This window comes from Sulfitobacter sp. OXR-159 (assembly GCF_034377145.1).
Classification (GTDB): Bacteria; Pseudomonadota; Alphaproteobacteria; order Rhodobacterales; family Rhodobacteraceae; genus Sulfitobacter.
Genome location: NZ_CP139711.1, coordinates 56060 through 113730, shown reverse-complemented (window position 1 = coordinate 113730; position 57671 = coordinate 56060). Strand labels below are relative to the sequence as shown.

Genomic DNA, 57671 nt, shown 5'->3' with positions numbered 1-57671 from the left:
GGATCGAGGTCGCACTCGACCTGCCCTACGGCTACAGCCACGGCCTGCGGTCCCTGTCCGGCGATCCGGCACCGATGACGGATGACGAAGGCGCGGCCCATGCCAAGCTTCTCGCCGAGTACCGGGCGCTGGAAGAAGAATACGCAGGTCGGGATGATATCCCTGAAGAGATCGACGCGCGGCTTGGCGTGTTGGAAACGGAGATGGAAAAGATCGAGACCCGGCCGTTGATCTTCGACGCGGAGGAGATCGGGCGGGCAGGGGCGTTCGTCACGCTCGACCGCTACGGCGCTCTGGCAGTCTATCGCGGCTATGTGCGTCCACAGGATGAGCCCGTTGACGAGACCGCGGTCCAGGATGGTGCTGATCCTGCGCTGGCGGGGCAGGGGGCTGATCGTGATCTCACCGATGGCCATGGCAGTGCCGTTCATGGCGGAACCGTCATCACGTCGGGTGGCCAGCTGATCGGAGCAGACTTGCCGGAGGATGAGGACGACGGGGCATTGAAGCCACTGCCCGAGCGGTTGGTCATGGAGTTGACGGCCCACCGGACGCTGGCGCTGCGTGAAGCGATCGGGCGCTCGCCGGATGTCGCGCTGACGCTGCTGCTGCTGAAGCTGGTGACGGACACCTTCCGCACCTCCTCTGCTTCGGGCAGCTGTCTCGAGGCATCCGTGCGTCAGGTCTATATGTCGGCGCAGGCGCCCGATCTGAAGGACAGCGTGGTGGCAAAGCTGGTCGACGAGCGTCACGCGGAATGGGAAGCCGATCTGCCGCTTGGCGATGATGCAGCACTCTGGGACTATCTGACGGTCCTCGACCAGGGCAGTCGGCTGGCCTTGCTGGCGCATTGCCTCAGCTTCGGCGTCAATGCGCTGCATGAGAAGGTGAACCCATACGGGGCAGGCATCTCCGCAGGCGGACTGACCCGTCGTATGGCGCATGCCGATCTCGTGGCGCGCGCGACAGGTCTCGATATGGTGGAGGCGGGATGGGAGCCGACGGTGGACACCTATCTCAACCGCGTGCCCAAGGCCCGCATCCTCGAGGCCGTGCGCGAGGCGAAAGGGGAGGGGACTGCCCAACTCCTCGATCACCTGAAGAAAGGCGAGATGGCCAGTGAGGCCGAGCGCTTGCTGAAGGGCAGCGGCTGGTTGCCCGAGGTCCTGCGCCGGAACGATCTCGTGGCGCTGGACGGTGAGGGCCATGCCGAAGGGCAGGGGGCGGATGTCGATGCCGAAGTGGCCGACAGCGTCAGTGAGGCTGACCTTCCTGCATTCCTGACGGATGACCTGCCTGCTGAAGGCGCGTCGATGCTGGCCGCAGAGTAACGTGTTCCAGCAGGGGGGCGGGCATTCCGCCCCCAATCACCCTATAACATAACAATATCAATAAGATGAGTGCGATTACTCGCATTCGGAATGAGGAATCATGTCTGCAACAACCATCATCGACACAGCCCCCCTCGGGGCTCTCATTCGCTACACCGACGGCAGCCCCAAGCCACCGGCACGCTTCACCAAGAAGCTGGCGGCCTGGGAGCGTTCGAACGGTGTCGGCCGCCTTGTGAAAAAGGAACCACCCCGGCCTTACCCGACCTGGACAGCTCCCGCGTCGTTCACGCTGCATGAGGGCAACTTCTCCTCGGACGGGGTGATCCTCGTCACCATCATGCGTAGCCATTCTGCTGACAGCGCCCTCGTCTTCGAGGTGGCCGAAGAACCGAAGCCCGGGCAGGTGCGCGTGCTTCTCGACTTCGGCGGCAACACGGAGCTGCTGCATCTGGCGGAGTCCGTCACTGCGGCCGAGCTTTGGATCGCCAAGGAAGGATACCGCAACGCGCGGCTTGAAATCGTCGGCGATGAACAGGGCGAAAGGGCAGGGGGCGCGGACCTGGCCGCCTGAGCCCAACTGAAACCGAGGGGCCCGCCCAAGCGCGGGCCTCTCATCCATCACAACCTTGTCCTTTGAGTTCGCGGGGCGCCAAAGGAACCATCCCCAAGGAAGGACGTCTTCAACCAAGAGCCTGCCCGGGAGGACGGCGGCGTTCGAAGCATCGGCGGGACAACCGGCTCCTGACGTTGGGGCACCATTCCCCGCTCGCCACTCCCTTCCTTGCCCCGAATTCTGTCTTCGAGATCAACCCGCGAGGGGTCGGACTACGGGCAAGCCCGTGCCGCCGGGCGGATTCGGACGAGCCGAACGCACCCGGTGATGTCAGCCAGTCTTCGGGCCTGCGGAGTCCTGTCGCGCGGGGGATGGTCCCCCGCCTCCAAGACAGGAGCCAAACAGATGTCCCGCAAAGATGCACACGCCTTCGCAGCCTCCCTCGCCGCCACGCTCATGGTCTCGATCGTCGTCTTCCAGGCAGGGGATGGAACCTTCGGCGCCGTCCCCGCCGATGAAATCGACGGCGACGAGGTTCAGGTGATCGCTGAGGTCGATCCGTGGGCTTAGGCCCACGGTTACCCCGGCAGGCTCACGCGGAGGCGCAGAAGCGTCTTCTGCTGCGTCGTTGCGCTCTCGCACGGTGCCGGTGAAATATTCGGAACAGTGGACCGCCGATGGCGCAGCGCCAGATGGCCTGAAGCTGTAGAGGTGCCAGTTGCAACGCGACTGCCACAACGCCAAGAATATCGACATGTCCGGGCCGGACCGAACATTAATTCTATCTTTCGGTGCTGCATGCAGCGTTCGAAGCGGCCTTTGCAATGTCATATGCTTTGATAGTTGAATGACTTAGAATATTCGTAAGAGCTCTTTCCGCCAAAAAAATAAGTGGTTACGCTTCAACTATAAGGCGAAGTATGCAAGCCGATCGACGTACTGCCATCCGGCCAAGGAAAACAAAAAGTGAATCTAAAAGAACTAATTTCGGATGAGCGGACGTCGATTACGGGACAGGGAATCGATAACAGAGCCTATTCGCGGACCCTCCGGCACCTTCGAAGCTACAACTTCTGGGAGGGTGTCGACGATGCGCCACACCTCTGGGGGCACCAGCAAGCAGCTATCGCCACGGTCGTTGCCTATCTGCACGGGGACAAGCAGATACCGGAGCGGCCCGAGCACACAGAAGCTGCGCTCCTAAAGCTACCCACCGGCACAGGCAAGTCTGGCATCATTGCGATCCTTGCGCGGTGTCTGCCGGAGGTCCGCCGTGTTCTCGTATTGACGCCACGCACTGCGCTGACTGAGCAACTCCTGGCGGACATCCGTTACCGTTTCTGGTCTCACCTTGGGTATGAGGCAAACGGCTCGGCGCTCTTCACCGCGGAGGCCGACGTGTTCGGCACCACGCTTGACAACGTGTATGTCGAACAATTCTTGCCCAAGAATGTCGGCATGGTGGTGCAGCATCTGGGCGATCAGGCCACTGATCGCGCCATTCTCGTCGGCACGCATCAGGCGCTCGGCGACATCCGCAAGACGGCACAAGATCCTGATGATGGCGGTTCGGCAGTTGCAGCAGCTCTTTTAGCGCATATCCGGGACGAGTTTGATCTCGTGATCGTCGATGAAGGTCATTACGAGCCTGCTATCTCGTGGTCACGCGGCGTTCGAGAATTCAATCTGCCGACTCTTCTATTGAGCGCAACGCCTTACAGGAACGACTACAAGTCGTTTCGTGTGCGCGGACGTTATCTCTTCAACTTCCCTTACAGGCAGGCAGTTGACGGGCGTATTATCCGTCCCGCCGATATCATCGTGCCAGAAGGCGACGTCGGACCAGTTGTGCGGGAAGCTGCAATCCCACAGTTTGTCGGCATTCTGCAGAAGGAATTGCTCGAGCGCCTGCGGGAGGCCGAACGCTGGTTTTTGAACGGCGTAACGCCAAAAGTCATGGTGCGCGGTGATGACCTTGAGACCCTCACGCTCTTACAGACCGAGATTAACCGCGTCTTCGAAACGCAAGCTGTCGTGATCCATGACCGCGCGAAGAAGACGCAGCAGAACCGGGACATGTTCACCAGCGTCGCGTCCGCTCTTCGGTCCCGCCCTGACGCGAAGTTCTGGATTCACCAGAACAAGCTCATGGAGGGGATTGACGATCCGTCATTCGTTGCCGTCGCCATCTTCGATCTCATGGGCAATGCACGACAACTCGTGCAGCAGATTGGACGTGCGACCAGATATTCGCGGGGTGAGGATGGTATACCCCAGGCAGGTTGGATTCTTTCCACTCCTGCCAATGCCGAGCGTATTCGGACTACTTGGGAGAGATACCAAGGCTACGAGGATTATGCGGCGCGGAACACCGCGCATATCGTCACGAACGAGGTTACGCTTCCGGACCGCCTGCTCGAATACATGGCCGAGTATCAATATATTGGCGGTGAATTTCGGGGGCGCTTCGAGTTCGAACAGCCACTCGCCGCAGGCGACATCCAGCTTCCCCGAACCGCCGCTGTTCTGAGAACTGCCGCACCGCTTCCCGACATCCGTGTGTTCGCCACGGTGATCGAAGAAGCAATCATGGACAAGGACCGGTTTAAGATTACGCCGATTGAAGGCATGCCGAATGGTTCGATCGGTTTTTCCTACTATGCGTGGCGAAACTCGCCGTACCTGATCGACCGGTTCTTTTCTGAATGGAAGCTTGGGGTTTTCCTTGCTGTCCAACAGGGTGAACTCGTTTTCATGCACGATACAGAAGGCCTTGTGGTGGATATGGACGGCCTAAGCCTCAAACGAGCGGGCAGGTCGGTCATGGAAAAGGCCTTCCCCGAGAGTGACGACAATCCGTCCCGACTTTCCCGCATGTCCTTCTCCTCTCTCGACATGTCCCAACATGCGATCCGGGCAATGGCTCTGCGGACTCGTTCTTTTGCAGATGCTTTTACCGATTTGCTTGATCCTTCGCTCGTTCCTGCAACTGCCGCCGGTTTTGTAAACGGGACCGCCCGGTATGTTGGCTTTAATCGCTCGCGCCTGCGCGATGCTTCGGAGCGCCATGTTTCGGTTGCAGACTATGTTACATGGACTACAGAAATTGCCGCCGAGCTGGCGGATGCCGATCGGGAACGAAGCCATGTCTTTAATCGATATGCTGCCTTGGTCGAAGATATCGATGACCAAGAAGCCCAGCCGGTTTCGATCCTGCTTGACCCATCGCTTGACGACATGCGCGACGACGAGGCCGGTGGTGCGGCCTGGGTTCTCCTTGAGGACATCGATTACTTTGATCTATGTGCCGAGGTGGATGGCGCAACAGGCGGATTCACGATCCAGATCGGCGACGAGGATGTGCCGTGTAGCGTCGAGTTCGTTTCGGAAACCCGCAAATACAGGGTTACCAGCCCAAGGCTGGATGAGCTTGCTCCAGCGCAGGAAGGAGAGGATAGGCGTCAGGCCTTGACGCTCATACAGCGGCTTAACAAAGGGCAGGCCTTCCGAATTCTCACACAGCGTGACAGCGTCGTGTATTCGGAGGGCAATTTCTACGAACCGAAGATGCAGTGGGTTCAGGACGGTGGCGTCAAACCGGTTCTCGAATATATCCACGCATCGCCCACGCTCGATGATGTCCTGACCGAGAAGGGCGACGATCAATACGCCGCAAATCGTGCACATTGGTACAGGCAATCCATTTTCGGGCTTTTTTCGGTAACATGCGAAGGCCAGCGCGCTGCCAACGGGATCGCGGATGACAAACTTACCGCCGAAATTGAAGCCATACCGGTCTGGTTGTGTGATGACGATAGCCGTGAAGCCGCGGACTTCATAGGTTTTGATCCTGATAACAGGAAGATCGTGTTTGTTCACGCAAAGGTCGGCGATGTGGGGCGGGGCGGCACCGGATATCATGTCGGCGGACTACAGGATGTCGGTCGGCAAGCACTCGCAAGCCTCGGGTTTATCTCGCGCGGACAGCCATCCACGGTCTGGACGCCCGATCGATGGGAAACCGACGTACAGGCTAATCAAGTCAGGCTACATGGTCGTAGCCGCATCTTTCGGAATCCTAACGGTCTCACATCTGCTCAACTCAACGATCTGCTCCACGCGTCGTGTCGAAATCCGTCCTTTGATCGTGAAATCTGGATTGTCGGAGCGAAGATGGCGCGCAGGCAAGCGCTTGTGGAGGGCCTGAACCAAGAGCGTTGGCCGAACCGCCTGCGGCAGTTCCTGATTCATTGGGATGCCATGCAGACGGCCTGTGCCAGAGCAAACACGCGGCTGAAGTTCTATTGTTCCAATTAGGTGACTCAGCGAAACAAGTGTTGGATATTTTTATGAGCCGGCATTGAGACGGTTTGCAGCAAATATCGGCAACTCTGAAGGTTTTTCGATGTGGGCCGCGGCACGACATTGGCGGCCAAAGTGAAGCCGCACCTATCATACGCGGCGCCAGGCCCGAATGACTGGGTCGGGCACCGATCCGCCTCGGACTCTTTAGCCACAGGGTTGGTAATCTTTCAGCGAATTTCCAGATCACCAGCCGTTGTGCCAGCAGCCAGCGCGTCTACGAACCACTGCGGTTTACGCCCGCGACCAGACCAGGTGACGGCCGGGTTCTCAGGGTGCTGGTATTTTGGTGCGACTGGAGCGCGCTTGGTCTTGCTATCTGTCCCGACGAGTTCGGCCAGTGAATAGCCCAGATCCCGGGCGACAGCTTCTACCTTGGCGCGGGCTTCCGCCTTCTGCCGATCCTCGAATGTGGCAATCGCCTTGGCGACGTCCTTCTGCATTTTCTTCAGCTCGCCGAGCGACAGTGGCTCGAGATCGCAATCAGCCATTTGTGCGGTCCGTGTCCTGAATGTCCCGGTATCGATAGCCCGTCGATGCAGGGCGCCGCAACTCCCGGAAGGCTGGGGCATGGGTGGCAAAGGCTGGTGACCGTCGTTTTGCCGCCAGGCAGGTGCTGAACTTGGGGTCAGGCGGTCTCGATTGGCCGGGTGACGGGTTCTGGCATGGGCTCCCCGCGCATCTCTGTCTCCCGGGCCATCCCTTCGACTGACAATCCCCTAATCCCGTTCGGGCTCTCGCGCGCAACCCCGCGTCAGACCGGGCCGAGTTGGCCGCTATTGCGTCCTGCCCGCTCCACCCCGGTCCTTTGGGGGTTTCCGGTGTCCATGCTGTCCACCGTGCACGCGTCGCCCGACGGGCTTTTTCCGGGTCTTGTCGAAGGGACGGTCCCGAAGACAGGAAACACAGGAGCTAATCATGCAGAACATCGTCATCCTCGCCGGCAACATCGGTCAGAAACCCGAAACCCGCACCACCCAGGGCGGCACCAACATCACCAACTTCAGCCTCGCCACCTCGCGCCCCCGCCTCTCGGAAGGTCGCGTCCTGCGCGACGAGAACGGCTACCGGGTCATGGACACTGAATGGCACCGCATCACCTGCTTCAACGGTCTCGGCAAGACGGTCGCAGAGCATTGCGAAAAGGGCATGAAGGTCCTCGTCCACGGCCGCATCCACTACACCAAGTGGATCGACAGCATGGGGTCGAGTGGGGCTGAGTGCAGAAAACCCCTTTAAGGATTTTGCGCTTCTATTTTCCGCCAACGATATTCGCCTGTTAGGATGATATGGGCCCACCCAAGCGGCGATATGTGGGCGAGGAGTTCGGGTGGGCAATCCAATCCTGCCCGCTGTCGCCTTGCCACAGCGTTTCCGAGCTGTTTGGAATTCCAATAAATGATGATGGCGGTCAGCAGATTGAGGCCAGCGATGCGGAAGTGTTGTCCTTCCGTGGTACGGTCGCGGATTTCTCCCTGACGCCCGATCCGAAGAGCACCTTTCAGGGCGTGATGTGCCTCTCCCTTGTTCAAGCCGATATGGGCGCGGCGCTGCATGTCGGTGTCGAGCAGCCATTCGATGATGAACAATGTGCGTTCGACCCGGCCGATCTCCCGCAAGGCCAACGCCAGATCATGTTGCCTCGGGCGCGCGGCCAATTTCTTGAGGAGGTGACTTGGCTGCATCCGGCCCGACAGCATTGTTGCGATACAGCGCAAAACATCCGGCCAGTTTTCGACGATCTTCGCTTCCCGAATTTTGTCCCCGGTTAACCCTTTCAGCTCTTTGGGAACAGCGCGGAGGTCAAACACATGCAACCTCTTGGAGGACAGGTCGCGAATGCGGGGATGGAAGTGGTACCCGAGCAGGGACGTGGCGGCGAAGACGAGATCGGTGAAGCCGCCGGTGTCGGCATACTGCTCTTTTATCTTCCGTCCCGCCTCGTTCATCAGCAAGCCGTCGAGGATATAAGGTGCCTCGCTCACCGTGGCGGGAATGACCTGAGTGGCGAATGGCGCATACTGGTCAGAGACGTGGGTGTAGGCCTTTATGCCCGGCTCGTTGCCGTATTTTGCGTTGATGAGGTTCATTGCCTCGCCCTGCCGCGTCGTTGGGAAAAACTGCCCATCACTGGAAGCCGTTTTCCCTACACCCCAGAATTTGGTCATTGGCAGGTGGGTCTGCGCATCAATCACCATGGCCAGGGCGCGGGCCATTCCCTCGCTTTCGACATGCCACCGTGACAAACGGGAAAGCTGTATGAAGTCATGAGTGTTGGTGGCATTTGCCATTTTGCTCAGGCCTAGATTGAGACCCTCCGCCAGGAGCACGTTCAGCAAGCCAATCTTGTCACGGCATGGGGCACCGGTGTGCAGATGCGTGAAGGCTTCGGTGAAGCCGGTGTCTTTGTCGACCTCTGTGAGAATATCGGTGATCCGCGTCTCCGGCAGACGACGGTAAAGATCGAGGACGAGATCACCGGCCTCCTCCGGCACATCGGCGTCAAGACGGCTCACGCGCAAAACGCCGTCTTCAATGACTCCACTCGGCAAGGTTTTGGAGCGCACCGCCTTGGCCAGCCGTTTCAGCCCCTCTTCCAAGCGGCGCTTTCGATCAGCCATCCAGATCTCTGGTTCCAGTGGCATTGAAAGCCCCATGGCGCGGGCGGCATCGATGGACACAAGGGCTTGCTTCATGTCGGCATGACGCCGCGAATGCGGAAGCCAGATATCGCCAGAACGGAACGCATCGCGCAGGTGGCACAGGACGGCGACAACCCACAGCCGCTCTTGATCAATATCGGGCGCGCGGAATTGCGGTCGCCATTTCGAACGTGGTTGTAAAAAGGTCAGCGATGTGGCCGGGATATCCTGTTTGTCACGGATAATCTGCGCTGCCGTGATCAATGGCTGGGCCACACTGGCGCATGTCATATCCAGAGCATTCAACATGCGCCGAGCATAGCGTTTGAACCGGTGGAAGCCCTTGGACACATGGGCCAGAGTATCTGCTTTCACCGTTGCCTGAAGCTGTGTTGCTTGCGCGACCAGACTTTCAAGGCCGCTCCAGCCGCAAGAACTATCGACGGCATTGGCGAGGGCGGCATCGTCGCCTTTGGCCATCAATAGGTTTGATCCCAGGGTCTCAAATCCAGCCAGGGTCTTTGCGACGTCCGCCTGAGCTTCCGTGACCCGCGCGTCGCAGATCCGTTTCGCATCCCGCCAGACGCTGCCTACAATCCTGTCATGTGTTTCCACAACGGTATCTGCGATGGCAGCGCTCCATTCCACGACGCAGACGGCCAGGATGGCAAGGCGGCGGTCACTGGTGATGTCACGTAGTCCTTTCGCAAAGTAGCGTTCTCCCTGACGGCGCAGCCGCGTGACCCGATGTGCTGGGATGTCGTCCATAATTTCTGGTGCCAAGGCAATCGCCTTCAGAAACTCCAGCCGATCAAGCAGGCGGTTGATATCTGCGGAGTTCTTGCCTGGCTCAAACTGGCGCAACCACACGAACGTGGTGGTTTGGCCCTCCTCTTCCTCATTCAATAAGCCATCGAGACGAGCGCGCATCGCGCGGTCAAGGCGCGCCGTTATCCGAGTTTCGATCCGGCGTTCGGCAGCAACAAGCGCGTCGGCGCACATCCGTTCCATGACAGTCGTTCCCGGCAGGATGATATGCCGCCCACGACATTCTTGCACAAAGGCCCTCACCAGACCTTCGCTCGATTGCGCACCTTCGGCATTCTGATCAAGCCACGCACGCATCTGTTTGACCCGCTTGCCCTTGAACATCTCGTACCTATAAATCTTGCGCAGTACTTCCAGGTGCTCGTGCCGTGTGTTCTCTCGCTCGGCATAATGTAGAAGGTCATCGGGTTTGACGCCGAGCTGGGCGGCGATGAAGTCAGACATTTCTTTGGGGATGATCTCTCCGGGCCTCAGCAGCCGTCCCGGATATCGAAGGGCACAAAGCTGCAGCGCAAATCCGATCAGGTTCTCAGGGCGGCGGCGGGTGCGGATAAAATCGATGTCTTCATCGGACAGGGCGTAATGCCGAAGGATCAACGCCTCATCCGTTGGAAGGTGGAAAAGGGCCGCGCGCTGTCGCGCGGTCAGAACCGCTCGGTGTGCCATGAGGGTCGTCTTTCTATACGGAGAGGGTCTTCAAAACTGTAGAAATTGAGACCATTCGCTTGCCATGTCTTTTTCAATGTCTCAATATGACAGTCGCAAGACCTCTGAATTTATTCGAGACACTATGGCCAAAGTCGGATACGCCCGCGTCAGCTCAGTCGGACAATCTCTGGACGTGCAGCGCGAAAAGCTGGATGGCTGCGACAAGCTTTTCGAAGAGAAGCGCAGTGGTACGACGGACGCCCGCCCTCAGCTGAAAGAATGCCTGAATTACGTCCGCGACGGTGACCAGCTGATTGTCACACGTATCGACCGATTGGCGCGATCCACACTGCACCTTTGCCAGATCGCTGAAACACTGAAACAGAAAGGTGTCGATCTGGTCGTGCTCGATCAGAATATCGACACGTCCGACGCAACCGGGCGGCTGCTGTTCAACATGCTCGGAGCCATTGGCCAGTTCGAAACCGAAATCCGCGCCGAGCGACAGATGGATGGGATCAAGAAGGCCAAAGATCGCGGCGTACAGTTCGGCAAACGACCCGCGCTTTCAGAAGATCAGATCGTTGAGCTACGCAAAAAGCGTACCGCTGGAATGCTGATCAAAGATCTGATGGCACACTACAGCCTCTCAAAAGCGACAATCTATCGGTATCTCGGAGCGAACGAACCGTGAGCGTCAGTCTCAACGCGCAAACAACCCAACAGAAACCTTAAAGGGGTTTTCTGCACTCAGCCCCACTCGACCCCAGCATGGGCAACGACCGCTACGGCTGCGAGATCATCGCCGAGAAGGTCGACTTCCTGAGCCGCCCGAAGTCGGCCGAGAACGAAAACCCCGAGCTGGTCGACCGCGACGACGAGATCCCGTTCTGAGAACGGGGTCTTCCCCTTAGGCCCGGCGGGGAAACCCGCCGGGATTGGCCAATCTTGGCTCAAACCGGTCTGGCGCCTCTACAAATTGACCACTAGCGACCTGCCGCTGACGCAACTTACAACATTTCCAAGATTGAAAGTTTGCATCGCGGGTTTCCGTAGATCGATGTTCAACAAACTTAGGAGTTCCTCATCTGTGTATATGCCATTAGAGTTATCCACAAAAAGAGGTGGAGCAGGATGGCACAGAAATCTGAAATCGAATGGACGGATGCGACATGGAATCCTGTGACGGGATGCACGAAGGTCGGTCCCGGCTGCGAACATTGCTACGCAGAAAGGTTCGCTGAACGCTGGCGCGGTATTCAAGGACATCCATACGAACAAGGTTTCGACTTGCGCCTATGGCCGTCACGCCTTGGGCAGCTCGCACAGTGGAAGAAGCCGCGAATGATCTTCGTCAACTCGATGAGCGACCTGTTCCACAAGGATATTCCGCGTGAGTTCATCGACCACGTGTTCGATGCGATGGAGGCCGCCGACTGGCATGTCTATCAAGTCCTGACCAAGCGCTCATCACTGATGCGCAACTACGTGCGCCGCCGCTACAACGGTGGGCGAGTGCCGTCGCATATCTGGCTTGGCGTGTCCGTCGAGGATGCCGCACACAAAGGGCGGATTGAACACCTTCGGCAGATCAACTCGGATGCGCGCTTCATCTCATTCGAACCGCTGCTAGGCCCGATTGGCGAGGTCGATCTGACAAGTGTTGCTTGGGCGATTGTCGGCGGCGAAAGTGGGCCCGGCGCTCGTCCGATGGAAGCGGCGTGGGCGACCGAATTGCGCGTTGCCTGTGAGCGATACGAAGTTGCTTTCTTCTTCAAACAGTGGGGCGGTGCGCGGCCGAAATCCGGCGGTCGTCTGCTCGAAGGCGAAGAATGGAACGGGTTCCCGTGGCAAATCGTGCCGAAGGCGATCATGGCCGAATTGCAATAGCGAGAGACACGTATGGAAGCAGATTTAGACCTTTACCGCGACCGCGAACAATCATTCACCCACATTTCCCAAGTAAGGCGCTGATTTCGCTGTCCTGACCATTATATTTCCTATATAAAACATGGTGTTGAAGGCTGCGAGGGGCGCGTTTCATGGATCACCCAGAGGGTGCGGGCTTGCAACGGGCAGATCGGGTGGATTTCGACCCTCGCGTGCGGCTGGAATTTCGCGGCACGCAGCTCAGTTCCGACGGCGGCCTTCTGGTGATGCGCGAGCTTGATGACGCGCTCGGGTTGTCCGATTTGGCGTCAGCGGCGCTGCGCGATACTCGCTCTGGCAAGAACACGGTCCATCGGCTCGACGGCCTGTTCCGGCAATCAGTCTTTGGGCGGCTGGCCGGATACGAGGATGTCAACGACGCCAACCGTCTCGCCTGCGATCCGGTCATGCGCCAAGTTGTCGGCGGCAGAGCGGTCGATGCACAAGCGGCCTCGGCATCGCAGATGGGACGGTTCGAGACCGAGACGCTGGCTCTGGCCGGGAACCGTGCCGCGCTGGCCGACCTGAACGGGCAATGGATCGACCGGTTCCATGACCGTAACGGGCTGAAGTACATCGTTCTGGACATGGACAGCTCGGTCAGCCCGACCCATGGCGACCAGGAAGGGTCCGCCTGGAATGGCCATTTCGACTGTAGCTGCTATCACCCCAACTTTCTGTTCAACCAGTTCGGGATGCTGGAACGCTGCGCCCTGCGCCATGGCAACGTCCACAGCGCCGATGGCTGGCGTGATGTTCTCGACCCCGTCATTGCGCGCTACGCGGAGCGCGACCTTGGTGGCAGGTTCTTCCGGGCCGATGCTGCCTACGCGATCCCGGCGATCTATGAGCGATTGGAAGAAGCGCGGTTCTTCTACGCCATCCGGCTGCCCGCAAACGCGGTCCTCAAGGACAAGATCGCGCATCGGCTAACGCGCCCTGTCGGGCGGCCGTCACTGACCAAGGTCAAGCGGTTCTTCGAGGAATTCGAGTATCAGGCGGCGTCCTGGGACAAGGAACGCCGGGTGATCGCCAAGATCGAATGGCATCCGGGCGAACTGTTCCCGCGTGTCGGCTTCATCGTCACCAACCTGCCGATGGAGCCGGACTGGGTGGTGCGGTTCTACAACCAGCGCGGCACCGCCGAGCAGCACATCAAAGAGGGCAAATACGCCTTTCGCTGGACGCGGCTGTCGTGCCGGAAGTTCCGCGACAATGAGGTGCGGCTGCAACTGCACGCCCTGGCGTACAACCTGGCCACCTTCTTGCGCTGCATCGAGCTGCCCGAAGCCATGGCCGACTGGTCGTTGACCAGCCTGCAACTGAAGCTGATCAAGATCGGGGCACGTGTGGTCCGTCACGCCCGCACCATCACCTTCCAGCTGGCCGAGGTCGCTGTCACCGGCACGATGGTACGCGCCATCCTCGCCGCTATCCGCCGATTGCGAGCGCCACCGCTATGCGCATGATCGCGATCCACGCTCAAACTGAACGAAAGCGGCTGGACAGATCTGTCCGCTGCGCTGAAAAACGCCGCCCCTGGGCAAGGAAACAGCGGCTTCGCGGTCTGATCCGTCCAGATCCAGCAGTCTGCGCGACCGCAGGTGCCGCTTGCGGCAGAAAATCCTTGTCTAGCGATCGGATACAGGCGATCTTCACCTCAAACGACACGCCACCTGGGGAATGCAGGATTCATTAAGCACCAGTTCCTGACGAAATACCTCCAAGCAGCGGCATACAAGACGCTGCAAGGCCATTCTCCTACGTTCAATTTCGTAGATGCCTTTGCCGGACCTTGGCGCATATCTGATGACGCTAAGTATTCAGATGCGTCGTTCGATCAGGCAATCAACACTTTGGAAGCTGTTCGCGCTGATCTAGAAAAGCGCGGCGTCGGTGGACTGAAAATTCGCTTCTGTTTCTGCGAACAGCGTCCAGAAGCGGTTGCGCGCCTTCGGGAGTACGCTGCTTCGAAAGGGCGGTTCGAGATACACGTTTTCGAAGGTGCATTCGAAGACAACCTCAATGCGATCGCCGCCAAACTGACTGACGGTTTCACGTTCACCTTCATTGACCCGACCGGATGGAACATTCGTAACGAAGAGGTGTTCCGCTTCCTGCGTGAACAGAATGGCGAGTTCATGCTGAATTTCATGTCGGACCACATCAACCGACATGCTGAATATCACGAGGTTGAGGCGTCCTTCGGGCGGTTCCTAGCGGACGCGGCATGGGCTGATGAGTTCGCGCACCTACCCGCCGGCTGGAGCAACGAGCAGAAGATGCTGTACCTGATGAAGGCCGCGATGCGCTCGAACAAAGTGGCATCATATCTACCCGATTTCTCGATCATGGTGCCGAGGCGCGAGCGAGTGAAGATGCGTCTAATACTCGGTACGCAGAGCCCGTCCGGGTTGGAAGTATTCCGCGACGTTCAAGAGAAGGTCGAGAAGCAGGAACTAGTGATGCGTCACAACCTCCGCGAAGGTGACAGCCCGCAAGTCAGCTTGTTCTCTTCTGCCGACATCGCAGCGATCCAGCAGGAACAGAAAGGCGTCGGGTGCAAAGCGAATAGAAAACGGGCTGAGGAGATAATCGTGAGTTTCCTGAAAGGCCGAATGCGGGCATTTCCTGGCCCGATGTTCAATCAGGCGATGGAGGAAGTTCCAATTCGCCGCAAGCATCTGAACAGTGTCCTTTTGGATATGCGGGAGCGGGGCGTCATCAATTTCGAACTTCCGCCGAGAAAGCGAGTTCCCCAGCCGGATACCGCAATCTTCTTGGTCTGAGAGACCTAGGCTCAGGACTCGTTCTCGTTTCATAGCCAGAACATGACGGTTGCTGCGAGGGCGATGGCGGAGAGGAAGACCTTCGGGCATCGGTCGTAGCGTGTGGCAACCCTGCGCCAGTCCTTCAGCCGACCGAACATGATCTCGATCCTGTTGCGGCGTTTGTAGCGGCGCTTGTCGTATTTGACGGGCTTGGCGCGGGACTTCCGACCGGGGATGCAGGGCTTTATCCCTTTGTCTTTCAACGCATCTCTGAACCAGTCGGCGTCATAGCCCCGGTCGGCCAGCAGCCAATCTGCTTATGGCAAGCTGCTCAGCAGGGCCGCAGCGCCGGTGTAATCGCTGACCTGGCCCGCGGTCATGAAGAACCGGATCGGGCGTCCATCGGCATCGGTGACCGCATGCAGCTTGGTGTTCATGCCACCTTTGGTTCGGCCGATCGCGCGCGCCCGTTGGTCGTCGGGCCCCCCTTTTTCGCCCGCAGGCTGCTCGCCGTGCGGTGCGCCTTCAAATAGGTCGCGTCGATCATCACCGTCTTTGGAACCGCTGCCTCCGACGCAAGGCCGTGCATCATCCTTGCGAAGATGCCCTTGTCGCCCCATCGTTTCCAGCGGTTGTAAAGCGTCTTGGCCGGGCCGTATTCCGCAGGGGCATCGCACCAGCGCAAGCCGTTGCGGTTGATGAATATTATGCCGCTCAGAACACGCCGGTCATCCACCCGCCGCTTGCCATGGCTCTTGGGAAAAAACGGCCGAAGCCGGTCCATCTGTGCGTCCGTCAGCCAGAAAAGGTTGCTCATCATTCCCCCCGTCAGTTTGGGAGCTTGAATCACGCTGCCGCCATAGCCTCAAGCAGATCAATGGGTCCTGAGCCTAAAGCCACGAATAGCGGCTCGCGCCAAGCGCAAGCTGGCCTTCGCATGTTCATCAGACGCCCACCCTCTTCCCAAACCGATTTAGAGTGAGAGAAAGGCTGGTTGCTTTCGCGACAGGTTAAAGGCTGGGAGAGTGGCTTCCGGCGCCTGTCACGGAGGAATACCGATGGGTGTTGTGGAAGTTCTGGATCCGGTCGCACCGGCGCGGGCGGGTGGCTGGAAAGTGGATGTGAGCCGGGGTGAGCGGAACGGGCGGGTGTCGTCCGAATGGTTCAACCGGCCGGATGACGAGCGGTATCTGTCGCTCGATGATCTCTGGGCCAATGTGAAAGGCCGGTCGGAGCGCAGCCGTAGCCGCGTGGTGCAGACGGCGGATATCCGGGTCGAGGCCGCTCGCGACAATCCCGAGCGGTTGCACCTGATGTTGCCGAAGGCGCAAGAACCGGTCGCGCCCACGCATTGGGCCTTCGGCCAGCTTGCCAGCATCGTCGGCGCGCCGGCCTCCTACCTGCGGCAGCTGCCTGCGCCGCTGGCGGGCATCAACCTGCAATATGGTCTGACCAACCACCGCGCCGAACAGGTCAAAACCTTCGAGACCGAAGACGGCCGCACCGAACTGCGCGCCGTGACGGGCCCCGACTATGGCCGCATCCACGATTTCGAACTGGTCGAGGCGGTGCAGCGCATTGCGGGCAATGGCACCGGCGACACGCGCTGGAAGGTGCCGGGCGTGCTGGACTGGTCGACAGGAGTCTACAACCCCGATGTAGAAATCAGCCGCGACACGACCACGCTCTATGCCTCGGATCGCGATGTCTTCCTGTTCCTGGTCGATGATCGCAACCCGATCGAGGCGGGCAAGCTGCCGGACGGCTCCCCCGATCTCTACTTTCGGGGCTTCTACTGCTGGAACTCGGAGGTGGGAGCCAAGACCCTTGGCATGGCGAGCTTCTACCTGCGGGCCGTGTGCCAGAACAGGAATCTGTGGGGCGTCGAGGATTTCCAGGAGATTCGCATCCGGCATTCGAAATACGCCGCCTCGCGCTTTGCCCATGAGGCGGCCCCGGCGCTGACGCGCTTTGCCAATTCCTCGCCGCAGGGCTTCGTGAACGGCATCAAGGCCGCGCGGCAGCAGATCGTGGCGCGCAGCGATGAGGATCGCGCGGATTTCCTGCGCAAGCGGGGCTTCTCGAAGGCGGAGTCCGGCAAAATCATCGAGAAAGTGCTGATGGAAGAGGGCCGCCCGCCCGAGAGTATCTTCGACTTCGTGCAGGGCATCACGCGGCTTGCGCGCGACAAGACCCAGCAGGATGCCCGCCTCGACATGGAAGGGCGCGCCAAGAAGCTGCTCGACCGGGTCGGCTGACAGAGCCCCCGCGCAGCGATCGCCCGACACCGGGGCGGTCGCTGCAGCTATTTCTCAACATGCACGCCGTTGGCTTTGCCCCGAAAGGACAGGGGGCGTCGGCGTGCGCATCTCAGCGAGACGCCCATGACCCCCCAGGAAGAAACCGTCATTCTCGAGGCACGCGACATCCTCGGCCGCTACCTTAGCCAGAACCCGGTCATCGGCAGCTGGCAGGCGCTGATGGACTATTGCGCTCTGACCGTGCGTGGCCCGATCGAGCGGTTCCATGTCCTCTATCTCGACCGCAAGAACCGCATCATCGCCGATGAGCTTTTGTCGACCGGCACAGTCGATCATGTCCCTGTCTATCCGCGCGAGGTGATCAAGCGCGCCCTGATGCTGAACGCCAGCGCCCTGATCCTGATCCACAATCACCCTTCGGGTGATCCCACGCCGTCCGAGGCCGATCTCAGCATGACCAAGGAGATCCAGAAGGGCTGCAAGTATCTCGGCCTGACGCTGCATGACCACATCATCGTCGGCGCCGGGACGGAGCTGAGCCTGCGGGCCCTCGGCAAGCTCTGATCGTGGCACCAGACCTGCTGCCGTCGCCCCTTCGAGGAAGAGGGCGGGGGTTTGGTCTTTGACGGATGAGGCGGGGAGAGAGGCTTCCCGCGCCGTTGGAGATATTACCATGTTTGACCTTCCCCTGCCGATCCAACCGAGCGCGCGCCCGATGGGTCCTGGCGCAAATGGCCCAACTGTCGCTCCTGATCCCAGCCTGCCTTTCGCGCTGACGCGGATGCACCGGACGCCTGCAGCCCTGATGTCGGGCGCCGCTGCCCCCGTGGTCGTTGAGCGTTTTGCGACGCTGGCCGATGCCATGCAGGGGGCGTTTGAGCTTGCGGAGGACAACGGCTCCGATGCAGCGCCGCAGCTTCTGGCCATCCTTGATTACGACCAGCGCCTGGTTCTTGCCGGGGCCGCCAGTCATGGCGCTGTGGCTTGGTGCCACCCTGTCGCCAATGCTCTTGAGGCGCGGGCCGTCGTGACCGAGGCGGTTCAACTTCGCGCCCAGGCTGGCCGTGCCACTGACTGGCACGAGCCTGAACTGGCGCAGCGGCTGCGTCACCGTGCCGATCTGCTGGATGCCCGCCTTGTCGACCCGCTCTAGCGCGCTTTTGCCGCCCGCGCGCTGCAGATCGCGGCGTGACGCCCGAGAGACAGAGGAGGGCTGGGAAGGGTTTGAGCCTTCGGGGGGCAGAGGAGTGCGCCACCCGGGGGTCTGACCTGTCCTCACCGAACGGAGATATCCATGACCCAGACTGAACCCACTCTGGCCGCCCCGCTGCGACCATCCACCGTCGATTTCGGGGCGATCCTTGCCGCGCATGCCGAACGCACCGCCCGGACTCTCGCCCTGCGCCCGGGCAACAAGGACCGTCTCTTCGATGGCCTCATGGCCGTCGGCATCACTCATGTAATCGTGACCTTCGACGGGGCCGGCGACAGCGGCCAGATCGAAAGTATCGGCGCCTGGGCGGGCGAGACGGCTGTCGATTTTACCGCAACCGAAATCCCCTATGCCGCGCTGACCTGGGATGACCCCGAGGTCGAGATGCGGCAGCTCTCGCTGGAGGATGTTGTCGAGCAGCTCGCCTACGACTTCCTGTCTGACACACATGGCGGTTGGGAAAACAACGACGGCGCTTACGGCGAGTTCTGCTTCGACGCTGCGGCCCGCTGCATCCATCTCGAGTTCAACGAGCGCTTCACCTCGTCCGAACTTTACACGCACGATTTCTGAGGGGGCAGCGATGGCACATCCATATCACCACGCCCTGTCCTCAGTGAAGAAATGGGGCGGCACGGTCGATGATTTCATCGCGGTGCATACATGGTTCGACCAAAGCAAGGAGATCAGCGCCGATTTTCGGCACCGGGCCCTGCGGCACCATGCCGAGGGCATATTCATGGCCGAGACGATCTTCGGTCAGACCCTCACGCTCTCGACCGGGCGCATCATCCCGACCCGCTGGGTCGGCGAACAGCATGTGAAGGAAGACCTCGGCTTCATCCCGAGCTTCGCCGACTGGGTGAAGGCCATCCGGCCCGAACCCTGGATGGGCCGGACCGAGCGGATCGAGGCGCTGGTCGATCCGCATCTCGCCTCGCCCGTGGTCGAGGTGAGCTGACATGACCGATCCAGCCTATCAGCGCCTCGGTCTGTCGCCGACGGCATCGCCCCAGACAGTTCTGCGCGCGGCGGTCCGAGCGCTGCACCCCGACACGCGCGCCGTGCGCAGCTTCCGGACGGCGCGCAAGCGCTTCTACCGGCAGATGCTCTGCGCGCACGCAGCGCGTCAGGCAGCAGGCGATCCGCCATCCGGCTGATCGCTCTGCCCCATCCCTTCATCCCAATCCAGTGCCCGGCCCCAAGGCCCGGGTTTCTCAATCTCAGGAGGTCCCCATGGCGGATTACTTCACCCATTTCTCATGCCTGATCGACGTCGGCAGCCCCGAAAAGGCCGCCCGCGCACTCGCGCTGTTTCATGACCTGCGCGCCGCGGATCAGGACGCCGATGACCCGGAGGTCTCGGGTTTCACCCTCTTGCATCAGGACGCGACCGAAGGCAGCACCCTCTGGATCCATGACGACGACCACGGCGATGTCGACGCAGTCATCCGCTTCGTCTTGCGCCTGGCAGAAGACCTCGACCTCACCGGCCTCTGGGGGTTCCAATATGCCCTGACCTGCTCCCGACCGCGCCTCGACGCCTTCGGCGGCGGCGCGCATGTCATCGATCTCGCCGCACGCAAATCCATCGGCTGGACGAGCACGCACGAATGGTTGGCCGCCGCGCTGAACGGGGAGGACGCCGATGCCTGAGGTCATCTGTACCACCGTCTACCAGTTCCCCGAACTCTCGGAGGCCGCCAAGGAGAAGGCGCGCAGCTGGTATCGCGAGCTTGGCCCCCACGATGACTGGTGGGACGCAGTCTACGAGGACTTCGAACGGGTTTGCGAAATCCTCGGCGTCCGGCTCAAAACCATCCCCGTGCGGTTGATGGGCGGAGGGACGCGGGCCAAGCCCTGCATCTGGTTTTCAGGGTTCTGGAGTCAGGGGGATGGGGCCTGTTTTGAAGCATACCTCAGCCACGCCAAGGGCGCGACTGTGCGTATCCGTGACTATGCGCCCAAGGACGCGGCGCTGCACGGCATCGCCGACCGGCTGCAGGCCATCCAGCGGCGTAACTTCTACCAGCTCGCTGCCGAGGTCAGCCACCGCGGTCGCTACTACCACGAATACTGCATGTCCGTGGACGTCACCCGCGACAGCCCGACCTGGCAACCGCCCACCCAGGATGCCGAAGAGATTGTGACCGAGGCGATCCGCGATCTCGCCCGCTGGCTCTACCGCCAACTTGAGGCTGAATACGACCACCTGACCTCGGATGAGTCCGTTGAGGACGGCATCATCGCCAATGAATACACCTTCACCGAAGCAGGGCGGCGGTTCGGATGACACATGGGCGGGCGCAACCCATCTCTTGCAGAATATCCAGAATGTATGTATATTCTGCACAAATGGAGACCTCGATCATGCATGATCTTCCCGAGTTCAAGGCGGCCGACCTGACGCGGCACACAAGTGACCTGTTTGACGCGGCCATTCGGTCGCCGATCGCAATCACCAAACATCGCAAGCCGAAATTCGTGCTGATGAGCATGGATCAGTACCAGCAGCTCACCCGGGAGGCCACGCAGCAGGCTCATATGGTTGACGAGATGCCCGAGGATCTCAAGTCGCTGATGATAGAAGGGCTCGAGCGGGACTTGACGCAGGCGGATGACTAAGCAGAGTGCTGGAGAGGTTTTCCGCTACCCGTTCCTGTGGAAACGCGAACAGATGGCGGGTGAGACCGAGGGCCGCAAGACGCGGCCTGTCTGTATCGCCGTCACTGTCGCCAAGTCCGATAGCGAGACCGTGGTGTTCATCCTGCTGATCACGACGCAGCCGCCCTTGGCCTCGCGCAAGTTTATCGAGGTGCCACAGATCGAGTCGCAGCGCGTAGGGTTGGAGACCCATGTTCGCAAATGGGTCATGCTGGACGAGATCAACACCGATATTCTGGAGCGGTCCTATGTCTGGGAGGACCGCACGCCCATCGGCACGTTCAGTTCCGTCTTCACATCCAAAATCCAGTCCAGCCTGATCGCGCTTGCCAGGTCGGGCGGGGCATCCGTTGTCGATCGGCTGAAGTAATCTCGGTCACCGCAGGATCAGACCAGCTTCATTTGTTCCCATCAATCCACTTCGACATCAGCCCCTTGTCGCGGAAACACTCATCCGGCACGGCGCGGCGTTTGATCCGGGCGAGACGCTCGGCGAAGGCGACCTGTTTGGACGAGGGCAGGCTGTCCAGCGCAGTCGCGGGTGTGAGCTTGGCCTGCGCGTCGATCCAGGCGCTCAAGGATCGCCGATCTTGCTGAACCTCCCACGGCAGAAGCGTCTGGTTGCGCAGGGCCAGAGCGCGCGCATAGGCGATCTGCTTTGGCGTCGCGGGCAGGACGTAAGTGGTGCTTTCCATCGGGGATCTCCCTTCTTAGCTTGGTTTCAAAATAGAACATACCAGGAACAAAATCAAGCCACCTGCGGAAATCATGGGGTTTGAGAGGAAGAGGAGGGCCGGGGGATGTCAGGCCTGAGGGTGCCCGAAAGAGGGTGTCCGGGCCTGATCCTGTTCCTCATTCCGGAGTTTCCCGATGACCCATCTCGCCCATTTTGCGACCGAGCGCGCACTTGCGCCTGTTGTCCCCATCCCGTCCCTCGATACGGCCGCTGCGATCTTGAGCGTGGCCAAAGCGCTGCAGACTGATCTGGCGCAAGGTTTCCAGATCGACGCGCTGCGCCTGCGCCTTGAGATGGAACGCGCCTTTGGTGGCTCCGATGCGACCGGCGCCTGGGACTGGAAGCTGGCATATGAAGCAGGCGAAGCAGCGCTGGTCCTGTTTATGCAGAAATTTGGCCGCGCGCTCCTGGCACGTGCCGGTTCGCCTGCCGCCTTGCTGCCGATCCTTGCTAAGGTGTCCGGCCTTTTGCCGACCCATACGCGGCGGTCCGAGGAGATGGAGCGGTTCCAGCAGTTCTCGACGCCGCTGCCCATGGGCTTGGCGGCGCTGGCGGCAGCACAGATCACATCGCGCGATCTGGTGCTGGAGCCATCGGCTGGAACGGGCCTTCTGGCGGTCCTCGCGGAAATCGCGGGCGGCAGCCTCGCGCTGAACGAGCTTGCCGACACCCGCGCTGATCTCCTCCGTCGCTTGTTTCCGGGCCGGCCTGTCACGGGCTTTGACGCAGCCCAGATCGACGATCATCTGGACGCAGGGTTGCGCCCGAGCGTCATCCTGATGAACCCGCCGTTCTCGGCGGTGGCCAATGTCGACGCCCGCACCACCGAGGCGACAGCGCGGCATCTGCGCTCTGCGCTCGCGCGCCTGGTCCCCGGCGGACGGCTGGTCGCCATCACCGGTGCGTGCTTCGCGCCCGATTCCCCGGCTTGGGCCGAAACCTTTGGCTGCCTGACCGAGACCGCGCATCTGGTCTTTACAGGTGCCGTATCCGGTGCCGCGTTTGCCAAACATGGCACCAGCTTCGAGACGCGGATTTCGGTCTTCGACAAATGCCGCGGCGGCGAGGCGGGCGGCATCACAGCCGATCTGGCGCGCCCGATTTCGCCTGATGTCGCCAGCCTGCTGTCGCTGATTACTACCCATGTCCCCCCGCGCCTTGCGCTGGCGCAGGTCGCACCCGCCGGGCAGGGCCCTTCTTCCCCCTTTCCGGGAAATCCTGCCCGCGCCACGCGCGCTGCCATCGGTACATCGCGCGCGACCCCTGCGGCCAGTTCCCACCAGTCCAGCGCACAAATCGAGGCCGAAGATCTGGCCTATGCGCTGCGCGATGCGACTGAGGAGGCCAATACCGCGCGCCTTTCCGACGCGATCTACGAGACCTTCCGGCTTCAGGCCATCGACATTCCCGACGCGGCACCGCACCCGACGAAGCTGGTGCAGTCGGCGGCGATGGCGTCCGTCGCGCCCCCGAAACCTTCCTACCGCCCGAAACTGCCCGCCGCCGTTCTGCACGAGAGCCTGCTCTCTGACGCCCAGCTTGAAACGGTGATCTATGCGGGCGAGGCGCATTCTGCGCACCTCGCCGGCTCGTGGACTGTCGATGAAACCGGCGACATGGTCTCGGCCGCGCCCGACGATGCCACGGACGCTGTCCGTTTCCGCCGCGGCTTCTTCCTTGGCGACGGCACCGGGGCGGGCAAGGGCCGCCAGTCGGCCGGGATTGTGCTCGACAACTGGGCTCAGGGTCGGCGCAAGGCGCTCTGGATCTCGAAGAGCGACAAGCTTCTCGAGGACGCTCAGCGCGACTGGTCTGCCCTTGGCCAGGAGCGGCTGCTGGTCACGCCGCTGTCGCGTTTTGCACAAGGCCGCGACATCCCGCTCTCCGAGGGCATTCTGTTCACCACCTATGCCACGCTGCGCTCCGAGGAGCGGGGCGCAAAAAAGTCCCGCGTCGACCAGATCGTCGACTGGCTCGGGGCTGATTTCGACGGGGTGATCTTGTTTGACGAAAGCCATGCCATGGCCAACGCCGCCGGATCAAAGGGCGAGCGCGGCGATGTCACGGCCTCGCAGCAGGGCAGGGCGGGCCTGCGCCTGCAGCATAAGCTGCCCAATGCCCGCGTGGTCTATGTTTCGGCCACCGGCGCAACCTCGGTGCACAACCTCGCCTATGCGCAGCGCCTCGGGCTCTGGGGTGGCGAGGACTTTCCGTTTTCGACGCGGGCGGAATTTGTGCAAGCTATCGAAGCTGGCGGTGTTGCCGCGATGGAGGTCCTGGCCCGCGATCTGCGGTCGCTTGGCCTCTACACGGCGCGCTCGCTGTCCTATGACGGCGTCGAATACGAGATGCTGGAACATGCGCTGACGCCGGAGCAGCGCGGGATATATGATGCATATGCGCTCGCCTTCGGAGTCATACATCGGAACCTGTCCGCGGCGCTGGAAGCGGCCAACATTACTGGCGAATCCGGCGGTACGCTGAACCGCCAGGCCAAGTCCGCCGCCCGCTCGGCTTTCGAGTCCGCCAAGCAGCGCTTCTTCGGCCATCTGCTGACCTCGATGAAAACCCCCACCCTGATCGCCGCCATCGACGCTGATCTCACCGCAGGCCATGCGGCTGTCATCCAGATCGTCTCGACAGGTGAGGCGCTGATGGAGCGCCGCCTGTCGGAGATCCCCACGGACGAGTGGAACGATGTGCGGGTGGATATCACGCCAAGAGAGGCTTGCCTGGACTACCTCGCCCATTCCTTCCCGGTGCAGCTCTATGAGCCGTTCACCGATAGCGAAGGCAACCTCTCCTCGCGGCCCGTCACGCGCGACGGCCAGCCGGTGGAATGTCGCGAAGCGGCGCGCAGGCGCGACGCGCTGATCGAGCATCTGGCCTCGCTGCCGCCTGTGCCTGGGGCGCTCGACCAGATCGTCCAGCGATTCGGCACTGATCTGGTGGCGGAAGTGACGGGCCGCTCGCGCCGCATCGTGCGCAAGGGCGAGGGGCACGTCGCGCGCCTCGTCGTCGAAAGCCGGGCGGGGTCGGCCAATCTCGCGGAAACCGCCGCCTTCATGGATGACCAGAAGCGCATCCTGATCTTCTCGGATGCGGGCGGCACGGGGCGCAGCTACCACGCCGATCTTGGCGCGAAAAACCAGCGCCTGCGGGTCCACTATCTGCTGGAACCCGGCTGGAAGGCGGATGCGGCCATCCAGGGTCTTGGGCGTACCAACCGCACCAATCAGGCGCAGCCGCCGCTGTTCCGGCCCGTTGCTACCGATGTGAAAGCAGAGAAACGCTTCCTCAGCACCATCGCGCGCCGCCTCGACACGCTCGGGGCGATCACGCGCGGCCAGCGTCAAACCGGCGGGCAGGGGCTGTTCCGGCCCGAGGACAACCTCGAGAGCCCCTATGCCCGCGATGCCCTGCGCCAGCTTTACCGCCGCCTCTATCGCGGTGATGTTGCGGGCTGCTCGCTCGGGGCGTTTGAGGATGCGACCGGTCTCAGCCTGACCGATGACAACGGTCTGAAGGATGACCTGCCCCCGATCACGACTTTCCTCAATCGCCTGCTCGCGCTGACGATCGACATGCAGGCCGTGCTGTTCTCGGTCTTCGAGGAACTCCTCGACCAGCGAATCGAGGGCGCTATCGCTGCCGGGGTCTACGACCTCGGGCTCGAGACGCTGCGCGCCGAAAGCTTTCGCGTCACGGATGCGCGGGTGATCTACACCCATCCCGGCTCCGGCGCGGAAACCCAGCTGCTGACCATCGCCGAAAAGCGCCGCAACACGCCGACCGCGCTCGCGGATGCGCTCGACTGGCTCGACGACCCGAAGGCGCGGCTACTGGTCAACAGCCGCTCCGGCCGGGCAGCCGTGCAGGTGCCTGCCACCAGCCTTATGCTGGATGATGGCACCATCGAGCCGCGGCTACGTCTGATTCGGCCGACCGAGGCAAGCACGGTTCCGGCCAAGATCATGGACGACACCCATTGGCTCGAAGCCGACCGCGCGGCCTTCACTGAAGCCTGGACGGCAGAACTGGCTGAAGTGCCGGAGTTCTCGGAAACCACCCTGCATATCGTGGCGGGCCTCTTGCTGCCGATCTGGAAGCAGCTCCCCCAGGATGAAACCCGCGTCTACCGGCTGCAGACCGATGACGGTCAGCGCATCATCGGTCGCCGCGTTTCGCCGTCTTGGGTCGCGACCACACTGGCGAGCGACGCGCCGAAGCTCACGGCGGCGCAGGTCCATGCCCTTGTTCTGGAGGGCAAGACGGTCGTGCGCTTGGCCGAAGGGATGGAGCTGCACCGCTCGCGCGTCATGGGCGTCAACCGGATCGAGCTGTCGGGCTTTTTGGGTGCCGCCAAGGACCGGCTCAAGGCAGATGGGTTCTTCTCGGAAATTATCGCCTGGAAGCTGCGGCTCTTCTGCCCAGCAGACTCGAGCGGCATCGCAGTGCTTGATCGTCTGCTTGCACGTTGTCGCGTGACAGGACTACATGCGCATGGAGGGTGCTGAGCCATGTATTCCGAGACTGAAGATGTGATCCGCGCTCTGGCGGAGAACGCAGAGAGCGTGTGTCGCGCCTACCTTCCCGCCGGACGGCGGGAAGGGTCCTACTGGATCGTCGGCGATTTGCAGAACAACCCCGGCCGGTCGCTCTTCGTGCGGCTGACTGGACCCACATCAGGACCGGGAGCCCGTGGCAAATGGCAGGACGCGGCTGTCGGACAGCATGGCGATCTCCTCGACATCATCCGCGAGCGAACCGGGATCTCGCGCTTTCCCGATCTTCTGGCCGAGGCCCGAGCGCATCTTGGCCGTCCGCAGCCGGTCCTCCCGAATACGCCAGTGCCGAAGAAGGCCAAAGCCCCCGGTGGCACGCCAGCGGCGGCGGCGCGATTGTTTGCAGCCTCGGTGCCGGTCGCAGGCACGCTTGCCGACACCTACCTCCGCTCCCGAGGCATCACCCAAGGCGGCACGATGAGCGCGCTGCGCTTCCACCCGAAGTGCTGGCATCGGGATGAGGGCCAGACCCGGAGCATCCCCAGACCGGCGCTGATAGCTGCGGTCACCGATGGGGCAGGGGCCTTGCAGGGTGTGCATCGCACCTGGTTGGCACCTGACGGACAGGGGAAGGCGGAGGTCGAGACGCAGCGGCGGGCCATGGGTCACCTCCTGGGCAATGCCGTCAGGCTGACCCCGCAGCACAACATCCTCGTGGTCGGCGAAGGCATCGAGACCATGCTGTCCCTTTCCGAGGCGGCCTCCGGCCTTCCCGTCTGGGCGGCTCTCTCGTCGGGTCACCTCGGGGCGGTCCAGTTGCCGGAGGGGCTGCAGCGCCTTTACATCGCCATCGACCGCGATCCGGCCGGGCAACGCGCGGCAGAGAGGTTGAGCGCCAGAGCAACCGAGGTCGGGATTGCCGTTCGGGTGTTGGAACCAGGGCTCGGGGACTTCAACGATGATCTCCGCGCGAACGGCAAGGAGGCGCTGCGCCAGCATCTGGCAGGGCAGATCGGGCTTGAGGATCGCCAACGCCTGTTGGGCTGAGCCGCATCGCGCAGGGGGCGGTCAGGGGCAGAGGGGGTAGGGGTCCTGCAGTCCTGTCGCGGGTGTGGATCATCACCTTTGCCTCTTCCCGGGTAAATCTCATCCACCCGACACACGAGCGGCCTTCAAGAGATGGGCAGGCGGCCGTCAAAGGGGACGCCTCATCAAGGGCGGCAGGCAAGCTATTTCCGCCGCGGGGGACGAGCCCCCGCTTTGCATCGCGAAACAAATAGCTTGCCTGCCGCCCTCCTCCACATGCGTTCCGGCCCCGAAGGCGGGGTGAAGGGGCGTCCCCAGTGACAGCTTTCGCAGCCCATGAAGGCCGCGCGGGTTGTCGCGCGGATGAGACAGGCCCGGAGGCAAGAAACCGATGACGATCCATACCCACGACGACGCGTATGAACCCGCCCATAGCGCATCCCAGACCGCCCATGCGCTCGACGAGCTCCAGCTCTACGGCTATCGCCCCTTTGACGAGCCCGATCCGCGCCCGATGCCCGATGGGCAGCGCCTCGCCGTCGCCGTCGCCGACATCTTCGACGCCCTCGTTGCGACCCTGGAAGACACCCGCATGGAACCCGACCTCGAAGAGGTGCTCTGGGGCCAGGTCAACCTCTTTCACCGCGCCACGGCGAGGATTGAGCGGTCGCTCGACGAGAACGAGCAGGCACAGCGCCGCCTTCAGCGGGAGCAGGACGGCTCCGAGGTGAAATCCACCGAGCTTGAGCGCCTGACGGCCGAAGGCCTGACGCTGATCGAACGACGCAACTGCATGGACATGATGCGCGATCACGCCGCGACCGAGTTCGTCCATCACACGGGATCCACCTGGCGCCCCCGCACCGGCTCGATGGTGAACCGCCAGCACATGACCGCAGCGCTGATCGACAGCCGCGATTTCCTGGCCGCCAAGCGCCGCGCGGAAACCGAGGTGATGCTGCCCGCAGGCCCCAAGGTCGCCCTCACTGGCGGGACCGACTTCAACGATCACCGCCTGATCTGGGGCAAGCTCGATCAGGTCCGGACCAAATATCCCGACATGGTTCTTCTGCACGGTGGCAGCCCGAAGGGCGCAGAACTCATTGCCGCCAAATGGGCCGAGGCTCGGGGCGTGACGCAGGTCGCCTTCAAACCTGACTGGACCAAGCACGCCAAGGCTGCCCCCTTCAAGCGCAACGACGCCATGCTGGAGGTGCTGCCGGTGGGTGTTCTCGTCTTCCCGGGCACCGGCATCCAGGAGAACCTCGCCGACAAGGCCAAGAAGCTGGGCATCCCGGTCATGAAGTTCGAGAAGGGGGCATGAGCCCCCTTTTCCCCTCGCGGGGAAATCGAGGTGGAAGAGCAGGCTTCCACCTGATATTTTGGAAGAAAGCCTGCTGGATCACGATATGTCTCACTCTGTCGCTCAACTTGAGGTGTTCCCGACCGACCTGCAGATGCGGCGGATCGATCCAGCCTGCAACATGCGGCGGTTTTACCGCATGAGCATTCAGCCCGATCTCTTTGGGGGCGCCAGCTTGGTGCGCGAATGGGGCCGCATTGGCGCGCGCGGGCAGATGATGATTGAGCAGCATCCAGATGAAGGGCGCGCCGTAACCGCGCTGATGAAACTTGCGGCGATAAAGAAGCGCCGGGGTTATGCATGATGCGCGGCCGCGGTTCGAAAAGCGGGCAGACACAGGAAAACGAGGGGGAGATGGCACTCGACACTGACAAGATCGATGATGCGGCTCTCGCGATCCTTAGCCTGACGCTGCATTACGGCGATCAGGTCTGGAAGGGAATCGATTGGGCCATCACCAACCGGCTTTTCGAGAAAGGCCTGATTTTTGATCCCAAAAACAAGGCGAAATCGCTGAGCCTGACCCCAGAAGGGGTCGCGCATGCGCGGGAAATTCTCGCGCGGGAGTTCAGCAAGGCCGAGTGACGGGCGGCTTTGTCCCTGAGGATTCAACGGGTGGTCGCAACGCTTTAATCTTTTTGGAAAGATGGAGTGTTGAAGATGAAGTATCGGACGAGGACGTTCTACACCGACAAGCAGAAGTCTGAGATGTGGGATCGGTGGCAACGAGGCGAGTCACTGAGTTCTATTGGCCGCAGGTTTGATCGGGCATCTTCATCGATCTTTCCGCATCTGGCTCTGACCGGTGGCATTCGCCCGCCTGCGCGCACCCGGTCTCGGCTGGCCTTGAGCCTTGAGGAGCGCGAAGAGATTTCCCGTGGGTTGGCTCTGGACAGGTCTTTGCGGTCGATTGCAAGTGATCTTCGGCGTTCTCCTTCGACAATCAGCCGGGAAGTTCGCCGGAACGGAGGGCGCAAAGCGTATCGCGCGGCGTTGTCGGATCAACGCGCCTGGGACTGCGCAAGGCGGCCCAAAGCCTGTAAGCTCTCCTTCAACGCACACTTGTGTCGGTTCATTGCCCGAAAGCTGCGGCTGAAGTGGTCGCCTCAGCAGATCGCGGGATGGCTGATGCGCAGGCATCCGAAAGAAGAGCGAGACCGTGTGAGCCACGAGACCATCTATCGCAGCCTTTATGTGCAGACGCGGGGTGTTTTGAAGAAAGAACTTCAGCAATGCCTGCGCAGCCCACGCGCCATCCGCAGGTCCCGGCATGCGACCCAGAAGGGACTGAAACTGCGCAAGATCAAGGATGCAGTGCCGATCAGCGAACGCCCGCCCGAGATCGAGGATCGCGCCGTGCCTGGCCACTGGGAGGGAGACCTGATCGTTGGGGCCAATAACAGCTACATCGCCACGCTTGTTGAGCGGCATTCCCGCTTCGTGATGCTGGCGAAGGTCGCGAACAAAGACACGAAAAGCGTCATCACCGCCCTAATCAAGCAATCCCGCAAGCTGCCCAAAGAGCTTTACCGGTCGCTGACATGGGATCGGGGCTCTGAGATGACGGACCACGTAAAGTTCACCATGGCCACGAAGATCGACGTCTTCTTTTGTGATCCCCAATCGCCCTGGCAACGTGGCAGCAACGAGAACACCAACCGGCTTCTCAGGCAGTACTTCCCACGTGGCCTCGATATGTCGAGCTACAGTCAAGCGCAACTCAGTGCGGTTGCCAGACAGCTCAATGAGCGCCCGAGAAAGACCTTGCAATACGAAACACCAGCAGAGAAGTTCGCCCAGTGTGTTGCGGCGATCCGTTGAATCCGCACCCGCAGACCGAAGTTTTACCAGTAAAAATGCTGCGCTCTGCACGAACGGCCGCAATGCGAAAACTGCATCGCGGCACCAGATTGACGATCGAAAGTCTCTTGTGGGCCGCTGGCGTCTGTCTGGCGCGTTGTTGTAAATAGACACGGTTTCGCGCAAGCTTCTATCACTCGTGAGCCCATCGGGGTCACGTTGACAGGAAGGAGGGCCGGATGACCAAGACTGATCGGGCGATCGGAATTGTCGGCGGTACGGGCATGCTCGGGAAGGCGATCGCGGTTGCACTTCTCGATAGAAACGTTGTGGCCCCTGAACATCTGTGGCTCTCAAACAGAAGCGGAACTGCAGGCGCCTTCGCAGATCATCCAGGCGTGAACGTGACCAGCAGCAATCAGGAACTCGCCGACCGATGCGATGTCATACTGCTGGCCGTCCCGCCGGCATCGGCGCCGGGCATCTGTGTGGATGCGTCGGGCAAGCTTGTTCTGTCCGTCATGGCAGGAATTGCGCTGGCTGAGCTGGTGCGGATCACCGGTGCGAACCGCGCCATTCGTGCCATGAGCAGTCCTGCGGCCCAAGCGTCTCTGGCGTATTCGCCATGGTTCGCCAGCGCCGATGTGACCGACGAAGACCGTGCACTTGTGTCGACGATTTTTGCGGCGTGCGGACTTACTGATGAGGTCGACAGCGAAGCGCAGATCGAATGCTTTACCGCGATAACCGGGCCGGTGCCCGGATTTGTCGCCTTCTACGCCGCGGCAATGGTGGATTACGCCGTGCATCGGGGTATTCCGCCTAAAATTGCGGACCGCGCAATTCGCCAACTGTTCCTGGGTGCGGGGACGATGATGTCGGACGGCGAAATGACGCCCGCTGACCACGTAAAGTGGATGATCGGCTATGCCGGAACGACCGCCGCCGGTCTTGAGGCGATGAACCACTCCTCTATCACGGCAGAGATAGCGGAAGCGCTGGACGCAGCTGTCTCGAAAACACGGGTCATCGGACAGACAGAAAGTTGAACGTCCCGCTTATGCCATCGGAAAACATGTCGGCCCGCATGCCGACTCTCGAGGAAGTAGAATATGTCAACTGGATATGACGGCCGCTGCCTTTGCGGTAATGTCAGTTACGACACTGGAAGTGATCCACTTTGGGTGACCATCTGCTATTGCCGGTTCTGTCAGCGGGCTACGGGGTCTGACAGAATGATCGAGCCCATATTCGAGCGTGCGCCATTCACTTTCATTGGAAAAAACCCATCAATTTATACATTGCCGTCGGAAGGCAGTGGTAAAGATGTAAATGTCCATTTCTGCGCCGATTGTGGAACGAAGGTGGCGCTGACTTTTGAGCGTTGGTCCGACCGGATCGGAATCTATATTGGAACGCTGGATGATCCTGAAGCGATTTCGATAACGCCTGAAAACAGCAAGCATATCTTTGTCTCAGAGGCACGCGCCGGGACAATCTTGCCCCCGGGCTTCAAGACCTTCGATCGCCACGCCAGCGAAAATGATGGCACTGCAATCGAGCCTGCCATTCATACATCACCTTTCGTGTGTCAAGGCTGACACGTACCGCCATTAAGGGCCTGATGGTGGCTTCGTACCCAGGCACCGGTAATCCGACAGACAAAATGCTGCGCCCCGCACAATCGGCTGGTCTGGGGAAGCTGCAGTGCGGCGTAATACTGGCCAACGAATGTCTCTTGTGGGCCGAACACGATGCTGCACCTGCGAAATAGGCTTCCATGCTGCGATGTGCGTGACTGTAATGGTGAAGGTTTCGACATGGGCAAGCCCCGTAAGCGGGGCCGGGCTGCTGAGGCTCCGCCCTGAATTCCGACCTTGCTGTCTTCCTGTGCCAATACGTCTTGGTCTGTCTCATCCTGAGCCATCCCAAAACGTTTGCCACATGGTCGCCTTCACGATCCGCTTTCAGCCCTGACGGGTCTGCATCCCTCTTGCAAGGTGGACGCTGCCGCCGGGCGAAGCCGAGAGGCTCTAGTCTTCGCCACCTGGCATAAGACTCCGAAGGGCTATGCGTCTGGCTTCTGGTCGAACAGAATAACGTGCGCGCCTTCTTCACTGTCAGGGTTGCCTACCAGCACGAACGGCATATCCGACCCGTACTTCTCGTAGAGACAGCGGTATTTCATCTCGCCGCTGAGCGGATCGCGCACTTGGTCATAGCGAAAGCTGTGCTGAACGCCGTCTTCAATCCAGGCCTTGACGCCATCGGGGGTCACCAGTGCAAGCGGCGCGCCGTCCAGCAAGATTGTCTCGCCAACGTTGAAAATCTCTTTCATCTCATGGGTCTCCTATCGGTCTTCTTTGGTAGCGTTACAAACCGTCGTCGCCTTTGCAACGATCTCTGCCCCGCGTGTTCCCTCTCTCGGTGTCATTGGCCCGGATCACAATCGTGTCCTGCTCCGGTCGCTTGCGAACATTTTAGGGCTGGAGGCGGTCTATCCCGCGTCCTCATAGGGCTCGTACCTCAGGTTCGCGCCGTCCGCCTGATCAAAGTCATCGGACCATCTGGTACGGCGCATGCCGCAGCTCCATTGGAATACGACGCCGACCTCGACGTCTTCACCGTTTACCGTCGTCCAAATGACTTCGACGGGGTATCCCGCATACTTCTTCATGCTCTTCTCCTGACCTCCATTTGGTCGGAGCCGCAGTAATCAGGTGGCAGGTATCTGCCTGTCCCTATATATGCTTGGCCAACACAAAACGGAGTTTAGTAACTTGCTTTACAGGCCTCTACATATTGCGCTCTTTCTGGGCGCGGCTTCATCGGCTGTCGCTGCCGAGTGGGAGATCGGCTTGTCGCGAGGTCTGGAGACCTATGCTGCGACTGCAAACGACGGGACCTTGCTCTTAGTTTGCGATCCTGACCGTGTCTACAACCCAAACGAGAGCCATGCGTACTTTTTGTCGCGTCACAGCGATGACAAAGCGCCACAACGCATTGTCTTTCTCGCGGCGACCGGAGAGCAGGCTGCCTTTTCTGTGCAGGACGGGATCGCAACGCAACGGGATGCTGATCCTGCCGAATGGGCACAGCTCATCGATATGATCGAGGCGGGCGGTCAGATCGCTGTCGTGACCGCACGCGATGCCTTTACGCTGGATCAGGACGCGCTGCCCGGGCTTCGATGCCGCTGATCTTTTGAGCGAGTTCTTCGATCTCGGAGTGCAGCAGCGCCTTACCGAAGGCGGATAACAGCTGCGTCACCCCATAGACGTTGAGCGGGTCATCAATGCTTGTCTGCAGCGCCGCCACATGGGCGGCGTCGAGCCTGATCATCGATTTCATGAAGGGGGCACCAGTGCCTTTGGGCTCGGCCAGGCGTGGTCGTGCAGCGGAGGCAACCTCATGCCAGGTCGCGGTGTCGCGCAGGTTTTGCATGCGGGCGCGAACCGCTTTGATCAAGGCACGCCGAACGTAGTCCGGATCAAGGCCAGATCGTTCTGCCAGCGCCTCAATCCGTGCCTGATCCTCAGCTCCGATGCGCACGTAATAGGTTCGAGACTGCCCTTCGGTGCGAGTGCTGCAAGCATCATCCGCCACCGGCTGGGTGGATACCCCCGAGTTGATGCGCGCCGTTTCAGCCGCGGCTGCCTTTTCCCCTTTCCGGGGTTCATTCTTGACCACTGATTTTACCGCTGGGCCTTCTGTCGCGACCGCTTCCGCCGTACTCTGATCGAACGCGGCATATTTCGTGGCGCTCGTGGCGAACTGCCGCGACCGCGCCAGCCTGTCTTCGTTCGAGACAGCGGTCCCGGACCGGTTTGGAATCTTCCTAGCCATTGGCAGCATCCACCATGGCCTCGATGTCGCAAAGGACATCGCGGCACAGTGTCAGGGCTGAGGAAAGATGCCCCGCCTGCAACCGATGACGAAGATCCTGTTCATAAATGTCCCGCACGTATCCCAGCGGCCCGGTCAGCGGCATGCGCTGGATCGCAGTGAGATGGGGCACCGGCGTTGGTAGGAGCGGCAGGGTTGAAATCACCTCGAAGACCTCAAGGTCCTGCCGGTGAACCCTGCGTCTTGCCGCATCACGCTCAAAGTCATCGCCTGCGGTCACGAAATCGATCGCGCGTTTGTCCGCGTTCATCAATACCGCGGAAAACAGCGGGGCGGGGTCATCCGGCCCGAGGGTCTCGATCATGCGCATTACCCATGTCAGGGTTTTCAGGGCCGCCACGAAATCCGATTGTACCGGCACGGCCGGCACCAGGATCATGTCGCAGGCCAGCGCCAGTGTTTCGGTGTCGGGGTGCTCGCCGGGGCGGGTGTCGATCAGAACCAGATCAACACCTTCAGCCTCAAAGCTGTCCAGCGCGTGGTAAAGGCCTTCAACGGTCTCGGGGGCATCGGCCACGGTCAAGCCCGTGGGCCATGGAAGGCGTGGCAGATCACCGAAGTCGGCGCGCGCGCTTTTTGATTCCCATTCGAGGATCTGCTTGTCAGCATCCGCATCCATGACATGCACACGGCGGCCGCGTGCCAGCATGGCGGACGCAAGCATCTGTATGAGAGTTGTCTTTCCCGAACCGCCCTTCGCGGAGATGGCCGTCACAACAAGCATTCAATGTCTCCATAACGTATATTTTGTGCCGTTATGGCGATGCCTCGGGATGGCGTCCAGACCTTGCGCGATACAGACGTTCAACCTTTGGGTCAGACAGATGTGTATCTGCTGAGGCGATGTGCTGTTTTGGCGATCATCTGCGTACGCGTTCGGTCAATTGGTCAGCAGGTCACTCACGCCGACCGTGATTGCAGCGTCCATCCTTTTCGCCATCGCGTCGTTGTGGCAATTTCCCAATGCTGCCATCAGCCTTCGAGGTGTCGGGTCACCTGACCATCGACTATCCGTATCAGCGCCGACGTAATACGCACGGTGCTGCGCAGGCGTTCCAATCCCACAAGGTCTTCTTCTCCTTCCGGGAGAACCCCTTTGAGCATTCAACGCCAATGAAGGGATATCGTGTCGGCTGCGCCGACGTCATTCCCGCGCCTGTTCAGGATCCGGGCCGGGGTCCCGGATCGCGGCGCGGGGGAGGCGGTGTCCCTTCGGTCTGTTCGTTGTCGCGTGGGGTTTACAGCAGGCAAGGCCAAGACCCTGCCTGCTGATCACCGAAGGTGCGACAACGGACCGAAGGGACGTTGACAGGAACGGTATTGTGTATGACAAAACTTGTGCGGCGACTCATTAGAGTTTTCGTGTTTACAAAAACTATCTAATGATAGATCTTGCCGCCTATGTCCAAACGCCTCTCCACCATAGCCCGACAAGAGGTTCTCCGGCTCGCTGCTCAAGGGCTTGGCGATGGGGAGATCGCCGTGCGTGTTGGCTGCTCCCGGCCCACTGTCGCCCGCGTGCGGGCGCGCGGTGTGGTGACGGATCGAACCACAAAGGGCCGCGTGCTGCAGGTTCGGGTGTCCGCCCGTGAGGCTGAAGCATTCGAGGCGCTTGTGGCTGAGACGGGCATGACCACGTCGGGTTTGCTCCGGCACATGATCCGTCTGTCATCCGGCATTGTCGCGTTTCGCCGGGACGAGGTCACGGCGCTCAAGGCGTCGGCCAATCAGCTCAATGCCTTGGCGCGCAATCTTGTGCAGATGCTGAAGCTTGCCCATGCGGGCAAGCTGCGGTGGAACGCGCGCGACGCGGCAATGGTCGGTCGGCTTGCGGACCGGGCCGAAGAGGTTGCTCGGGCCGTGCAGGCTTTGCGCGCGGCCTCGCTGCGCGGGTCCTTCGTCCGGGTGTCCGATCTTCGGGACGTTGGGGAGGGGCAGCGCGATGGCTGAAACACGCACCCTCCAGCAGGCGGTATTGGGCGAGATTCTGCCTCATGTGGGGCGGCGGTCTGCAGCCATGGCAGGCGAAGCGCGCGTATCGTCGGGCCGTCGGCGTGGCACGTCCGGCGGGGCAGTTGCGGTAATGTCCTGGAACGCGCTGCGGGTGCCGCAAAGCGTGGTGAAGCGGGTCGGCACGGGCGGGTGTCATTCGCCAAAAGAGTTACGCCGACAGATGAAATACATTCTGCGCGACGAGGCGCGGGTCGCAGCCTGGTCGAACCAGATCGGCATCGATCGTGCCTTTGGCGAGCGCGGCATGGAAAATGTCATTGCCGATTGGAGTGCTTCCTGGTGCGGGGCGCCGAAACGGGGTCATACCGATCACATCATCCTGTCTTTTCCCAAGGGAACCGAGGCGGAATTGGCGGAAGCCATCTCGCGCGAATGGGCGCAGGAGGTGTTCGGCGGGGATTACCGGGATCGATATCGGTATGTGGCGGCCCTCCATTGCAACACAGACCATGTGCATGCCCATGTTCTTGTCGACAAGGTCGGGATGGAGGACGGCAAGTTCCTCTCGATCAGCCGCCATTCCGAGATCAGCTATGACATGATGCGCGAGCTGCATGCGCAGATCGCGGGCGAGCACGGGCTGGTACTGAACGCCTCTTCCCGTCTGTCGCGAGGCATCATGGAAAACGCCCCGCGGGACACTGATTTGCAGGCGGCCCGCAAGGAGGGACGGGAGCCAGTGGTTGCCCCGCTGGATCCTGAAAGCCGCGCTCTGCGAGAGGCCGAGATACGCAGACACGCCGAGGGGTATCGGCAGCTGGCGCAACTTGCGGGGATGGGCCTGGAGGCCGACACCCCTCCGGATGGATGGATGGGGCGCATCGCGGAGGGCGCAGAGCTTGCCGCCACCAACTTGATGAAAGGAATGCCGGTGAAAGAAGGGTTTGCCGAAGGGGTTGATATCCCCGCTGCCGGAGCGGATGTGATCGGTCGTCTGATCGCCGCCCGCGAGACATTGCAAGCGGAAGCCGACACCGCGTGGAGCGCCATTCAGGACATGGCTCCCGGTGCCGAAAAGGTCGAACTGGAACAGCTCTTTGCGGGGCAGGCCCGCGAAATGGGCACGCTTCTGGGCCGCGACTTTCTTGCGGATCATTCTTCATCGGTATCGCCCGAGCGAGATCCCTACAGTGTGCAGGGGATAGCGGGGCTGGCTGCACGGGCAGCAGAGGAGGGCAATCCGCTCGTCGCCGAGGCCGATGCTGCATTGGGTCATTTCAGAGCGGAGTTGGCGCGCGTTCTGGCACCGATGGAGGCACGACTCGAGGAGGCGGGCAGCAGTATCGAAGAAGTTGCTGCCCGTTTCACCGCACCCCATCGCAGCGAGGCGCAACTCGAAGCCTCACGCCCAGTGGACGCCCAGGAGCGCTCGGACTGGCTTCGGCTCGAACGTGACCTGCAGGCGCGCGCGCATGATGTTTTTGCGGGGCTGCACATGGATCGTGATCTTTTGGCGGATCTGGCGCGTCAGGACATTCTCGACGCGGGGCAGGGCAGTCGCCTTGCCGACATCGCCACGCTGGACAAGCTGATCTCCGACGTGCGGCAAGACCTGCGCGACGGGGATATGGATCAGCTGGCCGCTGGCCGGATCGATCCGCTCATGGACCGCATCGAAGACCCCGGTCTGCGACAAGCCGTGTTCTCGGAGCTAAAGGCCATCGCCGCAGTGGATGCGGGCGATGACATTACCGGGCGCGACAGCGAACCAGCCGCCACCTACCGGACCCGGATCGAGGCTTTCGAGCGCGCCGAGGAGCGGGGGCGCGACCGGGACGATACCAGTGGCGATTACGGCCTCTAGAGGATTCAAAACATGCTGCATGCAATGGAAAGCCGTTGGCGGTATCCAATCGCCATCCTGCTCGGTCTCGGTGTTGGCACCTGGATCGGTGCCGCGATCGCCACGCTCTATCTGATGGCGCGATTTGGCGAAGACCTGGGTGGGTTCGATATTTTCGAACTTTGGCTGCTCAATCTGTCTGATCCACGGGTCAAGGCAAACCCTGCGGTGGAACATACTGCGTGGCTCATCACGGCACTTCCTGCCCTGCTTCTGGCGGCGACAGGAGCGACATCCGTTCATCGCGGGTCGCTCACCGATTATGATGATGCGCATTTCCAGTCGCGTCCCGAGCTCCGCCGCAACCGTATGTCTGCGTCTCTTTCCCAGAACGGCTTTCTGTTCGGCAAGCTCGGGTCACCTGCGTCCCGCGCGCCTTTCGTGTCGGCCACGCCAGATCGCTTCCCACACGCAATGATGATCGCGCCAACGGGCCGGGGCAAAGGGGTAGGCTTCGTTTTGCCGAACCTTTTGCACTTCCAGGGCAGTGCCGTGATCCTCGACGTCAAGGGCGAGAATTTCGAGAAGACATCCATCCACCGCCAAAAGGCGCTGAACAATCAGGTCTGGTACTTTTCGCCCTATGACTACGTTCAGCCCGAGGGCAAGAACGGGCCCGTCCTGACCCGCACGCACCGGTTCAATCCTCTCCAGCGCATTGCCGATCTGCCCAGCCCCGAGCAGCAATACACCGCCGTCAACACCATGGCGGACTTGTTCCTCATCGTCGAAAGCGTGAACGCGCAGAGCTTTTTCCAGGCCGGACGCAGCCTGTTCGTGGCGTCTTGCCTCTATGCCATCGAGACCGGCAAGCCGACGATCGGTGAGGCGCTGCGGATCATGACTGGCGGCGGCAATAAAAAGGAATTCTACAAACGGGCCGCCATGCAGACCGCGAACCCGGTGGTGGCAGAGATTTTCCTGAGCATGGCCGACGAAGTGGACAAGATTCTCGATTCCTATGTCAGTGTGATCCGCGGGGCCGGATTGGAGCTTTGGCTCGATCCGGCGGTGGACCGGGCAACACAGGCAAGCGATTTCGACTTCGGGACGTTCCGACGAAAGCCACAGTCGCTCTATATTGTCGTGCAGCCGGAGCACCTGAAAACACTGGCCCCCCTGATCCGGCTCCTGTTCGCCGATGCCATCGCATGTCTGCAGCGCGCGCATCCCGGACCGGACGAGCCACATCCCGTCATGTTCCTGATGGATGAATTCGACCAACTGGGCAAACAACCCCTGGTCTTGCAGAGCATCAAGACGATCCGCTCCTATGGCGGGCGGCTCTTTATCATCTCGCAGTCGATCCCCGGTCTTGAGGGCATCTATGGCGAAACCGACCGCCGCGCGCTGCAGGCCGGTGCGGGTGTGCAGATCTACATGACCCCGCAGGATGATCGCACCGCAGACGTGCTGTCCGCAGCCCTCGGCAAGCGCACGATCGTGGGCAAGACCAGATCACAGGCAACCGTGCGCAAGCTCTCTGAGAGCGCAAATATCAGCCGTCGCTCGGAAGAAAGGGCGCTTGTATCCCCCGCTGAATTGCTGCGTTTCCCGCTCGACAAGGTCCTTGTCCTGCCCGAGGGGCAATATCCCATCAAGGCGGATCACATCCGCTACTATGCGGACCGGCATTTTGAGGAGATCGACAAAGCACGGCAAGGGCATGCCTTGCCCTATCCTCCTGCTGCAGCGCCAGTCTCGAACAGGCCGAAGAAAATCACCCTCGAGCAACCAGAACCCGCAGCACCCGCGGCGATCTCCATGGGCGACAAGGAATTCGAGACTGCGGTCCAGACCTATACAGGCGCGCTACAGGGATACGCAGAAGCCGCCAGGGCAAAGCCAAAGAAAACACGATCTGGTCGTAGGCAACGGAGCTCAGGCTTGGCCGGAACTAGTACAGCCTGACCACTTCTAAATCATTAAACAAATAAAAACCAAGGCTTAAGAAGCGCTTACGATCCTAGTCTGGGCTTAGGTAGTGGATTAAGGTGATGGGGTGGCCGATGGCCGAATGCTTGGAGAAGGGCTGACGCTTGGCTTCGCCCAAGGCTCCGAGTTATTCTTTTTGGCAGTGTAAACAGCTTTGCGCATTTATTTTCAAAGCGTTGCACATTCTGCCGCGAGAGTTAGTGTGACATCATTTCCGAACATATGACCTATGGGGGAACTTTTGCGGATTGTCGACAACACAACCACGCTGCTGGGAGATGATCTGAAAAGCGAGCTGTCCGGCGCGTCGAAATTTCGGGTCGCCGCCGCGTGCTTCTCTATTTACGCATTCGATGCCCTGAAAACGGAATTGAGTGAACTAAAAGAGTTCGAGTTCATTTTTACCACACCGACGTTTACCCCAAACGGTGCGATCGACCGCATCAAGAAGGAGAAGCGTGAGTTTTTCATTCCCAAAGGGCGAGCGGCAGAAACGCTTTCAGGCAGCGAGTTTGAAATTCAGCTTCGGAACAAGATGACCCAACGGGCGGTCGCGCGGGAATGTGCCAACTGGATCCGCAAAAAGGCGCGCTTCAAGTCGAACGTCACATCAGCACCGATGCAGCAGTTCGGACATGTGCAGCGGTCCGAGACCGGTGCGGCCTATATGCCGCTGTCAGGGTTTACCGCTGTTGACCTCGGGTATCAGCGCGGGGATGCGGTCTCAAGCTACACACAGGTCATGGATGAGCCCCAGTTTGCGCAGACCTACCTGAACCTCTTTGACCAGATCTGGAATGATGAGGAAAAGCTGCGAGATGTCACGGCCGAAGTCCTTGAGCACATCGAGTCCGTGTACCAGGAGAATCCTGCCGAACGGGTCTACTTCATGATTCTGTTCAACCTGTTCAGCGACTTCCTGAGCGAGATCGATGAGGACGTTCTGCCTAAGGATCGAACCGGTTATCTTGAAAGTCTTGTTTGGCAGAAGCTCTTCAATTTCCAGCGAGATGCCGCCGTCGGCGTTATCAACAAGCTGGAAACTTATAACGGGTGCATTCTGGCCGACAGTGTGGGGCTGGGCAAAACCTTCACGGCTCTGGCGGTGGTGAAGTATTACGAACTGCGCAACAAGGACGTTCTGGTCCTGTGCCCGAAAAAGCTAGCAGACAACTGGCGCAACTATAATGCAAACCTGACCACCAACATTTTCGCCAAGGACCGGTTTCGATACGACGTGTTGTGCCATACGGACCTTTCACGAACGTCTGGCGAGTCATTCGGGATGCGGCTCGATCGTGTGAACTGGGGCAATTACGATCTGGTCGTCATCGATGAATCCCACAACTTCCGGAACAACGATGTCTACAAGGATCGCGAAACCCGTTACCAACGTCTGATGAACCAGGTGATCAAGGCCGGGGTCAAGACCAAGGTCCTGATGTTGTCGGCGACGCCGGTTAACAATCGTTTCACAGATCTGAGAAACCAACTGGCGCTTGCCTATGAAGGGCATTCAGATGCCCTGAGCAAGAACCTGAAAACCAAGACCAGCGTGGAAGAGATATTTCGTCGCGCGCAGACTGCGTTTAACGTCTGGTCCAACTTACCCCCGGATCAAAGGACGCCAGCCTCCATCCTAAGGGCACTGGATTTCGATTTCTTTGAGCTGCTCGATGCGGTGACGATCGCGCGATCCCGCAAGCATATCGAAACCTTCTACGACACGGCGGACATCGGCAAGTTTCCAACGCGACTGAAGCCGTTGTCACATCATCTGCCGATCACGCACCGTGACGACGTCATCGGCTTCAATGAGATATTCGCCCAGCTGAGCGACCTGAAAATGGCCGTCTATGCACCGGTCAACTATATCCAGCCCAGTCGTTTGAAAAAATACGAAGACCTCTATGACACCAAGACGGAGGGCGGCAAAGGCACGCTGAAACAGGCTGACCGCGAGAAGAGCCTGCAAGCCTTGATGACGACCAACCTGCTCAAGCGGTTGGAAAGCTCTGTCCATGCATTCCGCAAGACCCTTGGCGCGCTGTCCGGCAATATCGGCCGGACGCTGGATGCCATTGCCCAGTTCGAGGCTTCCGGCGGTGCAGCGACGGTCGAGGATTTGGACATCGACCTGGAAGCTGTTGCGGACGAGGATGACGACTTCGCCGATTTCTCTGTAGGTAAGAAGATCAAGATTGATCTGGCAGATATGGACGTCACGGCCTGGAAGCAGGAGTTGTCGGTCGACAAGATCATCATCGATGGCCTGATTGCCGAGATGGAGAAGGTCACGCCCGAAGACGACGCGAAGCTTCAGCATCTAATTGCCGAGATCGCCGGAAAGATGGCCAACCCTCTGAACCCCGGCAACCGCAAGGTGGTCGTTTTCACCGCCTATGCCGATACCGCGAACTACCTGTTCGATCAGCTCGCGCCGCATTTCGCCGAGGCGCAGAATATTCACAGCGGCATTGTAACCGGATCGGGCAATCCGCGAACCACGCTCAAGAAATACTATGACTTCCAATCCGTCCTGACGCTCTTTGCCCCCCGCGCCAAAGAGAAGGACAAGATCATGCCCGATGATCCGGCTGAGCTGGACATCCTGATCGGCACCGACTGCATATCCGAGGGGCAGAACCTTCAGGATTGCGACTACCTGATCAACTATGACATCCACTGGAATCCTGTTCGCATCGTCCAGCGGTTCGGCCGGATCGACCGCATCGGCTCGCCCAACACCCAGATCCAGCTGTCCAACTACTGGCCCGACATCAGCCTGGATGAATACATCAACCTCAAGGAACGCGTCGAGAACCGGATGCACATCGTCGACATGGCGGGCACCGGCGAGGATAACGTGCTCACCTCCAAAAGCTCGGACGTCGCCTACCGCAAGGACCAACTTCAGCGCCTTCAGAACGAGGTCATCGAGCTGGAAGACGTCAAGACCGGCATTTCCATCACCGACCTGGGCCTGAACGACTTCCGGATGGACCTGCTCAACTACCTCAAGACCCATGATGACCTGCCGCGCATGCCGCATGGGTTGCACACGGTCATCCCGTCGGACCCCAAGCGCGGCCTGCATCCCGGCGTGATCTTCACGCTGCGCAACATTCATGACAGCGTGAACGTGGGCCAGCAGAACCGACTGCATCCTTATTACCTGATCTATATCGGCCAGAATGGTCAGATCATCGCGGATCAGACACAGGTCAAACGCCTGCTCGATCTGATCCGGTCGGGCTGCAAGGGGGTCACGCAGCCCATTCGCGACCTTTGCACCGCCTTCAACGCGGAAACGCAGGACGGGCGCAGGATGGGCACCTACTCAAACCTGCTCAACGACGCGATCCGCTCGATGATCGAGGTCAAGGAAGAGCGCGACATCGACAGCCTGTTCTCGGGCGGGCATACCACGGCGCTGACCCAGACCATCGCGGGGCTGGAGGATTTCGAACTTATCGCCTTCATCGTGGTGCGCGACCCATGACGCTGTATCAATACCCGCCCCAGACCGCGCTCAAACGCGTGATCCCCAAGACCCGCATCTATGACGGGGCCGCCGCCAGCACGGCGCTGCGCGACCGTTTCGTGCGCGAGGTGGATCAGATCACATGGGCGCACAAGCTCGCCCCGGAAACACTGAACCTGCCTGCGACAGCCGCCGTGCCGGAAATTCAGGTGTTCCGCGTCACGCTCAAGGGCGACGCGCTGCATGACGACATTTTGCGTGCTATTGACCGCGCCATTCCCTTCCCGCTGCTGTTCGAGCTGGTGGCGGGGGACCGCATCCAACCCGCCGCCGCCTACAAACGCCCGTCCGAGGCGGAGCGCGGCAAATGGGTGCTGTCCGATCCCTTGCGGGGGGAGTGGACCGCGCATGACGCCCCCCGCGCGCCCTTGCCGGTGGCGGTCAACATGGGTGTGCTCTATGAGCGGATGCTGTCCGCGCTGATGCCGGTGACGCCGGTGCCGGGCGAGGATGTGGAGAGCCGCCTTGCGCGACTGGCGGCAATCAGGGCAAAAGAACGTGAGATTGCGCAGCTTCAATCGAGATTGAGGCGCGAAAGCCAGTTCAACATCAAGGTGACGCTGCACGGCCAATTGGCCGAGGCACAGGCGGCCTTTGACCATATGAAAGACCCGGGAAAAACGGGCGGGGGAAAACCATGAGTGACGAGATTGAAAAGCTGAAGATGCACAGCCCCGACCTGACCGCGCAGAACGTGGAGCGGATCGCGGCGCTGTTTCCGGGCTGTGTGACGGAAAGCACGGGGCCGGACGGGACGCTGCGCCGCGCCGTGGATTTTGACCTGCTGCGGCAGGAACTGTCCGACAGCATCGTGGACGGTCCGCAAGAGCGGTATCATCTGGACTGGCCGGGCAAGCGGCAGGCGCTGATCACCGCCAATGCGCCGATAGCGAAAACCCTGCGGCCCGTGCGGGCGGAGTCGGTGGATTTCGACACCACCCGCAACCTGTTCATCGAGGGCGACAACCTTGAGGCGCTGAAACTGCTGCAAGAGACCTATCTGGGCAAGGTCAAGATGATCTACATCGATCCCCCCTATAATACGGGGAATGATTTTATTTATGATGATGATTTTTCTGTTAGCGCAAATGATTATTTTGAGGGCACTAGCCAGTCAGATACTGATGGCAACCGTCTGGTGGCGAACACAGAATCAAATGGGAGATTTCATTCGGTGGTGTCTCGAATCTGGTGGAAATTCTCCGGCGGCGTTCTCCGAGCATGGGGATTTGGGCCTGATCAAGCCGCGAGGTCAAGGCTGATTGGAGCGATGGGCTGAGCCAAGGTTTCCCAACCGTCCACTTTCCGCATCTGGATCTGGCCCGATGCCATCAGCGCCCAAAGGAGCATCGGCACGGTTTCGGCGCAGGGCAGCACGGTCTGGGTCTTGATGCGGCGGCGGAACTCCTCGTTCAGGCGCTCAATGGCGTTTGTCGTCCGGGCCGATTTCCACTGCGATGGGTCCAGCCGCGTGAAGGTGAATAGCCGGTCACCGGCCTCTTCCAGGCTGTCCGCCACCGCGCGGCACTTCAGCCGCCATTTGCGCAGGAACGCCTTACGACGTTTGTCGATTTCGCCCGCATCGTCAGCATAGATCATGTCGCGGTAATCCTCGGTCAACTCGTCCTGCATGCGTTTCGGGGCGTGGCCGAGAAGATTGCGGTGCTTGTGAACGGTGCAGCGCTGGATCGGCAGGTCCTCGCCCCAGAGCGCGACGAGGGCGGCCTCAAGCCCTGGCGCGCCGTCGACAATGACAAATTCCGGTCGCTTCAGGCCACGCGCATCGAGATCGCCGAGAAACTCGGCCCAGGCAGCCTTGCTTTCACCGCCCATATTCATGATCGAAAGCAGCACCTTCTGCCCGTCCCGGCGTATGCCAATGGCCGCCAGCACCGAGATGTTCGTGGCGCGTCTGCCGATGCGTGTCTTGATCACCGTGCCGTCGAGGATCAGCCGGACGATGTCCTCATTGGCCAGATCGCGCGCGACCCAGGCGTCCCAGTCGACCTTCACCTTGCGCCAGGCCCGGCTGACCACGTCCTTGCTTACCGCGCCCTGAAACAGTCCATACAGTGCCCGCTTCACCCGTCGTGTGTTGGTGCCGGCCAGATAGACCGAAGCGATGAGGGCTTCAGCCTTCTTGGTCAGCCGCTGGTAGCGCGGCAGCGCCTTCGAGCGCCATTCCGTGGTCTTGCCAGCCTCATCGACGGCGCGGGCGCGCGGCACACTTATCGTCTCGGTCCCAAATGTGCCGATCAGCTGACGCTCCCGGTGGCCGTGCCGGTAGCCCGTGAGTTTGCCGGGGCGGCGATCATAACGGCAGCGCCCCAGAAACGCCTCCAGCTCCTCTTCGAAAACCGCCTCGATCGTAGCGCGGATATTCTCCCGCAAGCGATCCTCGATCGGATCATGGCCCGCTTCATTGGACAGTAGCGAAAGCGCGGCAGTGTCGGTATCGTTCTTCATGGCGTGATCTCCCTGGCGGTTGCTGCCGCCGGTTGGGTGGGTTCAAGTCACCCGGAGATTACGCCACCTTCGAATTTCCACCACCTTCGCGACACGACCTTTCATTCAGACTGGCTTTCAATGATTGCCCCAAGGCTTCGACTTGCCAAAAACCTTCTTGCGGATGATGGAGTTATTTTTATCTCAATTGATGACCACGAGGTTCAAAACCTTAGGAACTTAGGGAATGAAATTTTTGGCGAGCAGAACTTTGTTACATCTGTTATTTGGCAAAGAGTATTTTCCCCCAAGAATTCTGCTCAATGGTTCTCTGAGGATCATGATTATGTCCTAATATTCGCGAAAAATAAGAACACATGGCGCCCCAATCTTCTGCCGCAAACCGAGGAGATGATTTCGAGGTATAAGAATCCGGACAACGATGAGAGAGGGCCTTGGACTTCAAGCGACCTTGCCGCAAGAAATAGGTATGATGCAGGTCTCTATGCAATAACATGTCCGTCGGGCAGAGTCATTGAGGGACCACCGAAAGGGCGATACTGGGGGGTAAGCGAAGAAAATTTCCAGCGGTTAAATCAAGAGAACAGAATTTGGTGGGGCGCTGACGGAAATAACATGCCTCGGCTCAAGCGTTTTCTTTCCGAAGTTAAGCAGGGGATAACACCTCAAACGCTTTGGTTCTACAAAGATGTTGGTCATACGCAAGATGCCAAGAAAACGCTTCTGAAGTATGTTCCATTTGAAAATACTGAGAATGTTCTCAATTCTGTTAAGCCTGTGGCTTTGATCCAGAGAATGATCCAGTTAGCCACTGATGCGCAATCACAGGACATTGTGTTGGACTTTTTCAGTGGAAGCGCGCCAACCGCCCATGCTGTGCTAGAGCAGAATAAGGCTGATGGTGGAAATCGTCGATTTATCGGTGTTCAGGTGGCGGAACCTTTGCGCATTCCCGAGTCGAAGATGAAAACTATTTTCGACATGGGTAAGCTTCGAGTGGAATCTGTCATTTCCGAGATGAAGAAAGAGGGCATAGAGAGCCTCGGCTTTCGCGTGCTGAAAATCGACAGCTCGAACATGGCCGATGTCTATTACACCCCCGACGCCACAACACAGGCCGACCTGCTGACCCGCGTGGACAATATCAAGCCGGATCGCACCCCCGAAGACCTGCTGTTTCAGGTGCTGCTGGATTGGGGCGTTGACCTGACCCTGCCCATCACCCGCGAGAGCGTCGCGGGCAAGACCGTCTTCACCGTCGCCGGCACCGCCCTGATCGCCTGTTTCGACAATGGGGTGGATGAAACCCTTGTCAAAACCCTCGCCACCCGCCACCCCCTGCGCGTGGTGTTCAAGGACACAGGCTTCAAGGACGACGCGACCAAGATCAACGTCCGCCAAATCTTCAAATCCCTGTCGCCCGACACCGAGGTCAAGGCGATCTGATGACCCCCGCCGCGCTGCGCCTCAAACTGACCGACCTGATCACCACCTGGGAAAACGAGGTGGTCGAGTTCAAGGAGGCGTCCAATTCCTATTCCACAGGGGATATCGGGAAATACTTCTCGGCCCTGTCGAATGAGGCAAACCTGAAGGACGTCGACGCGGGCTGGCTTGTGTTCGGGGTGAACAACAAAAGCAGGACTGTCGTGGGGACGGATTACCGGCCCGCCCCCGCGCATCTGCAAAGCCTGAAACAACAAATTGCCGAAGGTGCAGACCCGACAACCACATTCCGGCAAATCCATGAGGTGGATGTGGACGGCAAGCGGGTTGTCATGCTGGAGATTCCGCCCGCGCCAAGGGGTATTCCCATTGCGTGGCAGGGTCAGACCTATGCGCGGGCGGGGGAAAGCCTGAGCGCGCTTGGCTTTGCGAAGCAAGATGAGATCCGCAACCAGACCCTGCATGACGATTGGAGCGCGCAGTTGGTGGACGGCGCCACGCTGGATGATCTGGACCCCGTGGCAGTGGAGCGCGCGCGCAGTGACTTTGCCCTGAAGCATCAAAACCGGATCAATGCGGATGAGGTGCGCGGGTGGCCAGTGGCGACCCTGCTGGACCGCGCGAAGGTGACCCAACGCGGACAGGTGACCCGCACGGCGCTGTTGCTTTTGGGGCGCGCGGAAAGCGCCTATCTGCTGTCGCCGCAGCCCGCACAGATGACATGGAAGCTGGTCGGACCGGAAACGGCCTACGAACACTTCGGCCCGCCATTCCTGCTGGCAACCTCGCAGCTGTATCAACGTATCCGCAACATTCAGCTGCGCCTGCTCCCCGATGACGAGCTACTGCCGCATGAGGTGTCGAAATACGACCAGAAGGTGGTGCTTGAGGCGCTGCACAACTGCATCGCCCATCAGGATTACCGCCAGAACCAGCGGGTCATCGTGACCGAGCGGCCGGATCGCTTGGTGTTGGAAAACGCCGGCCGGTTCTTTGAGGGCGCCCCCGAGGATTACGTGCGCGGCGACAAGACGCCGAGGGGCTATCGCAACCCCTATCTGGTGCAGGCCATGGTCGAGCTGAACATGATCGACCAGATGGGCTATGGCATTCAGCGGATGTATGAAACGCAGCGTCGGCGCTACCTTCCGATGCCGGATTACGAGGTGTCGGGCGATGCAGTGGTGATGACGGTCTATGGTGGGGTGGTCGATCCGGCCTATACACGCGTTCTGATGGAAAACGGCGGCTTGAAGCTGACCGACGTGCTGGCGCTGGACCGGGTGCAGAAAAGGTTGGAGGTGCCGGATGCGGCGATCCAGGCTCTGAAGCGCAAGGGGCTGGTTGAGGGGCGCAGGCCGAACCTTCGTGTGTCGGCCGCCGTAGCAGCCGCGTCTTCCCGGCAGGCCGAGTATATCAAGACCAGCGCTTTCGATGATCAGCATTATGCCGATCTGGTGCTCAAGTTTTTAAGTAAGTTCGGCAGTGCCTCAAGAAAGGAAATCGACGAACTGCTGTGGGACAAGCTCAGTGATGCGCTGAACGATGCGCAGAAAAAGAGCAAAATAGGCAATATTCTCACTAAGTTACGTGTGGATGGGGTGATTTTCAACGCAGGGTCAAGGACCGCGCCGGAATGGAAGGCATGCGAATGAAACGCGAACACCCTAAGAAAGCATCTAAGAAAGAACAGCCCGATTTAAGAAAGCGACAGTCATGAAAATCAAGTTCAAGTCGCAACCCTATCAGACCGATGCCGTCGATGCGGTGGTCGATTGCTTTGAGGGCCAGCCCCGGCAGGATGTTCTGAAATACACCATCGACCCCGGCGCAGACCGGCAGGCCAAGATGGAGGTGGAGGGTTTTGGCAACGCCCCTGTCAAGCTGCCCGAGGACGTCTTGTTGGAGAACATCCGCAAGGTGCAGCGCGGCGCGATGCTGCCCCCGTCGGACAGTCTGACGCATCACACCGATGACAAGGGCAAGACCAAGCCCGCCAGCTACAAGCCCGGCGCGCAGATCAACCTCGACGTCGAGATGGAGACAGGCACGGGCAAGACCTATGTCTACATCAAAACCATGTTCGAGATGCACAAACGCTATGGCTGGTCCAAGTTCATCATCATGGTGCCCAGCGTGGCGATCCGCGAAGGGGTGGCCAAGTCGATCCAGATGACGGCTGAGCATTTCCAGCAAGAATACGGCAAGAAGGTCCGGGCGTTCGTCTATAATTCAAAGCGGCTGCACGAGCTGGAGAGCTTTTCGTCGGACGCGGGCATCAACGTGATGGTGATCAACGTTCAGGCCTTTAACGCGTCAGGGGCGGATAACCGGCGGATCTATGACGAGCTGGACGATTTCCAGTCGCGCAAGCCCATCGACGTGATCGCCAAGAACCGCCCCATCCTGATCCTGGACGAGCCGCAGAAAATGGAAGGGCCGGCGACGCAAAAAAGCTTACCGCTGTTCAACCCGCTGTTCATCCTGCGCTATTCGGCGACGCACAGAACCGTCCACAACAAGGTGCATCGTCTGGATGCGGTGGATGCCTTCAACAGGAAGCTGGTCAAGAAAATCAAGGTGCGCGGTGTGGAAACCAAAGGCCTGAGCGGGACGAACCCCTATCTGTTCCTGCACCGGATCGAGACCTCAAGCGCCGCGCCGGTCGCCTGGGTGGATATCGAGGTCAAGATGCAGAGCGGGATCAAACGTGTCGCCCGCAAACTGGAACAGGGGCGCAACCTGTTCGATCTGTCCAAGGGGCTGGAGGTCTACAAGGATTTCGTTGTCAGCAATATCGACGCCCGCGATGACACGGTGCATTTCACCAATGGTGATGAACTGCACGCGGGTGAGGCGTCGGGCGATGTGACGGAACGCGACATCCGGCGCATTCAGATCCGCGAAACGATCTCGGCCCATCTGGAACGCGAACAGGCGCTGTTCGCGCGTGGGATCAAGGTGCTGTCGCTGTTTTTCATCGACGAGGTGGTGAAGTATCGTGACTACGACCAGGCTGACGAGCAGGGCGAATATGCCAGGGTGTTCGAGGAAGAATACGCGCAGGCGGTTGACGAGCTACTTGCTGAGTTGCCGCTGGAGAATGTGGAGTATCGCGACTATCTGACCGGGATCGAGGTGGGCAAGACCCATCGCGGTTATTTCTCGATCGACAAGAAGGGGCGGATGACAGACCCCAAGGCTGCCGCCCGTGGCGAGTTGGCGGGCCAATCGACAGAACCCAGTGATTACGATCTGATCCTGAAGGACAAGGAGCGGCTGTTGTCCTTTGAGGAACCCACGCGTTTCATCTTTTCCCACTCAGCCCTGCGAGAAGGTTGGGACAACCCCAATGTCTTCGTGATGTGCATGCTCAAGCACAATGAAAGCCAGAACACCATCTCACGGCGTCAGGAAGTCGGGCGCGGTCTGCGGATCGCGGTCAATCGCAATGGCGAGAGGATGGATCATCCGGTGACCGTGCATGACATCAACGTGCTGACCGTAGTCGCATCGGAGAGCTACAAGGGGTTTGTGACAGCCCTGCAGAAAGAGATCGTCGAGAACCTGTCGGCTCGGCCCAAGCAGGCGGATGCCGAGTATTTTGATGGCAAGACGTTGAAAACCGGCGATCTGGAGTTGGTCTTGGACAAATCGCTTGCCAAAAAGTTGGAGCGCTTCCTGATCAAGAGCGACTATGTCGATGAAGATGGCCACATCACCGCCGCCTATCACGAGGCCCGTAGGTCGGAGGAACTGGCAGAGCTTCCCGAGGAGCTGGAAGCCCATCGCGATGCCGTCTTCGCGCTGATTGACACCGTTTTCAATGGCAGGGCCATCGACGACATGTTCAGCGACGGGCGCACCCCAAAGAGAAACCGGCTGAATGAAAATTTCCAGCGCAAGGAGTTTCAAGAGCTTTGGCGCCGGATAAACCGAAAGGCCGTCTATCAGGTCGAGTTCGACAGCGTCGCACTGGTCCAAAGCTGTATTAACCGGTTGGAAAGCGAACTGCAGGTTGCGCCGCTGCAATATCTGGTGACGGAGGGTGCCTTGTCCGATGACGTGACCGATGAAAACCTTCGGGATGGCAGTGCCTTCGTGCAGGGGAAAATTCGGTCTGAGAGCGGCAAGAGTGCACATTCACGCGTGTCATACGATGTCATCGGATCAATTGCTCAGAATACTGATTTGACACGCAAGACCGTGGGCGAAATCCTGGCCGGGATCCAACCGGCAAAATTTGGTGAGTTTGCCAAGAACCCTGAACAATTCATCGCTGATGCCTCGCACTTGATCCAAGAGCAAAAAGCAACCGCGATCATCGAAAAGCTGACCTACGATGCGGTCGAAGAGCGCTATGATTCCGAGCTGTTCACGGCGGGCGAAACGGGCAACGACTTCAAGAAGGCGACTGAGAAGCTGAAGAACCACGTCTATGATTATGCGATCGTGGATTCAAAGGTAGAGCGCGACTTTGTCAGGGATCTCGATACAAGCGCAGAGGTTGTCGTTTACTCCAAACTACCACGCGGCTTCCTGATCCCGACACCCGTTGGTGACTACAACCCGGATTGGGCGATCGCGTTCAAAGAAGGCGGTATCAAGCATCTCTACTTTGTCGCAGAGACCAAGTCTGACCTCCCCTCGATGAAGATGCGTGAACTGGAACAGACCAAGATCAAATGTGCCCGAAAGTTCTTTGACGAAATCGGTCGACGGATCAATGACAACAGCGTCAAATATGATGTGGTCACCAGCTACTCTGAACTTATGACGCTGGTGAAAGATGTGGGGTGAAGAAACCGCGGTATCTCCCTCGAGTTTCCTGTTGACGCCAAACAGACCATTTTCCGCTTGCAGATCAGGGTGCCCCGTTAAGCATCATCGCTGTGTGCAGGCCCTCTGTGGCGGACTAGCAGATCCCCTCAAGGATTTGAGCTGCCAGGCACCCACACCTGTTCGACCCCACGTCTTCCGTCTTTCCGACCAAGCTGCACCACGACATCGATGCTGGACGCGGCATAGCGCCTTACCTCCTCAAAGCTCATATTGATGCCCACCGACATGACCATGAGGGCAAGGCGGTCGAGCGCCTTCTGCGCGGTATCGGCGTGAATTGTGGTGAAAGAGCCTGAATGGCCGGTGTTGATCGCGTCGAGGAAGGTCTTGCACTCATCGCCGCGCAACTCGCCAAGAATGATCCGGTCAGGACGCATGCGCAAAGAGGTCTCCAGCAATTTGGCCGCGGTGCGCTCACTTGAGGGGACACGGTCAGCCTTGAGCATCGCGCGATTGGGCTGCGGAGGAAAGAGCTCGAATGCGTCCTCGATGGTCACGATACGCTCCGTCTTGGTCACCAGCGCGAGAAGCGCCCGGGCAAAAGTCGTTTTGCCCGTGGACGTCCCGCCGCTGATCATGATGTTCAACCGCTCTTCGATGCAGAGTTTCATGGCGGCTCGAATATCCCCCGCCTGCGTCAGTGCGATCACCCGTTCGGCTTTTGCCTGTCGTTCGGCATCCAAATCCACCAGTCCACCGTGCAACAGACCGATGTCGCCCAAGGTGAGTTGGTCTTCACTATAGCGGCGCAAAGTGATCGAGGGCCCGCCATCCACGACGGGCGGATAGACGACCTGTGCCCGGATCGGCTTGCCGTTCATCTCGATCTTGCCGGAGACGAGCGGCTTTTTCTCGCTGATTTGTCCGTGGGTGGCGCTGGCAATGGATGTTGCAAGATCCCGAGCTTGGGAAGGGGAGAAAAACACACCTTCGAGGCCGACCATATGCTCAGCCCCCCGGGTTTCCACCCAGACCTTTCCATCGGGATTGACCGCTATTTCGACCACGCAGGGATCGGCGAGCGGTGCAGCCAGAGGTTTTAGATAGGTCGAAAGAAAACTGGTTTTTTCTGCCGTCGGGTTCATGGCTGGCCGCCCGTGTGTTTCAGGTTTGTGTTGCTTTGAGACACGCGGCCTCTCCCTTCGGTCGAACGCGTGTTTCGACACCTGATTGTTTTGTCGAACCCGAAACGCACTTAATAGAACTCAAGATCACGGTCGACGATCACACTGATCGCAGCGCCCGGCTGGACCGAGATAACCGGAGGCAGGGTGGCATATTCGCCGATCACCGCATTGGTGGCCTGCGAAAAACTGCCCGCGACATCCTCGGCAATTTCTGATCCGGTCTCGGAGCTGGCCTCGGATGCGGCGATTGCCGGTCCTGCGCCGATGATCGAGAGCAATGCAGCTGTGCCAAAGCGCAGCCCAAAGCGGGAGTTCACGGAGCCCGTCACGCCCGAGCGGCCCTGATCGTCCGCGCCAAATGCGGCGAGCTGAACCGATTGCCCCTCGGGTGTGACAAGGCGTGACCAGCCAACCAGAATGCGGGCCTGGCCCAAAGAGACATTCGAATTGTAGGTCCCGAAGAGGCGGGAGCCTTCGGGAATGAGAACGCGGGACTGATCGAAACTCCAGACCGGGTAGTTCACGATGGCGGTAATCTGTCCGGGCAATGTGGATTCGATGGCGGTTTCCAGTGACGCTTGAATGAGCGTGCCCTGCAGAACCGTATTGGAAGGATTGGCGATTACCTCCGCTGTCGCGACTTGAACGGGCTGGGCACCGTCCAACACGAAGGCGCGCGCCGCCGCATCTCCGACCGCAGGTCCCCTCTCAGGGTCAGATGCCGGACTGCCCGTCTGTCCGCCCGCATCAAAGATCACCCCTTCGGACCGGATTTGTGTGTCGCGCAGCGCCGCCGCCTCGGCACGCCGACGGTCCAGTTCAGCCCGCCGCGCGGCTTCCTCGGCGGCGAGCTGATCCCTCTCGGTTTGCGCGCGTAGAGCGTCACTCATACCGTCATCGATCTGCTGTTGCAGGGCGTCGTTCTGGCGCTGCAGTCCGAGCATTTGCTCCATCAACTGCTCCATCCGGCCATCGGCAACACGCGCGCGTGCGGCAACCTCATCAGCGATACGCTTTTGCGCTTCAAGATCGGCTTCTGCCAACCGGGTGTCCATCTCGCTTTGCATCTGGGCGATAAGCGCCGTGTTCTGTTCCTGGACCGAGCGCAGCGCTTCGGCCAGCTCGGCGGAATTGTCGGGGGCAGGGGCCTCGGCCAGTCTTGCCAACTGGGCTTGTAGGGCGACCACGTCGCTCGCAAGCTTGGCGTTCTGTTCCTCCAGCGCCTGGCGCTGCGCCGCGAGTTCATCCTCGATTGGTCCGGGATCGAACCTAGGCTCCGATCTTTGTTCGGTCGGTTCCGCGTCGGTTGTCATGCGGCCAAACCCGTCACCGTCGACCTGATCCTGAAAGTCGTCGGCTTTCGATGTTTCAACGGCAGACGTGATGCCGCTGCCTTGCACAAGCGGGTAGGCAATGATGGCGGTCCCTGCCAGAAGCAACGCACCCAAACCAAGCCTGAGCCCGAGAGATGCGCGCCGCTTGGGTGCGAAGCTGTATTCCTTTTCCCCGGTTTTCTCGTCGCTCATGATCAGAACTCCCGTCCACGCAGGGCGGCCACGGCAGCAGCCTCGGTCGTGAACCCGCCAGTCTCACGGGTAATGCAGATATGATCGTCGCCCATGCGGATCGTGTAGGCGTCCCGCACGCCGGTGACCCGCACGACCGCACCTTGCGTCTGGCTGTTCTGGGTGATCTCGTAGCCTTGGGCGTTCAAGCCGAAGATCGAGGGCCGCATGCCGGGCCGGAATTCAAAGAAGGTCGAGCGCCCATCATTCCAGACCCGCACCGGGCGGATCGCACCGCTGCCCGCGAACTGATAGCCGGTATCTCGGCCTCCAGCCGCAAGCTGGCGCCCGGCGGGTCGCTCGTCGGGAAAGTTTACGACGACCCGGAAAGACTGTGTCCGCGAGCGTCCCTCTGTCAGATAGAAGGCGACAGCGCGGCGGTTGGTAAAGATCGTCAGGTTTGTCGCAGCCCGTGCCTCGACAGGCTTGATCGAGATCGTATTGCGGTTTGACAGAACCTCCACTTCATAGGACGCGGAGTCACCGATCAGGACTTGATTGATCCGTTCGCCGGGACCGAGTTCGATTGACGTGTTTACCCGAAGGTGGGTGTCGATCCGGATCACATCCGTAGGGTTGAAGGTCACGTGGCGAACGCGGGCGTCCTGACCCATGGTGACCGGTGCGCGCTCGGCCAAGGCGGGCGTTCCGAGCAACCCGCCGACCGTTGCGATGGCAATTATGAAGGTTTTCATGAATTATTCTCGTGTCAGTGTTTCGGCATCGACCCGGTAAGCGGTCACCGAGAAGCCAAGGGGATTTTCCCAAACGCGTGTCAGGGAGCGTTCGCGGCGGGGGGCAAATTCAAACCCGACGGTGGCAATGAATGTTTGCGTGACGGGGGTTTGGTTGGGTCGGGTGAGGCGTTTGTCGAACCGGATCTGGGCCACTTCGTCCTGCAGGAAGGTGATCGCCCGCACGCGGACATCGACCTGCGCATTCGCGCCGTAGCTGCGCGGTGGATAATTCTCGGCCCCCGTAGTCCAGAGTTCTATCAGCGAGGCGCGGGCTGGCCCGCTGGAGCGCCGCTGGACACTTTCGAGCCGTTCCTGAATGCCGTTCCTGAAATAGCTTTCGCGGTCGCTGATATAGCTGACAAGCAGGGACTCCTTGATCGCTTCCTCATCGGTGATACCGGTTGGCTGAACCTGGTAGATGCGTTCTGCTGCACCCGACGTGCTGTCGACGAGGACGGTAAACACTTCGGTTTCGCGCAGGGGCAACATAACCGTAATGGTCAGGGCCAACAGCACGGATACGGCGCAGGAACAGCCCGCAACGATCCATGCGGCGCGCGCTGCCCGGCGCGGACCCATCACCAAATCGATATCGAAATCACTCATGACTATCCCTTCTTCATCTTTCCGGCGAGCTTGACCGCACCGCCCGCATAGCTCCCGGCACGGGCCGCGCTGGACGATCGGTCGGAGACGCCTTGTCCCTGAACTCCTGCGTTGAAGCCCCGTCGCATGTCATCTCCGCCCCGGATCGCGGCACCGGTATTGCGCCATGCGTTCCCGGGCATCCGCGCGGCATTTGCACCGATCGAGGCGAGGCCGATGTTCGTAGCGGCAAGCCCTTGCGCGAAAGTTGGCACGAGCAACATCAGACCGGCGCCGATCATCATCACCACGACGAACGAAATCGCGTCCCCGAGTGTTTCGACGCTGTCGAGGTCGCGAGGGGCCACGGCTTCCCCCGTCGCGATTGTGAAGCCGGCCATGGCAGCCACGAATAGCGGCACGAAGGCAAATCCGATGGCGAGCTTGACCCAGGCCTCAAACAGTGGCGCCGATTGCTTGAACAATGTGCAGGCCACAGCCACCGGTGCGATGGCGACCAGCACCGCCAACATGATCTTGGCGGCCGACAGGACAATAATGGTGATGGTCGCCATGGCCGCGGCAACGAGGAACATGATCACACTGGTCAGGGCCCCGGCCAGCCAGCCGCCATTCTGGCTGATCGCCTGTCCGACATTCAGAGCTTGGGAGTAGAGATCGTCTATGCCGTCATAAAGGTTTGTGACATCACCACCTGAGAGGGAGTTGAGAATACCTGCACCAAGTTCGGCAGGAGCATTTGTCAGCGCTTCGTACGGAACAGAAAGGTTTGCGTAGATCAAAAACACATTGACCAGCACAATGCGCAGCCCTACCGACACGATTGTGGAAACCGAGAGCGGCACGGCTTGCAGACCCACATTTGCGCCTACAAGAACGACCACCATCACAGATGCGGTCTGTACAACCGGGCGTACTGCGGCAACCGTATCGGCATACGTGTCAGCTGCCACGCCCGCGACAGTGGCATCTACCAATGCCAGAACCTCAGCGATTATGGCCATCC

The 57671-nt window shown here is 60.1% G+C and carries 48 protein-coding genes and 4 pseudogenes (1 of these 52 cut by a window edge); 38 read left to right on the top strand and 14 right to left on the bottom strand.

Going from position 1 to position 57671, the window contains the following annotated elements:
• From T8A63_RS21360 to T8A63_RS21345, 4 genes are all read left to right on the top strand, one after another.
• A protein-coding gene (locus T8A63_RS21360) for a ParB/RepB/Spo0J family partition protein (protein ID WP_209273913.1) crosses the window boundary here: on the top strand, positions 1-1331 show its 3' portion. It extends 853 nt beyond the left edge of the window; only the last 1331 of its 2184 coding nucleotides appear in the window; its start codon lies beyond the left edge, outside the window; its stop codon occupies positions 1329-1331.
• 100 nt (positions 1332-1431) lie between these two features.
• A complete protein-coding gene (locus tag T8A63_RS21355) occupies positions 1432-1905 on the top strand; it encodes a hypothetical protein (protein ID WP_209273914.1) in 474 nt (157 codons plus the stop codon).
• A 387-nt stretch (positions 1906-2292) separates the two neighbouring features.
• Positions 2293-2457 (top strand): hypothetical protein, encoded by a 165-nt coding sequence (locus T8A63_RS21350; protein WP_167384016.1) that lies wholly within the window; start codon positions 2293-2295, stop codon positions 2455-2457.
• 396 nt (positions 2458-2853) lie between these two features.
• Positions 2854-6204: a DEAD/DEAH box helicase gene (locus T8A63_RS21345; protein ID WP_322346637.1), complete on the top strand. Its 3351-nt coding sequence runs from the start codon at positions 2854-2856 to the stop codon at positions 6202-6204.
• Positions 6205-6419: 215 nt separating this feature from the next.
• Here the strand turns inward: T8A63_RS21345 and T8A63_RS21340 are convergent, their stop codons facing one another.
• Positions 6420-6740: an H-NS family nucleoid-associated regulatory protein gene (locus T8A63_RS21340; RefSeq protein ID WP_209273916.1), complete on the bottom strand. Its 321-nt coding sequence runs from the start codon at positions 6738-6740 to the stop codon at positions 6420-6422.
• Positions 6741-7167: 427 nt separating this feature from the next.
• Between T8A63_RS21340 and T8A63_RS21335 the strand changes: the two are divergent.
• Positions 7168-7473 (top strand): annotated as a pseudogene (locus T8A63_RS21335) (single-stranded DNA-binding protein); the annotation flags it as partial.
• 11 nt (positions 7474-7484) lie between these two features.
• Here the strand turns inward: T8A63_RS21335 and T8A63_RS21330 are convergent.
• Positions 7485-10385 carry a Tn3 family transposase gene (locus T8A63_RS21330; protein ID WP_067629843.1) on the bottom strand — a complete coding sequence of 967 codons (2901 nt, stop codon included), beginning with the start codon at positions 10383-10385 and terminating at the stop codon, positions 7485-7487.
• Positions 10386-10509: 124 nt separating this feature from the next.
• Between T8A63_RS21330 and T8A63_RS21325 the strand changes: the two genes are divergently transcribed.
• The 5 genes and pseudogenes from T8A63_RS21325 to tcmP all read left to right on the top strand — a co-directional run bounded on the left by T8A63_RS21325 (position 10510) and on the right by tcmP (position 15085).
• Positions 10510-11061, top strand: a complete 552-nt coding sequence (locus tag T8A63_RS21325; protein ID WP_067629846.1) for a recombinase family protein — start codon at positions 10510-10512, stop codon at positions 11059-11061.
• A gap of 71 nt (positions 11062-11132) precedes the next feature.
• A pseudogene (locus T8A63_RS21320) lies at positions 11133-11261 on the top strand (single-stranded DNA-binding protein); the annotation flags it as partial.
• 240 nt (positions 11262-11501) lie between these two features.
• Positions 11502-12257: a DUF5131 family protein gene (locus T8A63_RS21315; protein ID WP_111550035.1), complete on the top strand. Its 756-nt coding sequence runs from the start codon at positions 11502-11504 to the stop codon at positions 12255-12257.
• A 152-nt stretch (positions 12258-12409) separates the two neighbouring features.
• Entirely contained in the window at positions 12410-13765 is a 1356-nt protein-coding gene (locus T8A63_RS21310; protein WP_006473457.1) for an IS1380-like element IS1247 family transposase, read from the top strand.
• 135 nt (positions 13766-13900) lie between these two features.
• Positions 13901-15085 carry a three-Cys-motif partner protein TcmP gene (gene tcmP / locus T8A63_RS21305; RefSeq protein ID WP_322346634.1) on the top strand — a complete coding sequence of 395 codons (1185 nt, stop codon included), beginning with the start codon at positions 13901-13903 and terminating at the stop codon, positions 15083-15085.
• A gap of 29 nt (positions 15086-15114) precedes the next feature.
• Here the strand turns inward: tcmP and T8A63_RS21300 are convergent.
• Positions 15115-15884, bottom strand: a pseudogene (locus tag T8A63_RS21300) (IS5 family transposase).
• Between the two features lie 241 nt (positions 15885-16125).
• On the opposite strand from T8A63_RS21300, the gene T8A63_RS21295 reads away from it, so the two are divergent.
• From T8A63_RS21295 to T8A63_RS21250, 10 genes are all read left to right on the top strand, one after another.
• Entirely contained in the window at positions 16126-17325 is a 1200-nt protein-coding gene (locus tag T8A63_RS21295; RefSeq protein WP_209273919.1) for a DUF932 domain-containing protein, read from the top strand.
• A 126-nt stretch (positions 17326-17451) separates the two neighbouring features.
• Positions 17452-17892 (top strand): JAB domain-containing protein, encoded by a 441-nt coding sequence (locus tag T8A63_RS21290; RefSeq protein WP_114276349.1) that lies wholly within the window; start codon positions 17452-17454, stop codon positions 17890-17892.
• 109 nt (positions 17893-18001) lie between these two features.
• Entirely contained in the window at positions 18002-18481 is a 480-nt protein-coding gene (locus T8A63_RS21285; RefSeq protein WP_322346630.1) for a DNA repair protein RadC, read from the top strand.
• A 141-nt stretch (positions 18482-18622) separates the two neighbouring features.
• Positions 18623-19114, top strand: a complete 492-nt coding sequence (locus tag T8A63_RS21280; protein ID WP_209273921.1) for a DUF6878 family protein — start codon at positions 18623-18625, stop codon at positions 19112-19114.
• Between the two features lie 10 nt (positions 19115-19124).
• Entirely contained in the window at positions 19125-19502 is a 378-nt protein-coding gene (locus T8A63_RS21275; RefSeq protein ID WP_209273922.1) for a DUF6915 family protein, read from the top strand.
• A 1-nt stretch (position 19503) separates the two neighbouring features.
• Positions 19504-19701 (top strand): hypothetical protein, encoded by a 198-nt coding sequence (locus tag T8A63_RS21270; protein ID WP_209273923.1) that lies wholly within the window; start codon positions 19504-19506, stop codon positions 19699-19701.
• A 76-nt stretch (positions 19702-19777) separates the two neighbouring features.
• On the top strand, positions 19778-20197 hold the full coding sequence (locus T8A63_RS21265) for a hypothetical protein (RefSeq protein ID WP_209273924.1): 420 nt from the start codon (positions 19778-19780) through the stop codon (positions 20195-20197).
• A complete protein-coding gene (locus T8A63_RS21260; protein WP_209273867.1) occupies positions 20190-20834 on the top strand; it encodes an antitoxin of toxin-antitoxin stability system in 645 nt (214 codons plus the stop codon). The genes T8A63_RS21265 and T8A63_RS21260 overlap by 8 nt, the downstream gene beginning before the upstream one ends.
• 62 nt (positions 20835-20896) lie before the next feature.
• Entirely contained in the window at positions 20897-21166 is a 270-nt protein-coding gene (locus T8A63_RS21255; RefSeq protein WP_138488378.1) for a type II toxin-antitoxin system prevent-host-death family antitoxin, read from the top strand.
• Positions 21159-21575, top strand: coding sequence for a hypothetical protein (locus T8A63_RS21250; RefSeq protein ID WP_247738241.1), 417 nt, complete (start codon positions 21159-21161; stop codon positions 21573-21575). The genes T8A63_RS21255 and T8A63_RS21250 overlap by 8 nt, the downstream gene beginning before the upstream one ends.
• 28 nt (positions 21576-21603) lie before the next feature.
• On the opposite strand, the gene T8A63_RS21245 is transcribed toward T8A63_RS21250, so the two are convergent.
• Positions 21604-21900, bottom strand: a complete 297-nt coding sequence (locus T8A63_RS21245) for a hypothetical protein (RefSeq protein WP_009827198.1) — start codon at positions 21898-21900, stop codon at positions 21604-21606.
• Between the two features lie 175 nt (positions 21901-22075).
• Between T8A63_RS21245 and T8A63_RS21240 the strand changes: the two genes are divergently transcribed.
• The 8 genes from T8A63_RS21240 (at position 22076) to T8A63_RS21205 (ending at position 32236) form a co-directional block, all read left to right on the top strand.
• Entirely contained in the window at positions 22076-26458 is a 4383-nt protein-coding gene (locus T8A63_RS21240) for a bifunctional class I SAM-dependent methyltransferase/DEAD/DEAH box helicase (protein ID WP_322346626.1), read from the top strand.
• A gap of 3 nt (positions 26459-26461) precedes the next feature.
• Complete coding sequence (locus T8A63_RS21235) at positions 26462-27493, top strand: toprim domain-containing protein (protein WP_322346624.1); 1032 nt, start codon at positions 26462-26464, stop codon at positions 27491-27493.
• Between the two features lie 370 nt (positions 27494-27863).
• Positions 27864-28796, top strand: a complete 933-nt coding sequence (locus T8A63_RS21230) for a DUF2493 domain-containing protein (protein ID WP_322346623.1) — start codon at positions 27864-27866, stop codon at positions 28794-28796.
• Between the two features lie 85 nt (positions 28797-28881).
• A complete protein-coding gene (locus T8A63_RS21225; RefSeq protein WP_067296573.1) occupies positions 28882-29139 on the top strand; it encodes a WGR domain-containing protein in 258 nt (85 codons plus the stop codon).
• 50 nt (positions 29140-29189) lie between these two features.
• Positions 29190-29420 carry a DUF6429 family protein gene (locus T8A63_RS21220; RefSeq protein ID WP_067296651.1) on the top strand — a complete coding sequence of 77 codons (231 nt, stop codon included), beginning with the start codon at positions 29190-29192 and terminating at the stop codon, positions 29418-29420.
• Between the two features lie 75 nt (positions 29421-29495).
• The gene (locus T8A63_RS21215) at positions 29496-30656 is read left to right on the top strand and encodes an IS30 family transposase (protein WP_209273873.1); all 1161 of its coding nucleotides are present in this window, start codon (positions 29496-29498) and stop codon (positions 30654-30656) included.
• 218 nt (positions 30657-30874) lie between these two features.
• On the top strand, positions 30875-31684 hold the full coding sequence (locus T8A63_RS21210; RefSeq protein WP_209273875.1) for a pyrroline-5-carboxylate reductase family protein: 810 nt from the start codon (positions 30875-30877) through the stop codon (positions 31682-31684).
• Between the two features lie 63 nt (positions 31685-31747).
• Positions 31748-32236 carry a GFA family protein gene (locus T8A63_RS21205; protein WP_209273877.1) on the top strand — a complete coding sequence of 163 codons (489 nt, stop codon included), beginning with the start codon at positions 31748-31750 and terminating at the stop codon, positions 32234-32236.
• A 467-nt stretch (positions 32237-32703) separates the two neighbouring features.
• Here the strand turns inward: T8A63_RS21205 and T8A63_RS21200 are convergent, their stop codons facing one another.
• Together T8A63_RS21200 and T8A63_RS21195 are read right to left on the bottom strand one after the other, a co-directional pair.
• The gene (locus T8A63_RS21200) at positions 32704-32973 is read right to left on the bottom strand and encodes a hypothetical protein (protein WP_040179869.1); all 270 of its coding nucleotides are present in this window, start codon (positions 32971-32973) and stop codon (positions 32704-32706) included.
• Between the two features lie 159 nt (positions 32974-33132).
• Positions 33133-33312 carry a hypothetical protein gene (locus T8A63_RS21195; RefSeq protein WP_068247264.1) on the bottom strand — a complete coding sequence of 60 codons (180 nt, stop codon included), beginning with the start codon at positions 33310-33312 and terminating at the stop codon, positions 33133-33135.
• A 43-nt stretch (positions 33313-33355) separates the two neighbouring features.
• Here T8A63_RS21195 and T8A63_RS21190 point away from each other — a divergent pair, with 43 nt between their 5' ends.
• Entirely contained in the window at positions 33356-33835 is a 480-nt protein-coding gene (locus T8A63_RS21190) for a hypothetical protein (RefSeq protein WP_209273878.1), read from the top strand.
• Here T8A63_RS21190 and T8A63_RS21185 read toward each other — a convergent pair.
• Positions 33792-34481 carry a hypothetical protein gene (locus T8A63_RS21185; RefSeq protein ID WP_209273879.1) on the bottom strand — a complete coding sequence of 230 codons (690 nt, stop codon included), beginning with the start codon at positions 34479-34481 and terminating at the stop codon, positions 33792-33794. The two genes, T8A63_RS21190 and T8A63_RS21185, sit on opposite strands and share 44 nt — an antisense overlap.
• On the bottom strand, positions 34474-35265 hold the full coding sequence (locus T8A63_RS21180; RefSeq protein WP_209273880.1) for an AAA family ATPase: 792 nt from the start codon (positions 35263-35265) through the stop codon (positions 34474-34476). Before T8A63_RS21180 ends, T8A63_RS21185 begins: the two co-directional genes overlap by 8 nt.
• A gap of 677 nt (positions 35266-35942) precedes the next feature.
• On the opposite strand from T8A63_RS21180, the gene T8A63_RS21175 reads away from it, so the two are divergent.
• The 6 genes and pseudogenes from T8A63_RS21175 to T8A63_RS21150 form a co-directional block, all read left to right on the top strand.
• Positions 35943-36491, top strand: coding sequence for a helix-turn-helix domain-containing protein (locus T8A63_RS21175; RefSeq protein WP_114273193.1), 549 nt, complete (start codon positions 35943-35945; stop codon positions 36489-36491).
• Positions 36484-38358 (top strand): relaxase/mobilization nuclease domain-containing protein, encoded by a 1875-nt coding sequence (locus T8A63_RS21170; protein ID WP_322346614.1) that lies wholly within the window; start codon positions 36484-36486, stop codon positions 38356-38358. Before T8A63_RS21175 ends, T8A63_RS21170 begins: the two co-directional genes overlap by 8 nt.
• Before the next feature lie 12 nt (positions 38359-38370).
• Positions 38371-40308, top strand: a complete 1938-nt coding sequence (locus tag T8A63_RS21165) for a type IV secretory system conjugative DNA transfer family protein (RefSeq protein ID WP_209273882.1) — start codon at positions 38371-38373, stop codon at positions 40306-40308.
• A 265-nt stretch (positions 40309-40573) separates the two neighbouring features.
• Positions 40574-43834, top strand: a complete 3261-nt coding sequence (locus T8A63_RS21160) for a helicase-related protein (protein ID WP_209273883.1) — start codon at positions 40574-40576, stop codon at positions 43832-43834.
• Complete coding sequence (locus tag T8A63_RS21155; RefSeq protein ID WP_209273885.1) at positions 43831-44517, top strand: DUF4391 domain-containing protein; 687 nt, start codon at positions 43831-43833, stop codon at positions 44515-44517. Before T8A63_RS21160 ends, T8A63_RS21155 begins: the two co-directional genes overlap by 4 nt.
• A gap of 8 nt (positions 44518-44525) precedes the next feature.
• Positions 44526-45050, top strand: a pseudogene (locus T8A63_RS21150) (site-specific DNA-methyltransferase); the annotation flags it as partial.
• Positions 45051-45115: 65 nt separating this feature from the next.
• Here the strand turns inward: T8A63_RS21150 and T8A63_RS21145 are convergent.
• Positions 45116-46342 (bottom strand): IS256 family transposase, encoded by a 1227-nt coding sequence (locus T8A63_RS21145; protein WP_322345894.1) that lies wholly within the window; start codon positions 46340-46342, stop codon positions 45116-45118.
• A gap of 3 nt (positions 46343-46345) precedes the next feature.
• On the opposite strand from T8A63_RS21145, the gene T8A63_RS21140 reads away from it, so the two are divergent.
• The 3 genes from T8A63_RS21140 to T8A63_RS21130 all read left to right on the top strand — a co-directional run bounded on the left by T8A63_RS21140 (position 46346) and on the right by T8A63_RS21130 (position 52588).
• Positions 46346-47788, top strand: coding sequence for a site-specific DNA-methyltransferase (locus T8A63_RS21140; protein WP_322346707.1), 1443 nt, complete (start codon positions 46346-46348; stop codon positions 47786-47788).
• Positions 47788-49443, top strand: coding sequence for an RNA-binding domain-containing protein (locus T8A63_RS21135; RefSeq protein ID WP_209273889.1), 1656 nt, complete (start codon positions 47788-47790; stop codon positions 49441-49443). The genes T8A63_RS21140 and T8A63_RS21135 overlap by 1 nt, the downstream gene beginning before the upstream one ends.
• A gap of 61 nt (positions 49444-49504) precedes the next feature.
• Positions 49505-52588 (top strand): type III restriction-modification system endonuclease, encoded by a 3084-nt coding sequence (locus T8A63_RS21130; RefSeq protein ID WP_209273891.1) that lies wholly within the window; start codon positions 49505-49507, stop codon positions 52586-52588.
• Between the two features lie 128 nt (positions 52589-52716).
• Here T8A63_RS21130 and virB11 read toward each other — a convergent pair whose 3' ends face one another.
• The 5 genes from virB11 to T8A63_RS21105 form a co-directional block, all read right to left on the bottom strand.
• Positions 52717-53715 (bottom strand): P-type DNA transfer ATPase VirB11, encoded by a 999-nt coding sequence (virB11, locus tag T8A63_RS21125; protein WP_322346705.1) that lies wholly within the window; start codon positions 53713-53715, stop codon positions 52717-52719.
• A gap of 110 nt (positions 53716-53825) precedes the next feature.
• Positions 53826-55283: a TrbI/VirB10 family protein gene (locus tag T8A63_RS21120; RefSeq protein ID WP_209273895.1), complete on the bottom strand. Its 1458-nt coding sequence runs from the start codon at positions 55281-55283 to the stop codon at positions 53826-53828.
• A gap of 2 nt (positions 55284-55285) precedes the next feature.
• Positions 55286-56017 (bottom strand): TrbG/VirB9 family P-type conjugative transfer protein, encoded by a 732-nt coding sequence (locus T8A63_RS21115; protein ID WP_209273897.1) that lies wholly within the window; start codon positions 56015-56017, stop codon positions 55286-55288.
• Positions 56018-56020: 3 nt separating this feature from the next.
• Entirely contained in the window at positions 56021-56665 is a 645-nt protein-coding gene (locus T8A63_RS21110) for a virB8 family protein (RefSeq protein WP_068247313.1), read from the bottom strand.
• 2 nt (positions 56666-56667) lie between these two features.
• Positions 56668-57669 (bottom strand): type IV secretion system protein, encoded by a 1002-nt coding sequence (locus T8A63_RS21105; RefSeq protein ID WP_322346701.1) that lies wholly within the window; start codon positions 57667-57669, stop codon positions 56668-56670.
• Positions 57670-57671 lie beyond the last annotated feature (2 nt).

What these genes read in the sequence shown, in the direction of transcription:
- T8A63_RS21235 (WP_322346624.1), top strand. Translation starts at nt 26,462, where the DNA reads ATGTATTCCGAGACTGAAGATGTGATCCGCGCTCTGGCGGAGAACGCA.
- T8A63_RS21145 (WP_322345894.1), bottom strand. Translation starts at nt 46,342, where the DNA reads ATGAAGAACGATACCGACACTGCCGCGCTTTCGCTACTGTCCAATGAA.
- T8A63_RS21200 (WP_040179869.1), bottom strand. Translation starts at nt 32,973, where the DNA reads ATGAAAGAGATTTTCAACGTTGGCGAGACAATCTTGCTGGACGGCGCG.
- T8A63_RS21170 (WP_322346614.1), top strand. Translation starts at nt 36,484, where the DNA reads ATGGCTGAAACACGCACCCTCCAGCAGGCGGTATTGGGCGAGATTCTG.
- T8A63_RS21120 (WP_209273895.1), bottom strand. Translation starts at nt 55,283, where the DNA reads ATGAGCGACGAGAAAACCGGGGAAAAGGAATACAGCTTCGCACCCAAG.
- T8A63_RS21220 (WP_067296651.1), top strand. Translation starts at nt 29,190, where the DNA reads ATGGCACTCGACACTGACAAGATCGATGATGCGGCTCTCGCGATCCTT.
- T8A63_RS21250 (WP_247738241.1), top strand. Translation starts at nt 21,159, where the DNA reads ATGACTAAGCAGAGTGCTGGAGAGGTTTTCCGCTACCCGTTCCTGTGG.
- T8A63_RS21195 (WP_068247264.1), bottom strand. Translation starts at nt 33,312, where the DNA reads ATGAAGAAGTATGCGGGATACCCCGTCGAAGTCATTTGGACGACGGTA.
- T8A63_RS21260 (WP_209273867.1), top strand. Translation starts at nt 20,190, where the DNA reads ATGCCTGAGGTCATCTGTACCACCGTCTACCAGTTCCCCGAACTCTCG.
- T8A63_RS21330 (WP_067629843.1), bottom strand. Translation starts at nt 10,385, where the DNA reads ATGGCACACCGAGCGGTTCTGACCGCGCGACAGCGCGCGGCCCTTTTC.
- T8A63_RS21240 (WP_322346626.1), top strand. Translation starts at nt 22,076, where the DNA reads ATGACCCATCTCGCCCATTTTGCGACCGAGCGCGCACTTGCGCCTGTT.
- T8A63_RS21230 (WP_322346623.1), top strand. Translation starts at nt 27,864, where the DNA reads ATGACGATCCATACCCACGACGACGCGTATGAACCCGCCCATAGCGCA.
- T8A63_RS21185 (WP_209273879.1), bottom strand. Translation starts at nt 34,481, where the DNA reads ATGGCTAGGAAGATTCCAAACCGGTCCGGGACCGCTGTCTCGAACGAA.
- T8A63_RS21285 (WP_322346630.1), top strand. Translation starts at nt 18,002, where the DNA reads ATGTTTGACCTTCCCCTGCCGATCCAACCGAGCGCGCGCCCGATGGGT.
- T8A63_RS21325 (WP_067629846.1), top strand. Translation starts at nt 10,510, where the DNA reads ATGGCCAAAGTCGGATACGCCCGCGTCAGCTCAGTCGGACAATCTCTG.
- T8A63_RS21280 (WP_209273921.1), top strand. Translation starts at nt 18,623, where the DNA reads ATGACCCAGACTGAACCCACTCTGGCCGCCCCGCTGCGACCATCCACC.
- T8A63_RS21105 (WP_322346701.1), bottom strand. Translation starts at nt 57,669, where the DNA reads ATGGCCATAATCGCTGAGGTTCTGGCATTGGTAGATGCCACTGTCGCG.
- T8A63_RS21115 (WP_209273897.1), bottom strand. Translation starts at nt 56,017, where the DNA reads ATGAAAACCTTCATAATTGCCATCGCAACGGTCGGCGGGTTGCTCGGA.
- T8A63_RS21340 (WP_209273916.1), bottom strand. Translation starts at nt 6,740, where the DNA reads ATGGCTGATTGCGATCTCGAGCCACTGTCGCTCGGCGAGCTGAAGAAA.
- T8A63_RS21135 (WP_209273889.1), top strand. Translation starts at nt 47,788, where the DNA reads ATGACCCCCGCCGCGCTGCGCCTCAAACTGACCGACCTGATCACCACC.
- T8A63_RS21205 (WP_209273877.1), top strand. Translation starts at nt 31,748, where the DNA reads ATGTCAACTGGATATGACGGCCGCTGCCTTTGCGGTAATGTCAGTTAC.
- T8A63_RS21110 (WP_068247313.1), bottom strand. Translation starts at nt 56,665, where the DNA reads ATGAGTGATTTCGATATCGATTTGGTGATGGGTCCGCGCCGGGCAGCG.
- T8A63_RS21295 (WP_209273919.1), top strand. Translation starts at nt 16,126, where the DNA reads ATGGGTGTTGTGGAAGTTCTGGATCCGGTCGCACCGGCGCGGGCGGGT.
- T8A63_RS21225 (WP_067296573.1), top strand. Translation starts at nt 28,882, where the DNA reads ATGTCTCACTCTGTCGCTCAACTTGAGGTGTTCCCGACCGACCTGCAG.
- T8A63_RS21215 (WP_209273873.1), top strand. Translation starts at nt 29,496, where the DNA reads ATGAAGTATCGGACGAGGACGTTCTACACCGACAAGCAGAAGTCTGAG.
- T8A63_RS21180 (WP_209273880.1), bottom strand. Translation starts at nt 35,265, where the DNA reads ATGCTTGTTGTGACGGCCATCTCCGCGAAGGGCGGTTCGGGAAAGACA.
- T8A63_RS21130 (WP_209273891.1), top strand. Translation starts at nt 49,505, where the DNA reads ATGAAAATCAAGTTCAAGTCGCAACCCTATCAGACCGATGCCGTCGAT.
- T8A63_RS21275 (WP_209273922.1), top strand. Translation starts at nt 19,125, where the DNA reads ATGGCACATCCATATCACCACGCCCTGTCCTCAGTGAAGAAATGGGGC.
- T8A63_RS21210 (WP_209273875.1), top strand. Translation starts at nt 30,875, where the DNA reads ATGACCAAGACTGATCGGGCGATCGGAATTGTCGGCGGTACGGGCATG.
- T8A63_RS21245 (WP_009827198.1), bottom strand. Translation starts at nt 21,900, where the DNA reads ATGGAAAGCACCACTTACGTCCTGCCCGCGACGCCAAAGCAGATCGCC.
- T8A63_RS21255 (WP_138488378.1), top strand. Translation starts at nt 20,897, where the DNA reads ATGGAGACCTCGATCATGCATGATCTTCCCGAGTTCAAGGCGGCCGAC.
- T8A63_RS21265 (WP_209273924.1), top strand. Translation starts at nt 19,778, where the DNA reads ATGGCGGATTACTTCACCCATTTCTCATGCCTGATCGACGTCGGCAGC.
- T8A63_RS21165 (WP_209273882.1), top strand. Translation starts at nt 38,371, where the DNA reads ATGCTGCATGCAATGGAAAGCCGTTGGCGGTATCCAATCGCCATCCTG.
- virB11 (WP_322346705.1), bottom strand. Translation starts at nt 53,715, where the DNA reads ATGAACCCGACGGCAGAAAAAACCAGTTTTCTTTCGACCTATCTAAAA.
- T8A63_RS21310 (WP_006473457.1), top strand. Translation starts at nt 12,410, where the DNA reads ATGGATCACCCAGAGGGTGCGGGCTTGCAACGGGCAGATCGGGTGGAT.
- T8A63_RS21155 (WP_209273885.1), top strand. Translation starts at nt 43,831, where the DNA reads ATGACGCTGTATCAATACCCGCCCCAGACCGCGCTCAAACGCGTGATC.
- T8A63_RS21175 (WP_114273193.1), top strand. Translation starts at nt 35,943, where the DNA reads ATGTCCAAACGCCTCTCCACCATAGCCCGACAAGAGGTTCTCCGGCTC.
- T8A63_RS21355 (WP_209273914.1), top strand. Translation starts at nt 1,432, where the DNA reads ATGTCTGCAACAACCATCATCGACACAGCCCCCCTCGGGGCTCTCATT.
- T8A63_RS21270 (WP_209273923.1), top strand. Translation starts at nt 19,504, where the DNA reads ATGACCGATCCAGCCTATCAGCGCCTCGGTCTGTCGCCGACGGCATCG.
- T8A63_RS21350 (WP_167384016.1), top strand. Translation starts at nt 2,293, where the DNA reads ATGTCCCGCAAAGATGCACACGCCTTCGCAGCCTCCCTCGCCGCCACG.
- T8A63_RS21315 (WP_111550035.1), top strand. Translation starts at nt 11,502, where the DNA reads ATGGCACAGAAATCTGAAATCGAATGGACGGATGCGACATGGAATCCT.
- T8A63_RS21290 (WP_114276349.1), top strand. Translation starts at nt 17,452, where the DNA reads ATGACCCCCCAGGAAGAAACCGTCATTCTCGAGGCACGCGACATCCTC.